Here is a 54964-nt window from a genome sequence, read left to right on the forward strand (position 1 = left end):
GTGAAAGCTGCAGGTCAGAAGGCGGTGGAACACTGCCGCGCGGGCAAAGGCCCGTATATCCTTGAGATGAACACTTACCGCTATCGTGGTCACTCCATGTCGGACCCGGCGAAATACCGCACCCGCGACGAGGTGGAGAAGATGCGTTCGGAAAAAGACCCGATCGAGAACGTGCGCGAGCTACTGGTTCAGGGCGGCCACGCCTCGGACGAGGAGCTGAAGGCGATCGACAAGGACATCAAGACTGTCGTGAACGAATCCGCCGAGTTCGCGAAGGAAAGCCCGGAGCCGGATGTGTCCGAGCTCTGGACGGATATTTACGCGTAAGGGAGGCGAGACAATGGCAACGCAAGTTCTGATGCCGGCCCTGTCGCCGACGATGGAAGAAGGCACGCTGGCCAAGTGGCTGGTGAAAGAGGGTGACGAGGTCAAATCCGGTCAGGTCATGGCCGAGATCGAGACCGACAAGGCCACGATGGAGTTCGAGGCAGTCGATGAGGGTATCATCGGCAAGATCCTGATCGCCGAAGGCACTGCCGGCGTGAAGGTGAACACGCCCATCGCTGTTCTGGTCGAAGAAGGCGAAAGCGCCGACGATCTGGAAGCATCCGGCCCCGTCCAGACGGACGAGGAGAAGCAGCCCGAGAAACCCGAAGGTTCGGACGTGAAGCACATGGACCAACCGGTCGTGACCTCGCCCGGCGCTTCGGTTCCCGGGAAGCGTGACCGGTCGCCGGACTTTCCCGAAGGCACCCCGACGAAGACCATGACCGTGCGGGAAGCCCTGCGCGAAGCCATGGCCGAAGAACTGCGCGGGAACGAGAATGTCTTCCTGATGGGCGAGGAAGTGGGCGAATACCAAGGCGCCTACAAGATCTCGCAGGGTCTGCTGGACGAGTTCGGGCCGAAGCGCGTCGTGGACACGCCGATCACCGAACATGGCTTTACGGGCCTTGCTGTCGGCGCGGCATTCGGCGGTCTGAACCCGATCGTGGAGTTCATGACATTCAACTTCGCAATGCAGGCGATCGACCAGATCATCAACTCTGCCGCAAAGACCCTTTACATGTCCGGCGGTCAAATGGGCTGTCCGATCGTGTTCCGCGGGCCGAACGGTGCCGCCGCCCGCGTGGGTGCGCAGCACAGCCAGGACTATGCCGCGTGGTATGCCGCGATTCCCGGCCTGAAGGTCGTGATGCCCTATTCCGCAGCCGATGCGAAAGGCTTGCTGAAACAGGCGATCCGCGATCCGAACCCGGTCATCTTCCTTGAGAACGAAATCCTTTACGGCCGTTCCTTCGAAGTTCCGGTTCTGGAGGATTTCACGATCCCCTTCGGCAAGGCACGGGTCTGGCGTGAAGGCAAGGACGTGACGATCGTGTCCTTCGGCATCGGTATGACCTATGCGCTGGAAGCGGCTGACAAGCTGGCCGAGGAAGGCATCGAAGCCGAGGTGATCGATCTGCGCACCCTGCGCCCGATCGATTATGAAACCGTGCTGGAATCGGTTCGCAAGACGAACCGCTGCGTCACGGTGGAAGAAGGCTTCCCTGTCGGTTCCATCGGCAACCACCTGTCGGCGACGATCATGCAGCAGGCCTTCGATTATCTGGACGCGCCGGTGATCAACCTGACAGGCAAGGACGTTCCGATGCCCTATGCTGCAAACCTTGAAAAGCTGGCGCTTGTCACCACGGCCGAGGTGATCGACGCTGTGAAATCCGTCTGCTATCGCTGAGGAGGGACGCATGGCAACCGAAATCCTGATGCCCGCCCTTTCCCCGACGATGGAGGAAGGCACGCTGGCCAAGTGGCTGGTGAAAGAAGGTGACGAGATCACCTCCGGCATGGTGATCGCCGAGATCGAAACCGACAAGGCCACGATGGAATTCGAGGCCGTGGACGAAGGCACGATGGGCAAGATCCTCGTGGCGGAAGGCACCGGTGGCGTGAAAGTGAACCAGCCCATCGCGATCCTGATCGAGGAAGGCGAGGATGTTCCCGCCTCCTCGGGCTCCTCCACCGAGGAGGCGCAAAAGGCCGATACCGAAGAAGAAAAGGTTGGCCGGCAGGAACAGGTGGAACCCGAAGGCGAAGGCAAGACGGATACCACCGCAAAAGCCCCGACGCAGCCTGCACCCGCAGGCCGCGTTTCCGGAAGCACCGCACCGGCAGCACCGAAGGCCGATGGCAAGCGCATCTTCGCATCGCCCCTGGCCCGCAGGATTGCCGCCGACAAAGGCTTGGATCTGACGCAGATCAGCGGCACCGGCCCGCGTGGCCGTATCGTGAAAGCGGATGTCGAGGCCGCGAAACCGGCGACAGCAAAGTCGCTGGCTCCGACCGGTAAGCAAGAGGCGCCGAAGGCAGACGCCCCTGTCGCGCCGGCCGCAAGCAGCGCCGATACGGTCAAGAAGATGTATGAAGGCCGCACCTATGAAGAGGTGACGCTGGACGGCATGCGTCGCACGGTTGCAAAACGCCTGACGGAAGCCAAGCAGACCGTTCCGCACTTCTATCTGCGGCGCGAGGTTTCGCTGGACGCGCTGATGAAGTTCCGCGCAACGCTGAACGAACAGCTGTCCGGTCGCGGCGTGAAGCTTTCCGTCAACGACTTCATCATCAAGGCCTGCGCGCTGGCCTTGCAACAGGTTCCCGATGCCAACGCTGTTTGGGCGAATGATCGGATCCTTAAGATGAAGGCCTCGGATGTGGCAGTCGCTGTTGCGATCGAAGGTGGCCTGTTTACGCCGATCCTGAAAGATGCGGATCAGAAATCTCTCTCGGCCCTTTCTGCCGAGATGAAGGATATGGCCATGCGGGCACGCAACAAGAAGCTGGCGCCGCATGAATATCAAGGCGGCAGCTTTGCCATCTCCAATCTTGGCATGTTCGGGATCGAGAATTTCGACGCCGTCATCAACCCGCCGCATGGTGCGATTCTTGCGGTTGGCGCAGGCCTGAAGAAGCCTGTCGTGGGTAAGGATGGTGAACTGACGGTCGCCACGATGATGTCGATGACGCTGTCGGTCGATCACCGGGTGATCGATGGTGCATTGGGCGCTGAATTGCTGAAGGCGATTGTCGAAAATCTCGAAAATCCGATCGCGATGCTGGCCTGAGGCCAGCATCCATCTATCGTCCAAACGGCCGGAGGTTTCCTCCGGCCGTTTTCCTTTGGATCATTCGTTGACGAGGTGATCCATGTTCACGGAAGGCTGGGCGCACCCCGCTTCCCCGACCACGCGTGCGGGAACCCCTGCGACGGTTGTGCAGCATGGCACATCCTGCAGCACGACGGATCCGGCTGCGATCCGGCTGCACCGTCCAACGCGGATATTGCCAAGCACTTTGGCTCCCGCCCCGATCAGCACGCCTTCATCGATCTTCGGATGACGGTCGCCATCCTGCTTGCCGGTTCCACCAAGGGTCACGGAGTGCAACATCGACACGTTGTCACCGACCACCGCTGTTTCACCGATCACGATGGAATGGGCATGGTCGATCATGACGCCTCGCCCCATCTTCGCTGCCGGATGAATGTCCACTCCGAACACTTCGGACACGCGCATCTGCACAAAATACGACATGTCGCGCCGGTCGTGGTTCCAAAGCCAGTGGCCGATGCGATAGGCCTGAAGCGCCTGGAAGCCCTTGAAATACAGCATCGGCTGCAAGTACCGATGGCAGGCAGGATCACGGTCATAGACGGCCATCAGATCCGCCCGCGCCATCTGCACAATATCGGGCGCAGAGGTATAAACCTCTTCCGCGATCTCGCGCAGGATCTGCTCGCTCATATCGTTGGAGGATAGCTTCAACGCGAATCGGTACGCCAAGGCCCGCTCCATCGTCGGGTGATGAAGCAGGCTGGCGTGCACGAAACCGCCGATCAGCGGCTCATCCCGGATCGCTTGCTGGGCCTCCTCGCAGATCGTCTGCCAGACGGGATCCAGTGTCGAAATGTTGGCGCGAGTCTCAGCCATGGGACGGTCCTTCGGAATTACCTGCCTACTCTAGCAGCGCTCCGAAAGTTACGCGACCCCTCAGCCGAGTGCGTATCCCGCGCCGCGAACCGTACGAAGCGGATCATCCCCGCCAAAAGCACAAAGCGCCTTGCGAAGCCGGCCGATATGCACATCCACTGTCCGCGTATCGACATAGATGTCACGACCCCAGACGCGATCCAAAAGTTGTTCGCGGCTGAAAACACGGCCCGGCTTCTCCATGAAGGTTGTCAGCAGCCGGAATTCTGTCGGGCCAAGCTTCAGCACCTTGTCGCCGCGGTAAACGCGGTGGGTTTCCGAATCCAGCCGGATATCGTCCCACTCCAGCACGATCCCGACCGATGCGGGGCGCGACCGGCGAAGCTGCGTGCGCACCCGCGCCATCAACTCCACCAGCGAATAGGGTTTGACGACATAATCGTCGGCGCCGGTTTCCAGACCGCGAACGCGGTCCACCTCTTCCGACCGCGCGGAAAGCATGATGATCGGAAGACTGCGCGTTTCGGGCCGGGTCTTCAGCTGACGGCAGACTTCGATCCCCGAAAGGTTCGGCATCATCCAGTCAAGAACCATCACATCGGGAGATACCTCGTCCACAAGGACGAGGGCCTCCTCACCGTTGCCGGCCTGAACGACGCGGAAGCCTTCTGCTTCCAGGTTATAGGACAGCACTTCGCGCTGTGCCGGCTCATCCTCGACAAGAAGGACAGTCGGCTGGTCGGATCCGGTCATTCCGTCGCTCCGACGAAGGCGGTGGTGTCGCCTTTCTGGCGAACCTCTTCCGGCATGGAGCCGGTTACGAGGTAGATCACCTGTTCGGCAACGGTCGTCGCGTGGTCGCCCACCCGTTCGATATTCTTGGCGATGAAGTGAAGATGCATGCAGGCGGTGATATTGCGCGGATCTTCCATCATATGCGTCAGGAACTCGCGGAACAGCGCGTTATACATCTGGTCGACTTCCGCATCACGCTGACGGACTTCGCGTGCCAGATGCTCGTCCCGCTGGATGTAGGCATCCAGCGCGTCCTTCAGCTGAAGCTCGACGGTGCGGGCCATCCGGCGTATCGCAAGGGTGGCGCCGGGGATCTGTGCCATCTGCGACAGAACGGTTGCGCGCTTTGCCAGGTTCTTTGCAAAGTCGCCGCAGCGTTCGAGGCTGCCAGCAACCTTGATGACAGTCAGAACGGTGCGCAAATCGCCGGCAGTCGGTGAACGCAGGGCGATCAGGCGGGCGCATTCGGAATTCACCTGTTCTTCCAGCGCATCGATCGCGCTGTCGGCAAGGCGCACCTGCTCGGCCAGTTCGTCATCGCGTGTTTCCAGCGCGCGGGCTGCATCATTGATGGACGCCTCGACGAGGCCGCCCATCTTCATGATCATCGCCTGAACCGCTTCAAGATCGCGATCGAAAGCCGACAGGATGTGGGATTCGTTGGCCATGTGCCCTCCTTAACCGATCTTGCCGCTGATATAGCTTTCGGTGCGCGGATCGCGCGGGTTGGTGAAGATTTGTCCGGTTTCGCCATATTCCACCAGATTACCAAGGTGGAAGAAGGCGGTCTTCTGGCTGACGCGCGCAGCCTGCTGCATGGAGTGGGTCACGATGACCACGGCGAACTGGTTGCGCAGCTCGTCGATCAACTCCTCCACCTGGGCGGTCGCGATGGGGTCAAGCGCGGAGCAGGGTTCGTCCATCAGCAGAACCTCGGGCGAGGTCGCGACAGCGCGCGCGATGCACAAACGCTGCTGTTGGCCACCCGAAAGGCCCGTGCCCGGGGAATGAAGACGGTCCTTCACCTCGTTCCAAAGCGCGGCCTTTTTCAGAGAGGTTTCCACGACCTGGTCCAGTTCCGCCTTGGAGCGGGTAAGGCCATGGATGCGCGGGCCATAAGCAACGTTGTCATAGATCGACTTGGGGAACGGGTTCGGCTTCTGGAACACCATGCCGACCTTGGCGCGCAGTTGCACGGGATCGACCTTGGAGTCGTAGATGTCTTCGCCGTCCAGCGCGATCAGACCCGAAACCTTCGCCGACGGGATCGTGTCGTTCATGCGGTTCAGGCAGCGCAGGAAGGTGGACTTGCCGCAACCGGACGGCCCGATGAAGGCCGTCACGTTGTTGTTCAGGATCTCGATGTCCACGTTCTTCAACGCGTGGCTGGTGCCATAATGCACGTTCACGTCGCGCGCGTTGATCTTGATTTCGGCGGTGGACACGTCTCTCTCCACAATTCTCATGTCATTCATAATGTGTATCCTTACCAGCGACGTTCAAAGCGGCGGCGCAAAATGATGGCGATGGCGTTCATGACCAGCAGGAAGGCGAGCAGAACGATGATGGCACCAGAGGCGCGTTCGACAAAGGCCGGATCGGCACGCTGGGTCCAGTTGTATACCTGAACCGGCAGGGCCGAGGCCGGATCGAACAACCCCTCGGGCGGTGCATCGGGATAGTCGCGGACAAAGGCGACCATGCCGATCAGCAGCAGCGGAGCCGTTTCGCCAAGTGCCTGCGCCAGACCGATGATGGTGCCTGTCAGGATGCCCGGCATTGCCAGCGGCAGCACATGGTGGAACACCGACTGCATCCGGCTCGCCCCGACGCCAAGGGCGGCGTCGCGGATCGAGGGCGGAACCGCGCGAAGCGATGCACGGGTCGAGATGATGATCGTCGGTACCGTCATCAGCGTCAGGACCAGGCCGCCCACAATGGGTGCCGATTGCGGCAGATGCGCAAAGTTGATGAAGATCGCAAGGCCCAGAATACCGAACACGATCGACGGCACGGCGGCAAGGTTCGAGATGTTGACCTCGATCACGTCGGTGAACCGGTTCTTGGGGGCGAATTCCTCAAGATAGATGGACGCGGCGACACCGATCGGAACGGCAAGCACCAGAACCACAAGCATCATGTAAAGCGAGCCCAGAAGCGCGACGCCAAGGCCTGCAGCCTCGGGGCGCTGGTCCGACGCGTCCGGCTTCGTTACGAAGCCCCAGTTGAAGCGCGTGGACATCAGGCCGTTTTCGACCATCGCTTCTGCGATCTGCAGCCGTTCGGGAGTTATGTTGGCGTCACGCACGGCCGATTCCATCGTTACGCGCCCTTTGAAGTAGCCGTCGATACGGCCATGCACCAGCGCATCGATATCGACCGTCGTCCCGATCAGATCTGGGTTTGCCAGAACGCGGTTGCGCAGATCGGCAGCCGCCTCGGGCGAGAGGATGCCCGTGATGTCGGCATCTGCCACGCCATCCGGAACGATCCCTGCGTCGCGCACCGCCGCGACCAGGCCGGCCCTCAGGACGTTCTGGTAACCGATTGTGGTCACTCGGGCCATTTCGGCAGGATCGCGATTGCCTTCCGGGTCCAGTTGTTCGGCCGGAAGCGTCATGTCGAAGGTTGCGAAGGTCTGCCGGAAGGCGGAGGAGCCACCCGAGAAGATGGACACCAGCAGCATCAGCAGCGCCGCAAGGGCGATGGCGATGGCCACGATCCCATAGATCTGAAACCTCCGCTCGGCAGCGTTGCGGCGGCGGGTCCGACTGTCCAACTCCAGCAGGGACGAGCCTTTGGACTTCCCCGCAGGGGATGCAGAGATGTCGGTCATTCGTATTGCTCCCGGTATTTGCGCACGATGTACAGCGCGAAGATGTTGAGCGTGAGCGTGATGACGAAAAGCGTCAGACCCAATGCGAAGGCCACCAGCGTTTCAGGCGAATTGAAGTCGGTATCGCCTGTCAGCTGCGAAACGATCTTCACGGTGATCGTCGTCATCGCCTCGAACGGGTTGCCGCTGATGCGGGCTGCGGCCCCTGCCCCCAGCACGACGATCATCGTTTCACCGATCGCTCGCGAGGCGGCAAGAAGAACAGCACCAACGATTCCGGGAAGCGCCGCCGGCAGAACAACCTGCCGGATCGTTTCGGACCGCGTCGCACCAAGGCCAAGCGAGCCGTCACGCAGGCTTTGCGGCACGGCGTTGATGATGTCGTCCGAGAGCGAGGAGATGAAAGGAATGATCATGATGCCCATCACCAGGCCGGCCGTCGCAACCGAGCTGCCCGACGAACCAAGGCCGAGCGGTTGCGCTATCCAGTCCCGCAACAGGGGACCGACGGTGATCAGCGCAAACAGACCGTAAACGATGGTCGGGATACCGGCCAGGATCTCGATCAGCGGCTTTGCGACGGAACGAACGCTTTTGGATGCGTATTCCGCCAGATAGATCGCCGAGAAAAGGCCGATCGGAACAGCAACTGCCAGCGCGATCGCGCTGATGTAAAGCGTGCCCCACAGCAGTGGCAGCAGGCCAAGCTGGCTGATGCCCTGGAAAACCGGGGCCCAGGTGAAGCTGAAGAAGAATTCGGTCCAGGGATATTGCCGGAAGAAGTTGACGGTCTCGAACACCATCGACAGGACGATTGCGATCGTTGTCAGGATAGCGATAACGGATGCACCGATCAGCAGCAGCATGACCATCCGTTCAACCACGTTCCGGGCACGGAAATCGGGTGTGATGCGGCGGATAGCATAGCCGGCACCAACGATCGCGATCCCGATGACCACGATCGCCATCAGTGTGTTCAACATGGAAACGGTAGAGCTGTAGACGCGCGCGGCATCCAGAAGCTGGGGCGTCACGATCACCGAAAGCTCGATATCGGCATCGCGCAAGGCGGGACCAAGCGAGGCAGGATCGGCTGCGAATTGCGCGATGTCACCCTGTTGCAGAACACCGCGGGACAGCGCCTCGTCAAGGGCAACGGACACGGCGCGCGCATCGCGGGTGGCCGCCATGCCTTGCACGATGGTGGCGTCTTCCGGCAATTGCAGCGCATCGTTCACGCGGTTGCCGATGATCATGGGCTGGATAACTAGCCAGACAAGAAGCACCAGAAACGCGGGGACCGCCGATGAAATGAAGCTGAACCATCCATAGTAGGACGGGAGCGAGTGCAACCTTCGCACATCGCCTTTGGTCTCTTCGATGGCCTTGCGCCGCGACACGCCGTAGGCGATGGCGGCGATGGCAAGGACGATCAGCGTTATCCAGAGCACTGACATTGGGTCTCTCGTCTGAAAGAAGGCCCGGTCGAGGGTTCGACCGGGCTGTGTGGCAGAACGAGGGGGCCGGACGCCCCCTCATCCGCGCCCGTTTACATGGTTTCTTCGGCTTCAACAGCGGCTTGCGTCTGTGCCAGTTCCGGATCGGAAACCAGGCCATAGGCAGCCAGCGGGCCGTTCGGGCCGGCCATGTCGTCGGACACGAAGAAGGTCACGAACTCTTTCAGGCCAGGAACGACGCCGATATGGGCCTTCTTGACGTAGAATTGCAGCGGACGCGAAACGGGGTATTCACCCGAAGCGATCGTTTCGGTCGACGGCTCGACGCCCGACATCGTTGCGACTTGCAGCGAGTTGGTGTTGTTCTCGTAGAACGAAAGGCCGAAAACGCCAATGCCGTTGGGGTCCGACTGGATGCGGGCCAGCGTTTCGGTGTAGTCGCCGTCGATGTCGACCGAACGGCCATCGGTGCGGACTGCAACGCAGGCGGCTTCTGCGGTGTCTTCGTCGGACATCGCGGTCATTTCTTCCAGGGCGCCCGATTCTTCACAACCAGCGGCCAGCACCTTCTCTTCGAAGACTTCGCGCGTGCCGTGCTTGGTGCCCGGGATGAAGGCCATGATCGGCTGCTCGGGCAGATCGGGGTTCACTTCGTTCCAGGTGGTGTAGGGGTTGTCCACCAGTTCGCCGTCGACGACGACCTGGGCGGCCAGCGCCTTGTACCAGTCGGCCGGGGTGAACTCGAACGAGTTGCCGTTCACGTCGGAAGCAAAAACGATGCCGTCGTAACCGATGCGGACGTGCATGATGTCGGTCACGCCGTTGGCGGCGCAAGTCTCGATCTCGCTGTCCTTGATCTCACGCGAAGCGTTCGCGATGTCGATCGTGTTTTCGCCAACGCCTTCGCAGAACTGGGCCAGACCGGCGCCCGAACCACCCGATTGCACGACCGGCGTCGGGAAATCGAAGTTTTCGCCGAAGGCTTCGGCAACGATCGTGGAATAGGGCAGCACGGTCGACGAACCGGCAACCTGAACCTGATCGCGGCCTTGCGCGTAAGCGCCCGTGGCGTAGACAGCGGCGATCGCCAGCGTCGAAACAGTCAGTTTGTTGAACGACATCTCGGTCTCCTTATGAGCGTCCGAGGACCTTTCAAAGGTCCCTCAACCGTGAGTTAGACGGCCTGTGCGAACGGTATGTAAGAAAGTTGCGACGCTTTTATGACAATCCGTGCCCCCATCCCCTGCACCCGTCACGCGGATGTTGTAACCCCCCAGTTTTCTGGGATAAAACGATTAAGAATTACGCGATTTCTTTGTCACACTTGGCAGGAACGCGCCGAAATAATGCAACGCCCCGTCCGTTTCCTTGCCTCCGGTGCAGGGTGGACAATATACGCAGAAAAGACCGAATCTTATGGCGGTCGCAGTCATGTGGAGCCTGATTTGCCCGTGTATCGACCGATGATTTCGCGACGCCTCTTGCTGTCCAGCGGGGTGGCGGCAACGGCATTGGCCGGCCTTCCGGCATGGGCGCAGGACGAAGAAGCCCCGCCCCCTGCCACACCTTCCGAACCGCAGGTTCAGCCGGAAGCAGAAACACCGGCGCCCGTCGCTGCGGAAAGCAGCCCGTTCAGCTTCGACATGCTGACCGACGAGATGCGGGAAGCCGCGACGCAGCCCTATAAGGAGCCGCAACGGCCGGCAGGTGTGCTGGGCGATCTGAAATACGATGATTATAGGAACATCAACTTCCGGGCTGATCACGCCCGCTGGGCCGATGATCCTACAAACCTTTTCCGCGTCGCGGCCTTCCACATGGGCTGGCTGTATTCCCAACCCGTCCGGATGTTCGAGGTATCCGACGGTGCCGCGACCGAGATGCACTTCTCGACCGACGATTTCGAATATTACAACGATCTTGCCGATCGCTTCCAGCCGCACCTGGAACTGCCCGGCATCGCGGGGTTCCGCCTGTCGACGCCGCTGAACCGCCCCGACATCTTCGATGAACTGGTGGCCTTCCTTGGGGCCTCCTATTTCCGGGCGCTTGGCCGCGGCAACAGCTATGGTCTTTCGGCCCGTGGTCTGGTGGTCAACACCGCAACGAACCAGCAGGAAGAATTTCCCCGCTTCTCGCGCTTCTATCTGGAGCATCCGGCCGACGGATCGAACACGGTCATCGTTTATGCGACGCTGGACAGCCCGTCAGTAACCGGCGCGTATCGTTTCGTCATCACACCGGGCGAAGAAACGGTGATGCTGGTGACGGCCCGCATCTTCGCGCGGCAGGACGTGGCGCAGCTGGGCATCGCACCGCTGACCTCCATGTACCTTTATTCGAATACGAACCGGTCGGCCTTCGATGACTTCCGCCCGAACGTGCACGATTCCGACGGCCTGTTCATCGAGCGTCTTTCAGGCGACCGTGTCTGGCGGCCACTGAACAACCCCCCTCGCCTGAGCGGCTCGTATCTGGCGGAGGAATCCCCACGCTCGTTCGGGCTGTTCCAGCGCGACCGGGAATTCGAGAATTTCCAGGATCTTGAGGCCCGTTACGAACGCCGCCCCTCGGCATTGGTGGAGCCGATGGGCGAATGGGGCAAGGGTACCGTCCGCCTGGTGGAGATTCCGACGGATTCCGAAGTGAACGACAACATCGTCGTTTTCTGGATACCGGAAGGTTCGTTCAACAAGGGCGATTCGCGCGAATTCGCTTATTCTCTGCGCTGGGGCGCCCTTGCGTCCGAAACGCATGACCGGCTGGCCTTTGTTACCGAAACCCGCACCGGCGTAGGGGGCGTTTCCGGCCTGAACAACGGCGAGAATTTCCGGAAGTTCGTTATCGATTTTCGCGGCGGCGTGATTGCCAACCTGCCGGTCGATGCCAAGCTTGATCCCGTGATCAATGTCGGCAACGGAACCTTGGAACATTCCAGCCTCGTGCGTATTCCCAGTACGGATATGTGGAGGTTGGTCCTTGATGTTCGGGCAGGCAAGGGCCAAGTCGTGGAACTCGCCGCGCACATAGCCGGTTATGGCCGCAAATTGTCCGAGACATGGCTTTACCAATGGATGAACGCATAATGTCCTCCCCCAACACGCAACCCGAAGCAGATGAAGGCAACCTGGGCGCCCTGCCCAACGCCCCGCTGGCGATGCCGAAGCAGGTGCTTACTTCGGCCAGCTGGTTCTCGCTGCGCAAGTTCACGTGGCCGCGCGCCATCAAGACGGGTCACTGACACATGGGCCGAACGGCGGGTCGCTCGGGGGCGTTCATTCCCCGGACCCTCGGCCTTGCGCTGAGCGCACTGGCCGCCTCCGGCGCATTCATGCTTTTCCTGCAGTTCGGATGGTCCGATGGGCTGGACGCGATGGACATTGTCCGTTCCGCGTTCATCCTCATTTCGACCTTCTGGCTGGCATGGGGGGCGGTGCAGGCCGTGCTTGGCCTTCTGTCGCAGCCCCGCCCGCCAAAGCTGCCGCCCTTCAACGGGCTGAACAGCAAGACGGCGATCCTCGTCCCCGTTTACAACGAAGATCCCGTGACCGTTTATTCGCGGATTGCCGCGATGGACGCGTCACTAAAAGCAACCGGATATGCCCGGCATTTCCACTTCGCGATCCTGTCCGATACCCGCAACGACGACGTTGCGGAGCAAGAGCGGATCTGGTTCGGGCGTCTGGTGGATGAATGCGACGGCGCTGGCCGGATGTTCTATCGCCGCCGCACCAATAACAAGGGCCGCAAGGCCGGCAACATCGAGGATTTCTTCCAGCGCGCGGGCGGTGCCTATGATTTCGCGCTGATCCTTGATGCGGACAGTCTGATGGAAGGCACGACCATCGTCGAGATGGCACGCCGGATGGAGGCAGAGCCGGAGCTTGGCCTGCTGCAGACCCTTCCCAAGGTCACCCGTGCCAAGGCGCGGTTCGGACGTGCGATGCAATTCTCGGCCAGCTTCCATTCGCCCATCTTCGCGCGCGGCCTTGCCATGATGCAGGGCGATACCGGGCCGTTCTGGGGCCATAACGCCATCGTCCGGTCGCGTGCGTTTGCGGAAAGCTGCGGCTTGCCGGAACTGCCGGGCAAGCCCCCTTTCGGCGGCCATATCATGAGTCACGATTACGTCGAGGCCGCCCTTCTGGCACGGGCCGGCTGGATCGTCCGGCTGGATGACGATCTGGAAGGCAGCTTCGAGGAAGGCCCCGAAAACATCATCGACCATGCCAAGCGCGACCGTCGCTGGTGCCAGGGCAACCTGCAACATTCCAAGATCGTGGGGGCGCCGGGACTGCGCTCGTGGAACCGCTTCGTGTTCATCCAGGGCATCCTCAGCTATATCTCGCCCCTGTTCTGGCTGGGGTTCATTGTTTCGTCGATCTTCGCACCGTGGTTTGCACCGCCCGTGAACTATTTCCCGGTGGAAGGGTGGCCCTTCCCCGTCTTTCCTTCGGATGAAACGTGGAAGGCGATCGGGCTTGCCATCGGCATTTTCGGGCTGTTGTTCCTGCCAAAACTGCTGGTGGCTGCCGACGCGGCGCTTTCCGGCCGGGCACGTGCGTTCGGCGGCACAGGGAACGCGCTGTCCTCCACGCTGATGGAGCTGGTCTTTTCCTCCATCACCGCGCCGATCCTGATGATGTTCCAGACACGTTCGGTGCTTCAGGTCGTGTTCGGGGCGGATGGCGGCTGGCCCACCAACAATCGTGGCGATGGCACACTTGGCGTCGGCGAAAGCTGGACGGCAACGTGGTGGATCGTCCTGACGGGGGCCGTGGTGCTTGCCACGACATGGTTCCTTGCGCCGGGACTGGTGCCGTGGCTGCTTCCGATCGCGGTGCCGATGATCGTTGCGCCCTTCATCGTCTCGTGGACGTCCAAGAGCAGCCGCACCAACCTGTTCATCACGCCGATGGACCTGAACCCCGCGCCCGTCATGCAAAGGCAGGATCGTATTCTGGCGGCATGGCAGGGCCCGGTTTCCGCATCGGTCGTGACGCAACCCGCCCCGTCAGGCTCGGGGGTCACGCCTGCATGATGCAAAGAGGTATTCTTGCCTGCGCGTTCATCGCTGCTTGTGGCGCGGCGCAGGCAGAGGATGTGACAGTTTTTGCCGCCGCCAGCCTACGCACGGCACTGGACCAGATTGCCGCCGACTGGTCGGAACAAACCGGCGACAATGTCACCCTGTCCTATGCAGGCTCGGCACAGCTTGCCAAACAGATCATGCAGGGCGCGCCGGCTGATATCTTCATCTCCGCCTCCACCGCGTGGATGGACGAGGCGGAAAGCAGCAATGCAATCGCCCCGCAGTCGCGGCGGAACCTTCTGGGCAATGCACTGGTGTTGATCGCGGCGGCGGGGGGGCAGCCTGTCGCACTGTCCGACCTTCCTGCGGCCCTTGGGGATGAACATCTTGCGATGGCGCTGGTGAAGGCGGTTCCCGCAGGCATCTATGGCCGGCAGGCCCTGTCGCACCTTGGTCTCTGGGATGCTGTTTCGGACCATGTGGCGCAGGCGGATGATGTGCGCGGGGCCCTTGCGCTGGTTGCCATGCGTGAAGTGCCTTTCGGCGTCGTTTATGCCTCTGACGCTGCGGCAGAACCGCGGGTGCAGATTACCGCACGGTTTCCTGCCGAAAGCCATGACGCAATCGTCTATCCCGCCGCACAGGTGGAAGGCTCGATGGTTGGTGGCGCGTTTCTGGAATATCTCTCCTCGGACAACGCTGCGGCTGTTTTCCGGCAGCAGGGGTTCGAGGTCCTGAGATAGGGTGTCATGGCTTTCCCCTCAGGAATGGCAGGCGGTAGAGCTTTCGCTGCGTGTCGCTGCAGTTGCAACAGCCTGCAGCCTGCCTTTCGGGATCGTCACGGCATTCATCCTCGCGCGATACCGCTTTCCAGGACGGGAGCTTCTGAACGGGCTGGTTCACCTGCCGCTGATCCTGCCGCCCGTGGTGACGGGATATCTGCTGCTGTTGGCATTCGGGCGGCGTGGCGTTTTCGGCGAGCCGCTGGGAAAGGTCGGGATCGTCTTCGCCTTTAACTGGACGGGTGCCGCCCTGGCAGCGGGCATCATGGCCTTTCCGCTGATGGTGCGCGCGATCCGCCTGTCGATCGAGGCGGTCGATCCCAAGCTGGAAGCTGCCGCGGCCACGCTGGGTGCATCCCCCTTGCGGGTATTCGTCACGATTACCCTACCCCTTGCCCTGCCGGGGATACTTGCCGGCGCGGTTCTGGCTTTTGCCAAGGCAATGGGCGAATTCGGGGCGACCATCACCTTCGTGTCCAACATCCCGGGGCAGACGCAAACGCTGCCTTCGGCCATATATGCGCTGCTTCAGGTGCCGGGGGCAGAACCGCAGGCGATGCGGCTGATCGTGATATCGATCATCGTGGCAATGGGCGCGCTGATCCTTTCGGAGATGTTGGCACGCCGGCTGCAAAGGCGAATTTCAGCATGACGCTGGATATCGCGATCCGCCACCGCTTCGCGGATCTTAAGCTGGAGGTCGCTTTCACGGCGGCGAACGGCGTCACGGCACTGTTCGGTCCATCGGGGGCGGGTAAGACCACCATTGCCAATGCCGTTGCCGGGCTGCTGCGGCCCGATGCCGGGCGGGTCGCGATCAACGGGCGCATCCTGTGCGGCGCCGGCGTCTGGGTGCCGCCGCACCGCCGCCGCCTAGCCTATGTTTTCCAAGAGGCGCGGCTGTTCCCGCATCTGAGCGTTCGCGCGAACCTACTTTACGGGGCAAAGGGTGCAGCCGCCCTGCCGCACATCTCGGACCTGCTGGGCATTGCCCACCTGCTGGACCGCCGCCCCGCCCGCCTGTCCGGCGGGGAACGCCAGCGGGTTGCCCTTGGACGTGCCCTCCTGTCCAAGCCTGAACTGCTGATCATGGACGAACCGCTTGCGGCGCTGGATGGCCCCCGCAAGGCGGAAATCCTGCCCTATCTGGAGCGGTTGGCGGCAGAAGCCGCACTGCCCATCCTGTATGTCAGCCACTCGGTCGCCGAGGTGGTCCGCCTGGCCGATCGCGTCGCGCTGATAACCGAAGGGAAGCTGGCCGGTTTCGGCCCGCCAGCCGAGCTTTTCGCTTCGCCCGAGCTTGCACAGGCGCTTGGCCCCCGTATCTCCGGCGCAGTTCTGGAAGGCCGCCTCGCGGCACATGATCCTGACGGCCTTGCCCGTATCGAAACGCCGGCCGGGCAGCTGTTCCTTCCGGTGGACGGTGCCGTGGGTTCCAGCCTGCGCATCCGCATCATGGCCGAGGATGTGCTTCTGTCGCGCACCGTTCCGCAACATCTTTCGGCGCTGAACATCCTGCCGGCACGGGTTCTGGGCATGTCCGGCGGCGGTCCAATGGTATCGGTGCGCCTGTCATTGCAGGACGGATCGCTCCTGCTGGCGCGGATCACCGCCCGGTCCGTTTCAACACTCGGGCTGAAGGCAGGGACCGAGGTGCAGGCGGTCATCAAGTCGGCCGCCCTCTTGGATCATTCCTGATCCGGGGACGCCCCCAGAGGGTCGCTTTCGGCAACCACCGGACGGTCGGCGGCACGATCCCGATAAAGGGCCACGCGCCCCAGAAGCATCAGTGTTACCGGCGCGGTGCACATGATGAAGAAGCCGACCAGAATTTCACGCAGAACTGGCCGCCCGTTCATGACCGAAAACCCGATGATCGAGGCGAGGACGATGCAGGTCGTCGCGCCGCTGGCCGAAAGCGACGGGGCGTGCAGGCGGCGATAGAAGTCATCCAGACGCAGCAGCCCGATCGCACCGATCAGCGCAAACGTCCCTCCCGCTATCAGAAGAAGCCCCACCACGATCGCAGCCCAGATTGGCAGGTCGGTCATTCGATCACCTCTCCTCGCATCAGGAACTTGGCAAGCGCCACGGTGGTCACGAAGCCGACCACCGCGATCACCAGCGCCGCCTCGAAGAAAAACACCGTGCCGGTCCGGATGCCCAGGGTGACGAACAGCAGCATCACGTTCACGTTGATGGTATCAAGCGCCAGCACACGGTCTTGCGCCCGTGGCCCCCGCCAGGCGCGGATGCCGACGCAAAAGATGGCTGCCGCCAGCATCCCCTCCGCAATGTAAAGCGAGACTGTCAGGATCACGGCGCTCATCCGAAGATCTCCTTCAACCGGCCAAGGTAACTTTTCTTCAGGGTTTCCTCCCAGATCTCGCCTTCTTCGATGTCCAACAGGTGCAGAAGCAGCGTCTGGTTGCCCGGGTTCCACCCCAGCCACGCCGTCCCGGGCGCCGCCGCGATCACAACCGAGATGATGGCAAGGATATTGCGATCGCGGGTGTCCAGCTCCACCTCAATGAGGCCGGAAGGCGGGGTCGTGCGGGACATGATTGCGCGGCCGACCTTGACGTTCGACCAAAGGATGTCGACAACGAACGTATAAAAAAGCCCCGGAATGGGCGACCAGCGCCGGATGCGGATGGTCTGCGGTTCAAGCGCTGCCAGCGCACGCGCAGCCACAAGCGCGACCGCAGTGCCAAGGATCGCCTGCCCCAGCGTGAACTGCGTCAGTATCAGCCACATGACCAGCAATACGAGCGTCAGGATAGGGTGCGGGATGATGCGCTTCATTCGGCCGCCTCCTGCTCACGGTCCGATGTCCGCTCGGCCGAGATGACGCCGTTTATGTAAACGTCCGGGCGATGAAGGGCCGATGCCGTGGCTTCCATGTAACGCATCACAGGCCGTGCCTGCCATGTCAGCACCACAACCGCCAGCAAAAGCGCGACGATCGGGGCAAGCTCTATCGCCAGCACTTTCGGCCCCTCCTCCTCGCCCGAGCTCCAGAACGTCTGGACGCCAAGGCGCATCAGCGCGATCAGCGTGGCAAGGCCCGAGACGATCAGGATCGCCATGAAGATCCATGACGCCGTGGTGCCGCCTTGGCCGCCCTGAAGCAGCCCGGACAGGATGATCACCTTCCCCAGAAAGCCTGCAAAGGGTGGCAGCCCCGCCAGCAGCACCGCAAGCGCGGCAAAGCACAGGCCAAGAACGGTCATTGTGGCGGGCACGGCAATGCCTTTCTGCTCCTCCTCCGGGGCATCCTCGGGCGCGCCGTACAGGTCGGCCGAAAGCGCCAGCATCGCCGCTGCCGATCCCTGACCGCGGTTAACCAGTTCCACCAGCAGGAAAAGCGCCGATAGCCCGAGGGTGGAGGCCGTCATGTAGTAAAGCGCGCCAGACAGCATCGTGACCCCGCCGCCCTGAAGCACCAGCCCCACCGCGCCAAGCACGCTGCCCGAAGATACAAGAACCGCATATCCCGCCATTCGTCCGATCGCCGGTGATCCAAGTATGCCGAAACTGCCGTAAATCATGGTCGCGATGCCACCAGCCACCAGAACCTCTGCCCCGAAACCGCTTGATGGCCCGCCGGCCGGACCTGCCGCAAGAAAGCCGAGGCGCAGGATGACGTACACCCCGACCTTCGTCAGGATCGCGAAAATCGCCGCCGCAGGGGCCGAGGCAGACTGATACGCTGCCGGAAGCCACATCCCCAGCGGCCAGATCCCTGCCTTCACAAGAAACACAAGGCCCAGGATCGCCATCGCCGCATGCACCAGCGGTCGATCCTCCGCCTCCATATAGGGCATCTGGCGCGCAAGCTCGGCCATGTTCAGGGTGCCGGTGATGCCATAGATCAGCGAAACCCCGATCAGGAAGAACAGCGAGGCAACAAGGTTGATGACGATGTAATGCATCCCTGACCGCACCCGGTCCGGCCCCGATCCATGCAGCAAAAGCCCGTAGGAGGCGGCCAGCATGATCTCGAAGAACACGAACAGGTTGAACAGGTCCCCTGTCAGGAATGCCCCGTTCACACCCATCATCTGGAACATGAACAGGCTGTGGAAATGCTGCCCCCGTGCCTGCCAGCCCGCATAGGCATAAACCAGCGCCGGCAGCGAAAGCATGGAGGCGATCACCAGCATCAACGCAGCAAGCCGGTCCAGCACAAGATTGATGCCGAAAGGCGTGGGCCAGTCGCCCAGCAGGTAAAGCCCGATCTGGTTTCCGCCCGATGGGCCTTCGCCCTTGGATCGCAGCAAAAGCTCTATCGCGACGACCAGCATCGCAGCGCAGGCGCCAAGGCTGATGATGAACTTGGTCTGCCGGTCCCGATCCTCGTAGAACAGCATCAGTGCGCCGGCCAGAAGCGGGATCAGGATGGGCGCGATGATCAGGTGCTGCGGGGTTTCCGTCACTGATCCCGCTCCTTCCCGTCGATATGGTCGGTGCCGGTGAAGCCCTGCGCTGCCAGCAGGACCACAAGAAACAGCGCCGTCGTGGCAAAGCTGATGACGATGGCGGTCAGCACCAGCGCCTGCGGAATGGGATCGGTGTAAAGCGACGGATCGATGGTTTCGCCCTTGGGCAGGATCGGAGGGGCCGCCACGCGCAGCCGCCCCATCGAAAAGATGAACAGGTTGACGCCATAGGACAGCAGGCACAGCCCCACAATCACCTGAAACGTGCGCGGGCGCAGCACGAGCCAAACGCCGGAGGCGACGAGCGTTCCGATGGCAAGGGCCAGCACGATCTCCATTATTCGCTCCCCCCGGCGGCCTTGTCGCGGGCGCGCGACCAGCGCAGCGATTGGTGGGCGATGGCGATCTGCATCAGGACGACAGCGCCGACCACCAGCAGGAACACCCCCAGATCGAACAGAAGCGCCGTGGCTGCGGGAACCTCCCCCACCAGTGGCACATGGACGTATTGCGAATGGGCCGTCATGAAGGGATAACCGAAGAGCCACGACCCCATCCCGACGAAAGCCGAGACCAGAAGTCCTGTACCGATCCAGCGGACAGGCAGGATGCGGAGGCGATCCTCCACCCATGTCACATCGGCAGCAAGGTATTGCAGAAGGAACGCAATGGCCAGCGCGACGCCTGCCGCGAAACCACCGCCCGGCAGATCATGGCCGCGAAAGAACAGCTCTGCCGCAAGCAGGATGACCACAGGGAACATCCAGTGCATGATGACCGAAGGGACCATCAGGTAATCGCGCACCGTGTCCCCCCGTTCGCGCCCGTCAGCGGCATCGTCATAGGCGTTCTGGATACGCTGCTGCGCCGTCAGCTCGTTGCTTTCGATCGCGGGGCGGAACCGACGCAGAAGGGCAAAGACCGTCAGCCCCACAATCGCCAGAACCGCCATCTCGCCGAAGGTGTCGAAGCCCCGGAAATCGACAAGGATCACGTTGACGACATTCGTGCCGCCGCCTTCGCTGTATGCGTGCTGAAGGAACCAGTCGGAGGCCACGTTGCCGGAAGGCGTCGTCATCACGACATAGGACAGAAGGGCAACACCTGCGCCGCAGATCACCGCCACGACCAGATCGACGCGGCGGCGCAGCTTGGCCTTGAAATGATGCTCTCCCGGAACTTCCTGCCGCCGGCGAGGCAACCAGCGCAGGCCCAGAAGCAGCAGGACAGTGGTCACGATTTCCACCAGCAGCTGCGTGACCGCCAGATCCGGCGCCGACAACCAGACGAACGAGATGCAAGTGATGATGCCTGCGCCCCCCAGAAACACCAGCGCCGTGAAGCGGTGGTATTTCGCCTTCCATGCCGCTGCGATCGCACAGCCGCCCCCGACCAGCCACATGATGGCGAAGATGGGGTCAACAGCGCTTTCCGGAGGCCCCAGCCAGATGCGTTCGGTTCCCCAAACCGCCCAAGCTGCCGCACCCGCGCCCAGCAGCATCAGAAGGCGCAGCTGCGGCTGCAGATGCGGGGTTCCAAGCATCCGCATCATCCTGCGGGGGAAGCGCCACGTGCCTGCGACCATGACAGCATCATAGGCGCGCGCACCGCGAACCCGCCACAGGACGGGCGGACCCTCTGGCCCAAGGGTGATGCTGCGATGGAACAGCCCATAGATCGCGATGCCGACGGCAATAGCGATCACGCTCATGATCAGGGGGACGTTGATTCCGTGCCAGATGGCCAGCGAGTATTCCGGCAGTTCGCCCAGCACCGACCGTGCAGCCACGGCAAGCGCGGGACCCACTGTCAGCGCCGGGAAGATCCCGACGACAAGGCACAGGATGGCAAGTATCCCTGCCGGACGGCGCATCCATGGCGTGGGCTCATGCGGGGCCTTGGGCAGATCCTGCGAGGGCGTTCCGAAGAACACAGAAATCAAGAACCGCAGCGAATACGCGACCGAAAATGCAGAGCCCACCACGGCCAGATAGGGCATGGAATCATCAAACAACGTCCCGCGATGCCATTCGGACGTTTCGGCAAAGAACATCTCTTTCGAAAGGAAGCCGTTCAGCAACGGCACACCCGCCATCGCGGCACATGAGATCGCCGCCAGCGTGGCAGTGACGGGCATGGCCCGCGCCAGCCCTGACAATTTGCGGATGTCGCGCGTGCCTGTTTCGTGATCCACGATCCCCGCGGCCATGAACAGCGAAGCCTTGAACAGCGCGTGGTTCATGACGTGGAAGATCGCCGCCACGATCGCCGCGGGGCTGCCGATGCCGATCAGCGCGGTGATCAGCCCCAGGTGGCTGATGGTGGAATATGCCAGAAGCCCCTTCAGATCGTGCCGGAACAGCGCCACAACCGCGCCAAGGATAAGCGTCAGAAGCCCGATCCCGGCCACAATGTTGAACCATTCCGCCGTGCCCCCGAAAACCGGAGAGAAGCGGATCAGCAGGAACACCCCCATCTTCACCATCGTTGCCGAATGCAGATAGGCCGAAACAGGCGTGGGGGCCGACATCGCGTTGGGCAGCCAGAAATGGAACGGGAACTGCGCCGATTTGGTGAAGCAGCCGATCAGGAAAAGGATCAGGGCCGGCAGGTAAAGCGGATGCTCCCTCAACTGCGGGCCGGCGGCCAGCACCTTTTCCAGATCATAGCTGTCGGCCACATATCCGACCATCAGCATGGATCCAAGAAGGCACAGCCCGCCCGTGCCTGTCACCGTCAGCGCCATCCGTGCCCCGTCCCGCGCCGCGCCATTGGTGCGCCAGAAGCCGATCAGCAGGAAGGACACGATGCTCGTCATCTCCCAGAAGATCACGAGGGTGATGATGTTGCCCGACAGCAGCATCCCGTTCATTGCCCCTGCAAACAGCAACAGAAGCGAAAAGAAGCGCGGCATCGATTCTTTCGAGGACAGGTAATAGCGTGCATAGATGACAACGAGAAAGCCGATCCCCGTCACCATCAGCCCGAAGATGAACGCCAGTCCGTCAAGCCGCAGCGTCAGGTTGATGCCCTGGCGCGGCAGCCATGCGTGGTGATCATGAACCACCCCGCCATCGGACAGCTGGGGCCAGAACACCAGCAAAAGCATCGCCGACGCCGCCATGACACAAGCTGCCACGGCAACCACTGCCCGTCTGGCCGATCTGCGCATCATCGCCACAACGAGGCCGCCCACGAAGGGAAGGACCAGCAACAGAAGAAGCAGCGTTTCAGTCGCCATGGAGCGGAGGATACCTGTCGGTGAAGGGGTATCTTACTATTGAGCGCGCGAAGCCCGAAGCTTCAACCTCCGGCCCCTAAATATTCCCCGTTCTAGGGAAATTTACCCGCGTTTGCGCAATATCTGGCGCAACATTCCGTGGAATGTCTGCACTTCAGCCCTTGTCAGGTTCAGCCGGCTCCACATGTTGCGAAGGGCAAGTCGCATTCCGTCGGCCTTGGAGGGCGGGAAGAAGAAGCCGGCTTCATCCAGCCGTTCCTCGAAATGATCGCCCAGCTTTTCCACCTCGATCGCGGTTGCGAAATCGGTGCGGGCCATGTGCGTCACCTCTGCCGGAACATCGACCGTCTGGCGGCGCCACTCATAGGCGGCCAGCAGCACGCATTGGCCAAGGTTCAGCGAGGGGAATTCCGGATTCACGGGAACGGTGACGATGGCATTGGCAAGGGCCACGTCCTCATTCTCCAGCCCTGCCCGCTCCGGGCCGAACATGAAGCCTACGCGCTTGCCTTCAGCCGCAAGGGCACGGGCATATTCCATCGCGCGCTCGGGTGTCATCACGGGCTTGGTCAACTCTCGCCCGCGGGCGGTGGTGGCAAAAACGAAGTCGCAGTCGCCAATGGCCGACTGCACATCCGGGAACAAGCCTGCGGCGTCCAGAACCCGGCCAGCGCCCGAAGCCATGGCATTGGCCTTCGGGTTGGGCCAGCCGTCCCGCGGGTCGACGATGCGCATCCGTTCCAACCCGAAGTTCAGCATGGCGCGTGCTGCGGCGCCGATGTTCTCGCCCATCTGGGGGCGGACAAGAATGAATGCGGGCGGGATCATGACGGACCTCTGGCTGAACGGGCGCCGTCATACGCCCCCCGCTTCGTGATGACAACCGCCGCAATCTGCGTTAAAGCGGCGCAACCGATCATAGGAGCCCGAAGATGGCCGAAGCCGAGCGTCCGCAGACCTATCTCATCACCCCGGCTGATTTCGATGCCGATGTCTTTCCGGACCACCTTGCCCGCGTGCTGGACGGGGCCGAGGTTGCCTGCCTGCGCATGGCGCTTGCCACCAAGGACGAAGATCGCCTTGCCCGCGCCGCCGATGCCCTGCGCGAGATTTGCCACGCACGCGATGTCGCGCTGGTGGTGGAAAACCATGTCCTTCTGGTGGAGCGGCTGGGCCTGGACGGCGTGCACCTGACCGACGGCGCCCGTTCCGTCCGCAAGGTCCGCAAGGATCTGGGTGCGGATGCCATCGTGGGCGCCTTCTGCGGCACCACCCGCCACGAAGGCATGAGCGCGGGCGAGGCTGGCGCCGATTATGTCGCCTTCGGACCCGTGGGCGAAACACCCCTTTTCGACGGCAGCCGCGCAGAGCTGGAACTGTTCACCTGGTGGTCGGAAATGATCGAGGTTCCGATCGTTGCCGAAGGCGCACTGACCGCAGCCCTTGTGGAAACGCTTTACCCCCACACGGATTTCTTCGGCATTGGCGAGGAAATCTGGACCGCGGAAGATCCGCTGAAGGCCATCCAGGCACTTCTGGCGCCGATGCGCTGATATCGGGGGGGGCAGCGTGCCCCCTTTATTCCACGGCGGCGGCAGAAGGATGTGCGGACCGAACGGCAACTTCGGCCTGCGCGGCAAGGCGCTTGCGGTCCCCGGCCTCTGCCACTGTGATCGGATCGTGGAAAACCACCTCGATCGATCCGCCGGACGGCGCAGCCATCATTTGCTTGATATGCGGGCCGAACGGCATGCCACCCCACCAACCATGAAAGCGCGGATCCTTTCCGGCCGGCGCGTGATACACCACCGTAACCGGCTGGATTGCCATGTCGTTCTTCAGATCCTCGGCAAAGAACGCGGCGAAAAGCGTTGATTTAAAAGGCAGAATACGCCGCCCGTCGGAACTGGTACCTTCAGGGAAGAACAGAAGGTGATGGCCCGCACGCAGCCGCGCTTCGAACATCTGCTGCTGCGCACGTGCTTCGCCGCCGCGGCGGTTGATGAACACCGTTCCCGTTGCGCGGGCAAGCCAGCCAATGCCGGGCCAGCGCGCAACCTCTGATTTTGACACGAAATAGATGCGGGCGCAGGCGTTCAGGGCATAGATGTCCAGCCAGCTGCCGTGATTGGCCACCAGTGCACCGGCTTGCGTCATCGCGCGCCCCTGCCGCCGCAGCCGGATCCCCAGCACCGCAAGCGAGGAAAGACAGACGAACTGGGTGATATATGGCGTGACAGGCCGGCGCTGGCCGCACAAGGGCTGTTCCACCAGCCGCACAAGGCACAAAAGCGCAAGGCAGCCGAAGTTGATCAGCAGCAGAAGCGGCGCGCGCCAGACAATCCTGAACCAGCCGATTGCCCCGACAGGTTCGGGGCGAAGCTCATTTTCCAGCCAGTTCATCGGCAGGCACCATCCGCGTATAGAAGTTCTTGTGGCGGGCCGACATGCGTCCCGTGTCCATCACCAGACATACGTCGGTGGTGTTGAAGGCATGGTCGATCCACGCACCCTCGCCCACGCAGCCGCCAAGGCGAAGGTAGGCCTTGATCAGTGCCGGGATCCCCTGCATCGCGGCCTTGCGATCCACATCCTCGGCCGCGATCAGGTCCATTCGTTGATAAGATGCAGGCTGCGCCGTCACCCGCAGATCGCCCGGGGCAAGGTGATTGTGATGCAGGAACGCCAGCGGCTGTGCCAACGCCTCGATATCGGTGCCGTGAAAACTTGCCGGGCCGAACAGAACCTCGAACCCGCGGTCCAGCACGTAATCGGCAAGGCCGTTCCAAAGGTGCATCATCGCCATGCCGCCACGATGATCGGCATGCACACAGGACCGGCCAAGTTCCAGAAGTTTGCGGCCAGAGCGTCCAAGCACGGAAAGATCGTATTCGCTTTCCGAATAGAACCCCCCCGCAGCAGCGGCCCGCTCCCCCGGCAGAAGGCGGTAGACGCCCACCACATCTTCAAGCGCATCCGCGTCGCGGCGGCCGTCCACAAGGATCAGGTGATCGAAAAACGGATCAAACCGGTCGATTTCAAGCTTCCGGTCGTGATCCACAAGCTCTCCGTCGCCGCCCAGTTCTTCTACGAACACGCGGTAGCGCAGACGCTGTGCCGCCCGCAGGTCGCGTTCGTCCTGTGCAAGGCGAAGGGTCAGATGATGATCCACGTTCATGGGCAGTTGCCTATCCGCTGGTCCATGCTTTTGCAATCGCGCTTGATCTTGCGGCGCGCGCTCTCTACCCCTTTGCTAAAGGTCGAAGACGGGAAGCAATTCAACCACCCGCCCGTCGATCACGACCTTGCCCGCATGTTCGAAGTTGACCGTGATCCGGTCTCCGATCTTCGACTGCACCTGACCAAGGCCCCAGTCGGGGCAAGCGGGATGGCGCACGAACATGCCGGGTTCAAGTATTCCATTCATCGCGGAGCCTTCCATGACTGACACACCCGACCTTGCCGCGCTGATCGGGTCGCGGATATGCCATGACCTTATCAGCCCGATTGGCGCGATCAGCAACGGGGTGGAGCTTCTGGCAATGACCGGTGCCGCCGCAACGCCCGAGATGGAGCTGATTTCGGCCAGCGTCGCGCAGGCCAACGCCCGTATCCGGTTTTTCCGCATCGCCTTCGGCGTTGCTTCCGAAGGTCAGGCCGTCGGTCGGGCAGAAGCTGTTTCGATCCTTGATGACATGACGGCTAGCGGGCGCATCCGTGTCGACTGGGCGGTGGCGGGGGATCTGGACAGGCAGGAAACAAAGCTCGCGTTTCTTCTGATCCAGTGCCTTGAAACCGCGCTTGCCTTTGGCGGCACGATCACCCTCGACGGTCCCCGCAGCCTGCGTGCCGAAGCGCGCCGCTTGCGTGCCATCCCCGATCAGTGGGCCGTACTGGAAGGGCGATCCAATGATGTATCGGCCAGCCACGTGCATTTTGCGCTGGCCGCGCATGCCATCGCCGCGCAAGGGGCAACGGCGCGGGTCGAGGTTACCGAAACCACGATCCGCATCACCTTTTAAGGGCGGATCGTCCCGTCCCCAGTCACCAGATACTTGAAGCTGGTCAACTGCTCGGCCCCGACGGGGCCGCGCGCATGCATCTTGCCTGTGGCGATGCCGATCTCGGCCCCCATCCCGAACTCTCCCCCATCTGCAAATTGGGTGGAGGCGTTCAGCAGCAGGATAGCCGAGTCGAGCCGCTGGAAGAACCGGTCCGCCGCTGCCTGATCTTCGGTGATGATCGCCTCGGTATGGCCAGAGCCAAAGCGGCGGATGTGGGCAATCGCCCCGTCCACGCCGGGAACCCGGCGCACCGCGATGATCGGTGCCAGATATTCCTGCCCAAAATCGGCTTCAGTGGCGGTGACCACGTCCGGCAGGGCCGCAAGATCGCCTTCGGCCCGCACCTCGATCCCCGCCGCTTGCAGGGCACGGACAAGGTCGGCGGCACCGGCGTATCCTTCGTCGATCAGCAGGCATTCAGCTGCGCCGCACACGCCGACGCGCCGCGCCTTGGCATTCACGACAACAGCCTGCGCCTTGGCAGGATCGGCCGCACCGTCGACATAGACGTGGTTGATCCCCTCCAGATGCGCGAAAACCGGCACCCGCGCCTCGCGCTGGACAAGTCCCACAAGCCCTTTTCCGCCGCGTGGCACGATCACGTCGATGAAGCCGGTCATCCGCAGCATCTCGGCCACGGCAGCGCGGTCCTGGGTGGGAACCAGCTGAATCGCATCCTCCGGCAAGCCCGCAGCGCGAAGCCCTTCCTGAAGGCAAGCATGGATCGCAGCCGAGGAATGGGCGCTTTCGCTTCCGCCGCGCAGGATCACGGCGTTGCCGGATTTCAGGCACAGCGCGCCCGCATCCGCAGTCACATTCGGACGGCTTTCATAGATCACGCCGATCACACCCAGCGGTGTGCGGACGCGGCGGATATGCAGGCCATTCGGCCGGTCCCATTCCGAGATGACCTGCCCCACCGGATCGTCCTGACCGGCAACCGCACGAAGTGCATCCACGATGCCTTCAACCCGATCTTCTGTCAGGATCAGCCTGTCCAGCGCTGCACCGGTGATGCCTCGTGCCACGGCGTCATCCTGATCGCGGCGGTTGGCATCGATGATGCCTGCGCGGTCGCGGTGCACCGCATCGGCGGCGGCCAGCAGCGCATCGCGCTTTGCCCCGGATGGCGCAAAGGCCAGATCCGCCGCCGCCGCCTGCGCCTTCGCGCCGATCGCCTGCATCAGTTCCGTCACCTGTGCGCCGTCCATAGGGGTTCTCCTAGATCACCATGTCGTCCCGATGCACGAGCGCGGCGCGCCCGGCATATCCAAGTATCGCCTCGATCTCGCCCGAGCGGTGGCCCATGATGGCCCGCGCCTCGGTCGAGGTATAGCGGGTCAGCCCGCGTGCGAGGGTTTCGCCATCGACCGAGACGATCTCCACCGGATCGCCCCGCCCGAACGCGCCGGCGATCGCCGTAACGCCTGCGGGAAGAAGCGACTTTCCGGCCTCCAGCGCTTGGGCGGCGCCCGCATCGATGCGGATCTGCCCACGCGGTTTCATCGCGTTGATCCAGCGCTTGCGGGCCGCCTGCGGATCACCCTGCGCCACGAACCATGTCCGTGCCGCACCATCCGCCAGCGCCTTCAGGGGCCGTTCGACCGACCCTTCCATGATCGCCATCGCGCAACCCGCGGCGACGGCCGTCTTGGCTGCCATCAGCTTGGTCTTCATTCCGCCCTTGGAAAGTCCCGATACCGGATCGCCAGCCATCGCCTCGATCTGCGGCGTGATCGCCTCCACCAGATCGAACCGCCGGGCCGTGGGATCTTCCTTGGGATTGGCCGAGTAGAACCCGTCGACGTCCGACAGCAGCACAAGCTGATCTGCGCCCACCGTCACCGCGATTTGCGCGGCAAGCCGGTCGTTGTCGCCGAAGCGGATCTCGTCTGTTGCGACCGTGTCGTTTTCGTTGACAATCGGCACAACGCCAAGGCCAAGCAGCGTTTCCAGCGTTGCGCGGCTGTTGAGATAGCGGCGACGATCGGATGTATCGTCCAGCGTCATCAGAACCTGGCCCGCGCGGATGCCGTGAGGGGCCAGTGCCTCCTCATAAGCGCGGGCAAGCTGTATCTGGCCAACCGCTGCGGCGGCCTGGCTCTGCTCCAGCGCAAGCGATCCAAACCCCAGATGCAGCGAGCTACGCCCGAGCGCGATGGAGCCGGACGAGACGAGGATCACATCCGTACCACCCGCCTTGGCCTCGGCCACATCTTCAGCCAAGGCAGTCAGCCAGTCGCGGCGCAGGCCGCTGTCTCGATCCACAAGCAGGGCCGAGCCGATCTTGACGACCAGCCGCCGCGCCTGCCTGATATCAGGGCTTAGGGTTGCCACGGCGCGGGTTCCTCATCCACGACCCTGGAAGCTTCGATCTGTTCATTCAGCGCACGAAGAACATCCTGCAAGCCCTTGTTCGCAGCGCCAGAAATGACGTACACCGGGCCGCCGGAGGCTTCTTCCAGCCCTTCGCGCCACATCTGGATCGTATCATCATCCAGCGCATCCGCCTTGTTCAGCGCGACGATGCGGGGCTTGTCACCCAGTTCGTCTGCATATGCCTCAAGCTCGGTCACGATGGTCTGATAGTCTTCCAGAACGGTTTCCGATGTGCCATCGACCAGATGCAGCAGAACTGCACAGCGTTCGACATGCGCAAGGAACTGCGTTCCAAGACCGCGCCCTTCGCTTGCACCTTCGATCAGGCCCGGAATGTCAGCCATCCCGAATTCCTTGCCGTCCACGCCAACCACGCCAAGGTTGGGAACAAGCGTGGTGAACGGATAATCAGCAATCTTCGGTTTGGCGTTCGACACGGCCGAGATGAAGGTAGACTTGCCGGCGTTCGGAAGCCCGACAAGCCCTGCATCCGCGATCAGCTTCAGGCGCAGCCAGATTGTCCGCTCCACCCCCGGCTGGCCCGGATTGGCCCGTGCCGGTGCCCGGTTGGTGGAGGATTTGAAGTGCAGGTTGCCCCAGCCGCCATTGCCGCCCTTTGCAAGAAGCACACGCTCCCCGACCTCGGTCAGGTCGGCGATGACGGTTTCCTCGTCCTCGTCGATGATCTCGGTTCCGACGGGCACGCGGAGCACGATGTCATCACCGGTCTTGCCGGTGCGCTGGCTGCCCATGCCCTGCTGCCCGGACTTGGCAAAGAAGTGCTGCTGATAGCGGAAGTCGATCAGGGTGTTCAGGCCTTCAACAGCCTCCACCCAGACGGAGCCGCCATTGCCGCCATCGCCGCCGTCGGGGCCGCCGAATTCGATGAACTTCTCGCGACGGAAGCTGACGCAACCGGAGCCGCCGCCGCCCGAGCGGATGTAGACTTTGCAAAGGTCGAGGAACTTCATGGGGCGGGCCTTCCTGCGGTTTTATCAGGCGATAGAGAATTGTCGGCGCAGGCTCAACCCCCGCGCCTCATAGCTTGCGAATATAGGTCCAGGTCGCAACATGGGCATTGCGTGCAACCGAAAACGTCTCGGCATCGCCCAGATAGTTGAAGCCGTTATTCGTCAGAACGCGGGCAGAACCGGGATTGTCCTGAAAAACGCTGGCGAAGATCGCCGTGTTGTTCAGCGGATTGGCTGCAACCAGCGCGGCCACAGCCTCGGATGCCAATCCGGTGTTCCAGAAGGCAGGCGCAACCCAGTATCCGATCTCGGACTGGTCGCGGTCCATCTTCTTCAGGCTGATGACGCCAAGCACCTCTCCCATCTGGGTCGAGGAACCGTCGATCACCCAGATCGCTTCTTCGCAACCGGGGTTCATCGCGCGGGCGACAAAAGCCTCCATCGCGCCCGGTGGCATAGGGTGGGGAATACGGCTTGTCATGCGGGCCACGCGCAGATCGCCCGCATAATGGCCCAGAAGGCCAGTGTCGGAACGGCGCACGGGGCGCAAAATGATACGCTCCGCCTCGATCACGGTGATCGCAGGGGCGGCGGTGTCAAGCGTCATGACGATGTCTCCCACATCAGAAACGCAAGAAGGGACCGGCACGGTGCCGATCCCTCCTGATTGCATGCAACCTTCCGGTTCGGCTTACTCGGCGGCCTCCGCCACCGGGAGGACCGAAATGAAGGTGCGGCCCTTGAGGCCTTTGCGGAACGACACGGAACCTTCGCGGGTGGCGAAGATCGTGTGGTCTTTACCCATGCCGACGCCTTCGCCCGGGAACCAGGTGGTGCCGCGCTGACGAACGATGATGTTGCCCGGGATGACCGCCTGGCCACCATAGAGCTTCACACCAAGACGACGACCGGCCGAATCGCGGCCGTTACGGGATGAACCGCCTGCTTTCTTGTGTGCCATGGGGGATTACTCCTTCGATTCGTGGGCTGCGCGGCGCGCATCGGCAGTGCCGGTGGCAACCTTCACGTCGGATGCGTCGGCGCCCGAAGCCAGAACGTCGGTCACGCGCAGCAGCGTCAGTTGCTGGCGGTGGCCCTTGGTGCGCTGCGACGAGTGCTTACGGCGGCGCTTGACGTAGTGGATGACTTTTTCGCCCTTGATCTGGGCAATCACCTCGGCCTGAACCGCGGCGCCAGCCACGAAGGGTGCCCCGATGGTGGTTTCGTCACCGCCAACCATGAGAATATCGTTGAACTGGATCGTTTCACCAGCTTCAGCCGCAAGCTTTTCGACGCGCAGGATATCGCCCGCACGAACCGTATATTGCTTGCCGCCTGTCTTGAGGACCGCGAACATGGGTCTTTCCTTCTTGTTCCGCGCCCTGTGGCCCCGGGATACCCGGCGTTGAATGCCTGCGGACAGCGCTTCGATGCAGAATCGCCCGGGCTTCCGCAAGGAGGCCGGACCGGCGTTATATCGTTGATCGGCCCTGCCCTGTCAACCTTCAGATGTCGAGCCCCTGCAGCTGCCGTCCGGCTGCAAGACCAAGTCGATAGGATACCTCGACAAATACCGCATCGAAGCCTGCAAACAACGCGTTGTTGAGGATCTGCCCATCGCGGGAGGCAGAGAATTCGATGTACCGTGCAAGGTCGTCCGCTTTCAGATCCTGATAGGCCATCAGCAGGTAGGGATAAAGCCAAGCCTCCGTTTCGCTGCGGATCACGCCTTCCTGCGCCCAGACATCGCGCAGCATGTCCTGTTCTGTGATGCTGTCACCAAGCGCGCCCGCATCCCGCATTCCGCGAAAGAACGCGAGGCTGGCATTCAGGCCGCCGGCCACGTTCATCTCCACAAGGGCGTTGGTTTCCGCATAATCCCGCAGCATATCAAGGCGCGGATCGCCGGCATCCCTCGCCTTTTCCACGGCAAGACGCGCCTGATCTTCGGCAGCATCATCCATAAGCGCCCGGCGGGCCGCAATCTCTGCCTGAATGACCTTTTGACCGATGTCAGAGGTGAAGAACTCGGTCATTCCGGCAGTCGCTCCGCCAGAGGCGGACAGGTCTGCCTGAAAAGCTTCGGAGAAAATTCCGTGCATCCGGTCGTCGTCGTAAACCTGCTTCAGGATGCGCGTCCAACGGCCGGCGGATGCGTCCGGAAACATATCGGCGCGCAGGATCTGGCCGTCCGTGACCCCTTCCTCCACCATCACGTCGATGATTTCCCTGATACGCAGCGCGCGCTCCAGTTCGGCCTCTTGCGCTCTTGCGGCGATCGGGGCGCAAAAGGCCCAGAGGGCGATGGCCGTAAGAATTGTCCGCAGCATGTCGCTTTCTCCTGATCAAGCTGTCCAAAGCCTACAACGCACGAGAATGGCACCCAAGCAGTCGGTTAATGAAAAAAACTGCTTGCACCCTCCGCACACCCCGGATAGATGAGCCGCCACGACGACCCCTGATGCGGAGAGGTGGCAGAGTGGTCGAATGCGGCGGTCTCGAAAACCGTTGTCGGTGTGAGCCGACCCAGGGTTCGAATCCCTGTCTCTCCGCCACTTACCTTGATTAAGTCGTTGATTTGAGATTGAAGTGCCGTGTGTTTTTGGCCCCACACGACAAGCACAGCGTCTTCCGCGTGGCGAAGCAGGATACAAAGACCGGCCACGGCATGACGCAGTTCGGACGTGCGCTGGCAGAGCTGAACATCGAGATCCTGTGCGCCAACTCCAGCCAGGCCGAGGGCCGCGTCGAACGTGCCAACCGCACCCTGCAGGACCGGCTGGTCAAGGAGCTGCGCCTGGCCGGCATCAGCGACATAGAGGCGGGCAACGCTTTCTTTGCGGACTTCATGGCCAATCACAACGCCCGCTTCGCCCGGTCCCCGGCGCAACCGGACAACCTGCATCGCCCCCTCAATGAGCCGGCCTCCCGTATCAAAGACATCCTGTGCCATCGTGACGAACGCGCTGTCAGCGTGCAGCTCGTCGTCTGCTACGAGCGCATGCGGCTGATCCTTCAGGACAGCGATCTGGCGCGGGCCGCCGCGGGCAGATACGTCAAGACGTTCGCCTTCGCGGATGGCCGGATCGACCTGCGCTGGACGGGCATCTCCCTACCCTACATGGCCAGGTGCTCCCTCCGGGCTGACATAGCTTGGCAGATTGAGCGAAATGAGCTTGGCCGGAGCCAGCGCCTCCCCGAGCCTCCCGGCCTGTCCATTCGACATTTTGACTGGTTTGAGCTGGTCGGTGACAGGATTGACCTCATCCTCTGCGAGGACTTGCGTGGCACTCGCCTCGATCTGATCGGCGCCGGAGTGAGGCGCGGCGCTCGATCACCTTTGACCAGGGTTCGGAATTCGTGGCGTGGCGCGAGTTGGAAACCGGCATGGGCACAAGAGCCTGGTTTTGCGATCCGCAGGCTCCCTACCAAAAAGGAACGGTCGAGAACATGAACAAGCGCACACGCCGCTACTTGCGCCGGGACACGGCTGTGTTGCAGCTGGCTTCCAACTCAATAAGGATGACGTGTCAGCGCCTGAACGGCATACCCCGGAATTGCCTGGGCTACCGAACACTGAAGCGTTTCGAGATGAACTGATACGACTGGAGGCACTGTGACGAACCCTGCCCCGCAGAACTGGTGCATTCACTTGCCGGTCCACGGCTTGAGCTTTTTGGACAAAATCGTTGGCGACTGCCAGCTCTCCGATCTTGGCATCCAGCGACCGCACCGTCTCCTCGTCGACTTCGGCCTTTTTCTTCCCGTCCCGCTCGAAGATATCCGCAGCGCCTTCGAAAAGCGTTTTCTTCCACTGCTGGATCATTGTCGGATGCACACCGTATTCCGATGCCAGTTCCGACACCGGGCCTTCGCCCTTCAGGGCTTCCAACGCCACACGCGCCTTGAAGTCCGCCTCATCGTTTCTGCGCCGCCACAGGTTCGGATCTCCTCGTCCTTGAGACCAGCACACGTCAGATTGTAACTTCCGCCACTGTCCGATCTTCGGAAAGTAGCTCAAGTTACTCCGAACCCCGATTTATTTTGCCATCTCCGGCACGGGTGTCACCAGCGGTGTGTTCGTCAGGAACGCCTCGATGTTGCGCATCATCATCGCGGCGCTTTGGTGCTGCACCTCTGCCGCCAGGCCAGCCACATGGGGCGACAGCACGACATTGGGCATCGCTCGCAGCTGCTCTGGAACCTCCGGCTCCTCCTCCAGCACATCCAGGGCCGCTCCGGCAATGCGGCCAGCCTCCAGCGCTGCGACAAGAACGTCTGTTTCGATGATCGAACCCCGACCCACGTTCACGATGATCCCCTGCTGACCGAGGGCATCCAGCACAGCGTCATTGACAGCATGATACGTGGACGGCCCACCCGGTGCCGCGATCACCAGAACATCGACCGCCTGCGCCAGCAAGACGAGGCTGCCGTGGAAGGTCCAGTCCGGAAGATCCTTCCTCGTCCGGCTGCAATAGGAGACCGGCATCCCGAAGGCCTCGGCCAGCCGGCCCACACGCTGGCCGATCCCGCCCATCCCGAAGATCCCGAGGCGGCGCCCTGACATCAGCGAGGACGTCCCGACGTCACCGCGCCACCTGTCCGCTCGCACTGCCGCGTCAAACAGGCAGATCCGGCGCGTCAGAGCGAGAATCATGCCGATGGTGTGTTCGGCGACCGCGACGGCGTTCACCCCCGCCGCATGGGTCACGGCCATTCCGCGTTGGCGTGCCGCGCCCACATCCACAGCCTCATAGCCCGTCCCCACCGTACAAATCAGTCCCAATGACGGAAGCATCGCCATCTCGTCCGCCGTCAGCCCGGTGGTCCCGTTCGTTACCACAACTCGTGCGCCTGCGCGCACGGCCACCGGCAGCGTGTCCAAGCCGTTCCACGCATCATGGACGCGGTAGGGGCCTGACAGCGCCTCGGCATAGATCGGCCCCTCCACACGGAAGATGATGTCACAGCTCATGTCGGCTCCTCTGACCGGGTGGTGGGATGGGAAAGACAGGCGCGCAACCGGTCCGTGAAGCGCTCCATCAGGGGGGTGTGCGGCACGCCCTTCCGGGTAAACAGGACCGCCCGCACCTCGCAGGCGGGAAGAAAGGGACGCTGGGCAAGCTGCGGACCGGCCAGCCGCGCGGACCAGGGGTCAACCACGGTGACGCCAAGCCCGGCATTGGCCAGCATGGTCGCCGTCTCGCAATACCGCACCTCCACTCGGAGAAGATAACGTTGGCCGGTTCTGTCAAAGCCTCCGCGGACAAGACGGCCAAGGTTAGACTCCTGCTCCAGCCCGATTAGGGGTTGATCGCCCAGATCGTCGGCGGCAACATGGGGCTGCGCCGCAAGGTGGCTGTCGCGGGGAACCAGCGCCACCATCTGCGCCTGCTGCAGCACATGCGTGTCCAGAAGGTCCGACCGCTCCTGCGTCAGGGCAATGCCGATATCGGCGGCGCCCGTCTGCACGGCCTCCAGCACATCAACCAGCCGCCGCACATCATAGCTGACCGAGATGTCCGGCACATCCTGCAATAGCCGCTGAAGCGCCTGCGGCCCAACGGTGTGCCCCAGCGGTGGCGTCGAGATGACGCGCAGCCGTCCCGTCAGCCCCAGCTTCATGTCGTGTGCCCGAACGGCGAAGCCGCGGATCAGTCCGAAGATGGGGCGGATTTCCTCATACAGCTCGCGCGCCTCTGGGGTCGGGGTCAGGCGACGGGCCGTGCGGTCGAACAGGACAAGGCCCAACTGCGCTTCAAGCTGTCGAACCCCGGCCGAAATGGCGGGCTGGCTGATCTTCAACGCTTCCGCGGCTTCGACCGTGGTGGAACAGCGCATCATCGTCGCGAAAATCTCCAGCATCCGCAGCGAGATGTCGGCCGGGTTCACGCCACCGGATGCCATCAGGCCACAACCGCGCCAAGCGCCATGACCGCCGCCGCCTGCACGGGATCGATCACGGGAACACCCAGGCGGTCTTCCAGAAGGCGGCGGCGGGGAGCGAAACCCGCGCAGCCAAGAACGATGGCGCCTGCGCCCATGTCGACCAGCCTGGCACCCGCCTCCAGCGTTTCCGCCAGCACCGCGTCGGAGGTGCCTGCGTCCAGCGCCGAAACCCCGGACAAACCGACCTCGCCCGCCAGCCGCCCTATCACGCCCATCTGGCGCATCCGTGCCATGTGGCGGGGGATGGATTTGGGGGACAGGGCAATGATGCCGAAACGATCGGCCCGCGCTATGGCCGTCAGGATCCCGCATTCCTGAATGCCGAAGGCGCGGATGCCTTCGGACCGCATCAGATCAAGGCCGGGATCGGAAAAGCAGGCGGTGATGATGGCATCGGCCTGCCGGTTGCGCGCGATCTCCAGCACGCGCAGGCCGGCGCGGGCCACATCCTCGTTTGTGGCGATGGTGGCGGGGCTTTCGGGTACGGTGATGCAGTCAAACTGCGGGCCATAGGGGGCAAGTGCCGCAACCAACCCGTCAGTAACGCCCTGCGAGGAGTTGGGGTTGATGACAAGGATGCTCATGGTGCGATCTCCGCCCCGAAGTTCTGCGCGGGATCCAGTTCCTTCGCGCGATACCCCGCCTTGCCCGTCAGGTCCACGCAGGCGCGGGCCACGAAGCGGCCCTGCCCCTCGGCGGCCAGCAATTCGCCGTTTTCCACGATCACGACGCCGCGGTTGATCACCACCTCCGGCACGCCGGTCAGTTCCATCCCCTCGAACGGGGTATAGTCCATATTGTCATGCTGGTCGGCCAGCGTGACGGTGCGCGTCACCTCCGGGTTCCAGATCACGATATCGGCGTCCATGCCCGGCATCAAGGACCCCTTTTTCGTCATCCCGAAGGTCTTGGCCGCGTTGGTGGAGGACAGCGCCACGAACTGCTGCAAGGTGATCCGGCCGCGCACAACCCCTTCCGAAAAGAGGTAGGGCAGCCGCGCCGCGATCCCGGGCATCCCGTTCGCGATCTTCGGATAGGGCGCATCCATGCCGGCTGTGAACTTCCCCGTCGCATCGAAGCGATAGGGCGCATGGTCCGAGGATACGCTTTCGAACGTGCCGGACTGGATGTGCTTCCACAGGGCGTCCTGCGTGGCGCGATCGCGCACGGGCGGGGAGCACATGAACTTCGCCCCCTCCACCCCCGACCGGTCCAGATCGTCGCGCGTCAGGGCGAGGTATTGCGGACAGGTTTCGGCGAACAGCTTTGCCCCGGCCAGCTTTGCCCGCTGCACCAGCGCCGCCCCGCCGGCGGTGGAGACGTGGACGATGAACAGCGGCGCATCCACCAGCTTGGCAAGGCTGATGGCACGGTTGATCGCCTCCTCCTCGGCGAGTTCCGGGCGGCTGATGGCGTGGTATTTCGGTGCGGTCAGGCCCTTCGCGGCCAGACGGCGGTTCATCCATTTCACCATCTCGTTGTTTTCGGCATGAACCATGGTGATCGCGCCATGCTCCTTGGCCACGGTCAGGATGTCCAGCATCCCCCCGTCGCCAAGGTTCATCAGGTCATAGGTCATGAAGACCTTGAAGCTGGTGATCCCCCGCCCGAAGGCGCGGGGCAGCTCGTCCGTGAGAACCTTCTCCGTCGGGTCCGAGATGATGAGGTGGTAGCTGTAATCGATCACTGACCGCTTCGCGCGTTCGTCATAGGTCGCCAGAACGTCATCCACCGACTGCCCGCGATGCTGCCCCACGAAGGGAATGAAGGACGAGTTTCCCCCGAACGCCGCCGAAACCGAGCCCGAGTAATAGTCGTCCGCCGTCATCACACCGGCCGAGCTTTCCTGCGCGATATGGGCATGCGCCTCGATCCCGCCGGGCATCACGAGGCGGCCGCCCGCGTCGATGCGCCGCTCCCCGCCCTCGATGCGTTCGGCCACGGCCGCGATCCGGCCGTCCCTGATGCCGATATCGCCGCGGAAGGTGTCAGTCGCCGTGACGACCATGCCAGAATGGATGACGGTGTCGAACATGGCTCAGACCTCAATCTTCATGCCGGTCTGCTCGGTGATCCGGCCATAATGCTCTACCCGCCGGTGGGCGGCGAAGTTGAAGACGGTAGATTTGCCGAAGGCGCATTTGTCGAAGTCGCATTCGGCCACGATCAACTCGTCCCCCTCGCCCGTCGCCCGCGCGATGACGAAGCCGTCCGGATCCACGATGATCGATCCCGCGAACATGTGGTTGCCATCCTCCATCCCGCATTTCGCCACGGCCACGGCATAGGTGGAGTTCTGATAGGCGCCCGCGCAGACCGAAAGCTCATGGTGATACACGCGCCGCTCGATCCCCTCCTCCTTGGACAGGTTGTTCTGGCTGGGGGTGTTGTAGCCGATAGTCACCAGCTCCACCCCCTGAAGGCCCAGCGTGCGCCAGGTTTCCGGCCAGCGGCGGTCGTTGCAGATCGCCATGCCCATGATCGCGCCTTGGTTGCGGACCACGTTGAACCCCGTGTCGCCCGGCAGGAAATAGCGCTTCTCCAGATGCTGGTGCGTCCGGTCGGCCTCGTACTCCGCATGGCCCGGCAGGTGGGTCTTGCGGTATTTCGACACGATCTCCCCTTCAGGGCTGACGAGGATGGAGGTGTTGTAATGCAGCCCCTCCGGCGTCAGCTCGCAATAACCGAAGGTGAAGCCCATGCCGAAGCGTTTCGCCATGTCGAACAGGGGCTGGGTTGCGGCGTTCGGCATCTCCGTCTCGAACCAGTGATCGAACTCAGACCGGTCTTCGACATAGAAGCGGGGGAAGAAGGTGGTCAGCGTCATCTCGGGATAGACAAGGAACTCCACCCCCTTCTCATGCGCCTGTTCCATCAGCGCCATCATCCGCGCCACCACGGCCTGACGGCCTTCGTCCTTCTGGATGCCGCCGATCTGCGCGCCGCCAACGATCATTTTCATGGGAATGTCCTCAGATGGAAAGTTTGCGCTGGTAACGGCTGACAAGGCGCACCATCGGCCACAGAAGCACGAGGTAGATCGCCGCCGCCAGCACCAGCGGAGAAGAGTTATAGGTGACGGAGCGGGCCATGTTGGCCTGGTACAAAAGCTCCGCCAGCGACACGACCGAGGCGAGCGAGGTGAGCTTCACCACCTCCACCGTGTTAGACAAAAGGTCGGGCAGCACGTTGCGCACCGCCTGCGGGATGATCACGTGGCGCAGCGTCTGCGGCATGGACAGCCCCGTGGCGCGCGCCGCCTCCCATTGGCCCCTCGGCAGGGATTGCAACCCCGCACGATACACCTCGGCGTAATAGGCGGAGTTGTTCAGAAGGAACGCGATGGCCACGGCCGCGAAGGCCGGCATCTCCACCCCCGCGAAGGGCAGCCCGGAATAGATGAAGATCAGCAGCACCAAAGGCGGCAGGGCGCGCATCAGGTCGATCACGGCCATCGCGGGCCAGCGCAGCCAGCGGCGCGGGCTGGTGGCCGCCAGCGACAGGAACAGCCCGCCCACCAGCCCCAGCCCGATCACCACCGCGCACAGCTTCAGCGTCATCCACAGCCCGCCCAGCAGCAGGGGCAGCGACTGGCGCATGATGTCGAGGTTGAAGAACATCTCGATGATACCGGGCATGGATCACACCTTCCAGGTGAAGCGGCGTTCCAGCCAGCGCGCCAGAACCACGGCGGGCAGGAAGATCACCAGATAGGCAATGGCCGCCAGCGTCAGGGGCGTCGCCGACCCCGACACGGCCTGCGCCGAGGAGGACACCGCCAAAATCTCTTTCACCCCGATGACCGAGCCGAGGGCCGTCATCTTGGTGATCGCCAGCGACCGGTTCACGAGCGAGGGGATCCCCATCCGCACCGCCTGCGGCAGCGCGATGAAGATCAGCACCTGCACGAAGCCCAAGCCCGTCGCACGCCCCGCCTCCCACTGTCCGCGGGGGAGCGCGGTCAGGCCGGCCCAGAAGATTTCCTCGGCAAAGGCGGCCAGCACGGCCGTCAGCACAAGGATCAGCACCAGCGGCCCCGACAGCGTGATCCCCAGTGCCGGCAGCCCAAAATAGATCAGAAGGATCAGCACCAGCGGCGGCAAGGCCCGCAGCATGTCGGCAAAGATCACGATGGGCAGCGTCAGCCACCACTTCCGCGCGGCGCGCAGGCAGGCCAGCATCAGCCCGATCGCGATCCCTGCCACGATCACCACCACGCCCAGCCACAGCGTCGTCCAGATCGCGGCCAGAACCTCGGGCAGATAGCGCGCAAAGACCTGCGGCGCAAAGAAGGTGTCAAGGAACCGGTTCATGCGTGGCTCGATACGCGGGACAGGAAGGCGCGGGTGCGTTCGTGCTGCGGGTTGCCGAAGATCGCCTCGGGTGGGCCCTGTTCGACCACGACGCCGCCATCCATGAAAACAACACGGTCCGCCGCCTCGCGCGCGAAGCCCATTTCGTGGCTGACAACCAGCATCGTCATGCCCTGCGCCTTCAGGTCCTTCATCACCTTCAGCACCGATCCCACCAGTTCAGGATCCAGCGCCGAGGTGGGCTCGTCGAACAGCATCACCTTCGGATCCAGCGCCAGTGCGCGGGCGATGGCCACACGCTGCTGCTGGCCGCCCGAAAGCTCCGTCGGCATGGCCTCGGCCTTGTGGGCCAGACCCACGCGGTCCAGCATGTCCATCGCGCGGGCCTTCGCCTCGGCCTCGCCGCGCTTCAGCGCCTTGACCTGCGCCAGCATGACGTTCCTGACGACCGACATGTGCGGGTAAAGGTGAAAGCCCTGGAACACCATGCCCGTCTGAAGCCGCAGGCTGTTCAGGTCCTTCGACAGCGCGTTCATGATGTTCCGCCCGGCGATGAAGATCGAACCCGAGGTCGGCTCCTCCAGACGGTTGCAGCAGCGCAGCATCGTGGACTTGCCGGAGCCTGAGGGGCCTATCACGAAGACAAGCTCCCCCCGACGGACCTTCAGGTCGATGTTGCGCAGGACGGTGGTGTCGCCGAACCGCTTTTCCAGCGCGGCAATCTCAAGCATCGGTGTCATGAAACGTCTCCGGCCGCTCAGGACGAGCAGGCGACCTCGTGGGCCGTGTCCTCATATCCAGCGAAACCCGGAACACCATAGCCCGCGACCGGCGTCACGATCATCGACCCTGCGGCGGGCTCAACACCCAGCCACTTTTTGGACAACTCGGCCAGCGAGCCGTCGGCCTTGAGGCATTCCAGCACGGCATCCACCTTGTTGCGGTTCTCCACGTCGTCCTTGCGGAAGGGCAGGCCCCAGACCTGCCCGGTCGCCAGTTCCGCCCCGAGCGCCAGGCGCGGGTTCTTCTTCACTGCCCAGGCCGCCACCGTCGATCCGGTCAGCGAAGCGTCGGCGCGTCCCGTCAGCACCGCCTCCACCGCGTCGGTCGCGGTACCGTACGCGGTTACCGTCAGATCGTATTCCGCCGCATGTTCGTTGGCATAGACATCGTAGGCGGACCCTTTGTTTACCGCGATCGACTGGCCCCGATAATCTTCCAACGTGGCGCCGGGTGCGGTGCCGGCCTTCTGGACGAAGGTGAAATTTGTATCCATGAATCCTTCGGTGAAGATCATGTTCTCCGACCGCTCCGCTGTGACCGTCACGGGCGCCACGAGGAAATCGTAGGTCCCCGCCTGCATCGCGGGGATCAGGCCCGAAAACTGTGCGGCATCGATCTGGATCGTGGTGTCCAGTCGTTCTGCGATCAGCTTGGCGAGATCTACGTTGAATCCCTCCACCCCGCCCGAGAGGCTGGGCATGGCATGGGGCGCAAAGGTGCCGTCCAGCGCCACCCGCAGCCCGTCCTGTGCGACGGCGGGAGAGGTCAGCCCGGCCATGCAAGCGAGGGCAAAGATGAAAAGCGGGGGGCGGCGGACCATGGGAAGCTCCTGTTGTGATCTGGCACACGACTTTTCCCATCTTCACAACGCCCACCGGAATTATAACCGATAATTATGTTCGCAGAGGCCACAAAACCGTCGTTTATAGACGGTGCTTATTCTCTGGGCGGCTTTCGATGCGATGTGACCTTTTGTTGATAACCCTGATGACATTCATCGCCTCCGCTACGCTGTTGCGACCTTCATTTGCCCGGCCGCGGTTGCAAGGGGCGGTCATCACCGGCCGCCAAACCTTTCATGGGCGCCCCCGAGCCCGAGCCTTCACATCCGGGGCGACACCTCCGGCAAGATAAGTCTCTTGTTCTTGACCATCCGACTGCCGAGGTCGCGGATCTTGACCCCTAGGGCGTCGCAGATGACGAGGCTGCGCCTCCCGCTCAATAGCCGGCGACGCGATTCACAAGACCGCGCGGCGTCCGGCCCGCCCGATGGTCTTCGCAATTTTCGACCAACTGGCGCATGATCTCCTTCCGGCTGGCATCGGAGGCCTTGTGCGGCGTGATCAGGATGTCCGGCCGCGTCCAGAAGGGGTGGGCGGTGGGCAGTGGCTCCTGCCGGAACACATCGAGCGTGGCGGATCGGATGCGCCCGGTATCCATTGCGTGCAGCAAATCGTCTTCCACCAGATGCTCCCCCCGCCCGATCTGGATCAACGAGGCCCCTGTCGGCATGCGCGCGAACAGGTCCGCGTTCAGGATGTCACGCGTTGCGGGGGTAAGCGGCAACACGTTCACGAGGATATTCGCGCGTGCCGCGACCTCGCCGATGCTGGCGGGGCCGGTGAACAGCTCTACCCCCGGCTCCGCCTCTCCTTCGGAACTGCGCGCCGCGATGACGCGATAGCCAAGTGCAACCAGCGCGCGCCCGACGGCCCGCCCCATAAGCCCGTATCCCAATATCCCAACCGTCACATCAAAGGGCATGGCCGGGCGAAAGCTCCGCTCCCACCGCCGCTCTGCCTGCGCGCGGGCGTGGTCGTGCATGCGGCGATGGTGCCAGATGACATGAGCGGCTGCGAAACCGGCCATCATCGTTGCCTGCGCGTCGTCGCGGACCCGCGCGATCACCGCTTCGGTCGGCAAGCTGGGACAGGCGGTGATGCTGTCCACGCCGGCCGCGATCGAGTGCACCAGTCGCACGTTCGGAAACCGTTGGAACGCGTTTGCCGGAGGCTTCCATGCCAGCGCAAGATGGACGGCAAGCGGGTCCTCCACCTCCTCGGGTCGCAGCAGGATCAGGCGAGGATCGCGCGCATCGGCGAACATTTCCACCAGATCGAACGTGGAGGAAAGGGCGACAACACGCAGCGGTTCAGAAGCTGAAAGGGTCATGGGGCGTCCTGGGTTTTCATCTTCCGGAAAGGCTGCGCGTGCACGCCCCGCCCCGCAACCGCTACTGTCGATTCTTGCTGCCTCGCATTCGAAAGCGCCGCGTGGGGCATCATTCGAGAGCGATCCTGCCCGGATCTTGGGCAATGACCTTCAGGCAAACCCTAACATCCATCCGCGCTTTGACACGATGGTCGCGCGAATCCCACGCTGAAAACATTGCGAAATATCGGTGGCTGCGCAGAGCGCGCCAACCATGATCGACAGGGATGTTCATGCGACACGTAGTATCCGCCACTCTCGCGCTTCTTCTGACGACGGCACTCGCGCAGGCCGAGGCCACCCCCGGCGGCACCGCCGACCTGATCGTGCAACCCGAACCCCCGGGGCTGATGATCGGCATCGTCACCAACGGCCCTGCGCTGGCCGTGGGAGGCAACATCTATGAAAGCCTGTTGCGTTATGACGAGACGCTGGCACCCATGCCCTCGCTTGCCAGAAGCTGGGAGGTGTCGGAGGACGGGCTGACCTATACCTTCCATCTGCAGGAGGGGGTGACCTTCCATGACGGCACGCCCATGACGGCAGCCGATGTCCTGTTCTCCGTCAACGATTTCCTGATGAAGACGCAGCCGCGCCACCGCAACACGATGGCGCAGGTGGAAAGCGTGACAGCCCCCGACGAGGCGACGGTGGTCTTCAAGCTGACGCAACCGTTCGAGCCGTTCATCCGCGCCTTCGCCTATGGCACCATGCCCATCCTGCCCAAGCATATCTATGAAGGCACGGATTACATGACCAATCCGGCCAATGACAAACCTATCGGCACCGGACCGTTCAGGTTCGTCGAATGGCAGCGCGGCAGCTTCATTAAGCTGGAAAAGAACGATGCCTATTGGGACAAGGGCAAGCCCTATCTGGACGAGGTGATTTACCACGTCATTCCCGACGCCGCCTCCCGCGCAGTGGCCTATGAGACAGGGGTGGTGGACATCCTGCCCGGCGGCTCGGTCGAGAATTTCGACATTCCCCGCCTGACGGAGCTTCCCAACACCTGCATCACCGACAAGGGCTGGGAATATTACGCGCCGCTGTCCTGGATGTGGCTGAACAACCGCAACCCGCCGATGGACAACCCGAAGTTCCGGCAGGCCGTCATGTATGCCATGGACCGCCAGTTCGCGCTGGACGTGCTGTGGAATGGCTATGGCAAGGTCGCCACGGGTCCGATCTCGTCCAAGACGCCGTTTTATTCGCAGCAGGAGCCGGTCTACGAATACGATCCCGACAAGGCCGAGGCGCTGCTGGATGAGATCGGCTATGACGGGGAGCCGATCCGCCTTCTGCCCATCCCCTATGGCGAGACATGGCAACGCTGGGCCGAGGCCGTGCGCCAGAACCTTCAGGACGTGGGTATCAAGGTGGAGATGGAGGCCGCGGACGTGGCCGGCTGGAACCAGCGTACCGCCAACTGGAATTACGACATCGCCTTCACCTATCTTTACCAGAACGGCGATCCGGCCATTGGCGTGTCGCGCAACTACATTACCAGCCAGATCGAACAGGGCAGCCCTTGGAACAATGTCGAAGGGTATTCCGACCCCGAGGTCGACCGCATGTTCGAGGAGGCGGCGCTTGCCTACCCGGCAGAGGCGCGGCAGGAGATCTATGATCAAGTGCAGGTCAAGCTCCAAGAAGACGTGCCCGTTGCTTGGCTGCTGGAGCTGACCTTCCCCACCATCTACAACTGCAAGGTGCATGACATCGTGACCTCGGCCCACGGCCCCGCGGACTCCATGCGCGACGCCTGGATCGAGCAGTGATGCAAGGCGGGGGCGTCTGCGCCCCTGCCCCGAAGGGACGGTGACCTCATGGCGAAATTCATTCTTGCGCGGCTGATGAAGGCGGCGCTTATCCTTGTCTGCATCGCGATCCTGAATTTCCTTCTGATCCAGGCGGCCCCCGGCGATCCCGCGCAGGTCATGGCCGGAGAAGCGGGCGAGACGGACGCGGTGTTCCTGCAGCAACTGCGCGAGCGGTTCGGCTTGGACCAGCCGCTTTACGTGCAACTTGGCAGGTATTTGGGAACGATCCTGCAGTTCGACCTCGGCTATTCCTACCGCCAGCAGGTGCCGGTGGCGGATCTGATCTTCGAACGTCTGCCGGCGACGCTGCTTTTGTCCCTCTCGGCCTTCGTAATTTCGCTGGGGCTGGGAACGCTGGCGGGGGTTCTGGCCTCGGCCCGGCAGGGGCGCTGGCAGGACAGCGTGATCTCCACCATCGCGCTGATCTTCTATGCGACGCCCCTGTTCTGGCTGGCGCTGATGGCGGTGCTTCTGTTCTCGGTCCAGCTGGGCTGGCTGCCGGCCTTCGGATACGAGACGGTGGGCGCCGACCACACCGGCCTGCGCCGGATGGAGGACATCGCCGCGCATCTGGTGCTGCCCGCGATGACGCTGGGGCTGTTCTTCATGGCCGTCTACGCCCGGATGACCCGCGCCTCCATGCTGGAGGTCAGCCGCCTCGACTTCGTCAAGACGGCGCAGGCCAAGGGTCTGCGTCCCGCCCTGATCCAGCGCCGCCATGTCCTGCGCAACGCGCTTCTGCCCGTGGTCACGCTGGCCGGCTTGCAGGCCGGACAGCTTGTGGGCGGCGCCGTGTTGATCGAGACGGTCTTTGCCTGGCCCGGCATCGGGCGGCTGATGTTCGACGCCCTGACGCAGCGCGATTACAACCTGCTTCTGGGCGTCTTTCTTGTTTCGGCAGCAATGGTGCTGCTGTTCAACCTGATCACCGACATCCTGTATCGTCTGGTCGATCCACGCATCCGGGTGACGGCATGATGGAGTTCTGGAACCGCTTCCGGCAGAATCGAGGCGCCGTGGTCGGCCTTCTGATCCTGCTGCTGATCGTGGTGCTGGCCGCGGCCGCGCCACTGCTTTACCCCAAAAGCCCGTGGTCGATGGTGCAGCGCCCCTTCCTCGCCCCCTTCGCCATGGACGCCTTCCCGCTGGGCACCGACCCGATGGGGCGCGACGTCGCCTCGGCCGTGGCGCATGGGGCGCGCGTCTCGCTGTTGGTGGGGCTGGTCTCGACGGTGGTGTCCATGCTGATCGGGGTGCCGATCGGGGCCATCGCAGGCTATTTCGGCGGCCGGATCGACGATGCGCTGATGCGCTTCACCGAACTGTTCCAGACCGTGCCCAGCTTTGCCCTTGCCGTGGTGCTGGTCGCGATCTTCCAGCCCTCGCTCTATTCCATCGTCATCGCGATCGCGCTGGTGTCATGGCCCCCTGTCGCGCGGCTGTTGCGGTCCGAGGTCATGGCGCTGCGCTCGCGCGAGTTCGTGGAGGCGGCGATCCTTTCGGGGCAGCGGGCACGCACGATCATCCTGCGCCAGATCCTGCCCAACACGCTGTCGGCGATCATCGTGATGGCCTCGATGATGGTGGCGGCCGCGATCCTGATCGAAAGCTCGTTGTCCTTCCTTGGCCTTGGCGATCCCAACGTCATGAGCTGGGGCTATGTCATCGGCGCAGGCCGCACCGTCATCCGGCAGGCCTGGTGGGTCAGCTTCTTTCCCGGCCTTGCCATCCTGCTCACCGTTCTTGCGCTGAACCTCATCGGCGAGGGGTTGAACGACGCCATGAACCCGCGCCTGAAGAGGAGGGGAAAATGAAGCACGAAACCATCGCCAAACCCGTCGTGGAGATCGAGCGCCTGTCGGTCGCCCTGCCCGATGGCGCCGACCGCCCCTATGCCGTGGACCGGGTCAGCTTCCGCATCGCGCCCGGCCAGCTTCTGTGCGTCGTGGGCGAAAGCGGGTCTGGCAAGTCCATGTCGGCCAATGCGCTGATGGGCCTCCTGCCCGAAGGTGTGCGCGTGTCGAACGGGCGCATCCTGCTGGATGGAACCGACCTTCTCACCCAGTCCGAGGACGCGCTGCACGACATCCGGGGCCGCCGCGTGGCCATGATCTTTCAGGAGCCGATGACGGCGCTGAACCCCCTGATGAAAGTTTCGGCCCAGATCGAGGAGGTGTTCGAGGCGCACGGCCTTCTGACCCCGGCCGAGCGGCGCGCCAAGGCGCTGTCCCTGCTGGAGGAGGTGGGCCTGCCCGATCCGCCCCGCGCCGCCGCCTCCTTTCCCTTCCAGCTTTCGGGGGGGCAGCGCCAGCGGGTGATGATTGCCATGGCTCTTGCGCTGGAGCCGCAGGTCCTGATCGCGGACGAACCCACCACCGCGCTGGACGTGACGACGCAGGCCCAGATCCTGCGCCTGATCGCGCGGCTCCAAAGGGACCGCAACATGGCGGTCATGTTCATCACCCATGATTTCGGGGTGGTGGCCGAGATCGCGGATTACGTTGCCGTCATGCAGCTTGGCCGCGTGGTCGAGGAAGGCACGGTGGAACAGGTCCTTTTCAACCCGCAGCACGACTATACCCGTAAGCTGATCGCGGCGATCCCGAAGATGCAGGCCGGCATGCGCGCGCCCGTCACCTCTGCCCCCATCCTGACGGTGGAGGGGTTGACCAAGACCTATCGCCAAGGCGGCGGACTTTTCTCCCGCCCACGGGAGGTGCATGCGGTGCAGGACGTTTCCTTCTCGCTCGCCAAGGGTGAAACGCTGGGCATCGTGGGCGAAAGCGGCTCGGGCAAATCGTCGGTCGGGCGGTGCCTTGTGCGGTTGCAGGACCCAGATGGCGGCCGCGTCCTGCTGGACGGGCAGGACATGGCCACCCTGAGGGGGGAGGAACTGCGCCGCGTCCGCCGCCGGATGCAGATGATTTTCCAGGACCCGTACGGCAGCCTGAACCCCCGCGAACGCGTAGGCCGCATCATCGCCTCCGGCCCCATCGCCTATGGCGAGGACCCGGCAAAGGCGATGGCCGAGGCTGCCGACCTGCTGGAGATGGTGGGCCTGAAACGTGACGCCGCACACCGATTCCCGCACGAATTTTCCGGCGGACAGCGCCAGCGCATCGGCATCGCCCGCGCCCTTGCGCTGAAGCCCGGCATCATCATCGCCGATGAGGCTGTCTCGGCCCTCGACGTCTCGATCCAGGCGCAGGTGCTGGACCTGCTGCAAAGCCTGAAGCGCGACCTTGGCCTGTCACTGATCTTCATCACCCACGACCTGCGCGTGGCGGCCCAGATCTGCGACCGCGTCATGGTCATGCAGAAGGGCCGGGTCGTGGAACTCGGCTCCGGCGCCGAGATCTTCGATGCCCCCCGCCACCCCTATACCCGCAGTCTGATCGACGCCATCCCCGGCCGCGCCCACGAAGCGCGGATGATCTGAAGGAGCAAACCCATGGACGTGATCCTGAAAGCCGACCTGGGCGAGATGACCGCCGCCGAACTATCCCGCCTGTTTGCCAGCGGCGGCGCCTCGCCCGTGGAGGCCGCGCAAGCCTCGCTGGACCGGATCGAACGGTTCAACCCGGAGGTCAACGCCTTCGCCCATGTCACGCCCGAGATGGCGCTGGAACAGGCGCGCGCCTCGGAGGCGCGGTGGAAGGCGGGCGCCCCCCTTTCGCCCATTGACGGCGCGCCGACGACGATCAAGGAACTGACGCCCGTGAAGGGTATCCCGCATCGGCGCGGCTCGAAGCTGGGCGCGCACGAACCCGCCGCGCAGGAGTTCCTGATCATGGAACGCCTGCGCGCGGCGGGCGTGACGGTGCTGGGGACCACCACCAGCCCGGAATTCGGCTGGAAGGGCGTGACGCATGGTCCCGCCTTCGGCAACACGCTGAACCCGTGGCGAACCGATCGCGCCTCGGGCGGATCCTCGGGCGGCGCGGCGGTGGCGGCGGCGCTGAACATGGGCGTGCTGCATGAAGGATCGGACGGGGCAGGATCGATCCGGATCCCGGCAAGCTGGTCGGGCTGCTTCGGCATCAAGCCCTCCTTCGGCTGGATCCCCTCCGACACCTTCACCCCGCTTTTCGAACTGGCGCATCGCGGCCCCCTGACCCGCACAGTGGAGGATGCGACGCTGTTCATGGCTGCCACGGCCGGACCTGATCCCCGCCAGATGTATGGCTGGTGCCCCAGCCCCGTGCCGGACTGGACCGCCGCTTTGGCGCAAGGGGTGAAGGGCCTGCGGATCGGCTACAGCCGCAACCTCGGCTATGCCGAGGTGTCTCCGGACGTAGCCGCCGTCGTGGATCGTGCGGCCGCCCGCGTGGCCGAACTTGGCGCCATCGTGGAGGAGGTCGATCCCGGGTTTGCCAACCCGCAGGACGCGCTGATCGCCCTCTGGTATGCAGGCGAGGCGCTGTCGGTCGATATGGCCGATCCCACCCCGGAACGCTTGGCCCTCATGGACCCCGGCTTGGTGGAGATCTGGCGCAAGGGCAAGGCGCTGACCGGGACCGAGGTCGTGGCCGCCGAACAGGTGCGTGCCACCCTGCGCGTAACCATGGCGCAGTTCCACCAGCGGTATGACGCGCTGATGCTGCCCACCATGCCAACCACGGCGATTGAAGCCGGGACCGATTTCCCCGGCGGCGTGAAAGGCAAGGACTGGTCCGACTGGTCGCCCTTCACCTATCCGTTCAACATGACGGGGCAGCCGGCGGTGTCGGTGCCCTGCGGCATGGACGGGGGCGGGCTGCCCGTGGGCCTGCAATTCGTAGGGGCCATGTACCGCGACGACATTGTGCTGCGGCTGGCCGCGGCCTATCAGGCGGCATGGCCCGAACAAACGCTCTCTGCCCCGCGCCGCGCATGACGGTCACCGGAATCGAACTGGCCCACCGGGCCGAGATCATCACGCCCGGTCGTGCCGCCGCCATCGCGCAACACATCTATGGCCTGCAGGGCCGCGTGGAATGGCTGTGGGGGGAGAAGGACTCCAACTACCGCCTGACGTTGGAGGATGGGCAGGCCTTCCTTCTGAAGATCCTGACACCGGGAGAGGATCCCGGCGTCACCGCCATGCACTCCGCGGCGTTGGCGCATGTGGAACTCCGCGATCCCTTCATCCCCGTGCAGCGCGTGATCCGCACGCGCACCGGCGCCCTCGACGCCCGGATCGAGGATCGGTCCGTTCGGCTCGTGACCTTTCTGCCGGGTGTGACGCAGGGGGCCGGCCCCGTGGACGACGCGCAACGGCATGCCGTGGGGGCGCTGCTGGCGCGGATGCAGGCGGCGCTGGTGGATTTCACCCATCCCTCCGCCCACCATCCGCTGACATGGAACACGAGCCTTTCGCCCTCGCTTGCACGCCACATCCCCCTGCTGCCGCCGGACTGGCGTGAGGAGGTTGCGGCAACCCTTGCGCGGTTCAGGGACGTGGTCGTGCCCCGCCTGCCGCATTTGCCCTCGCAGGTGATCCACAACGACTTCAACCGCGAGAATATCCTCGTCGATCCGACCGAACGCAGCCGCGTCACCGGCATCATCGACTTTGGCGACCTGTGCCACGCCGCGCGGCTGATCGATGTGGGTGTGGCAGCCTGTTACCAGCAGGACACGGACGATCCCGTCCACTCGGTTCTAGCCATGCTGGAGGGTTACGGCCCGCTGCTGCCGGAGGAACGCCGCCTCCTCTGGCCGACGATCCGCGCGCGGATCGCCATGCGGCTCCTGATCCCCTACTGGCGGGCAAGCCTGTTCCCCGAACAGGCCGACCGCATCCTTGCCAAATGCCCCGCCGCATGGGAGCAGCTTCGCGCCAGCGGCCAAGTGGAGACGCTGCCATGACCCGGATGATCAACGGCTTCAACGGCAACACGGCCGCCCTGCCCGAGGCGGAGCGCCACCTGGTCGAACGCCGGCAGCGCCTGCTCGGCCCCTCCTACCGGCTGTTTTATGACCATCCGCTGCATCCCGTTCGAGCCGAAGGCGTTCGCCTTTATGATGCCGAGGGGGTGGAGTATCTGGACTGCTACAACAACGTTCCTTCGGTCGGGCATTGCCACCCCCATGTGGTGGCGGCGATCCAGCGGCAGGCGGCGGTGCTGAACACCCATACCCGCTATCTTGACGAGGCGGTTCTGGATTACTCCGAGCGGCTGCTGGCCACCTTCCCCGCCGCGCTGGACCGGGTGATGTATACCTGCACGGGATCGGAGGCTGTGGACCTGGCCCTGCGCATCGCGCGGTTCCACACGGGGGCCGCCGGCATCATCATCAGCGAAAATGCCTATCACGGCCTAACTGCGGCAACGGCGGCGATCTCTCCCAGCCTTGGCGACAGCGTTCCGTTGGGGCCGGAGGTGATGACCGTGCGTCCCGGCCCCGGCATGGCCGCCGAGGTGGAGGCCGCGATCGCCCATCTGGCCCGGCGCGGCATCCGCACCGCCGCCTTCATCGCCGACAGCATCTTTTCCACCGACGGCGTGATCGCAGACCCGCCCGGCTTTCTGCAGGGGGTGATCGAGGCCGTCCACCGCGCCGGCGCGCTTTACATCGCCGATGAGGTGCAGCCCGGCTTCGGGCGGCTTGGTAGCCATTTCTGGGGGTTCATGCGCCACGGCATCACCCCTGACATCGTGGTCATGGGCAAGCCCATGGGCAACGGCATGCCGATCGCCGCCGCCGTCGCCCGCTCCGAGGTGCTGGAGCGGTTCGGCCTCGAAGTCCGCTATTTCAACACCTTCGGCGCGAACCATGTGTCGGTCGCGGCGGCGGCGGCGGTGCTGGACGTAATTGAGGCGGAGGGGCTGGTGGCCAATGCCGCCCGCGTGGGGCAGCACATGGCGGCTGGAATGCGAGGGATGGGAGAGGTGCGGGGCGCGGGCCTGTTCCTTGCGCTGGATCTTGGCAATGCCGCCCGCGCGGCGCGCGTGGTCAACGGGCTCCGGGCGCGCCGGGTGCTGATCGGTGCCTCGGGCAAGGATGGCGCCTCGCTGAAGATCCGCCCGCCACTGCCTTTCACCGAGGCCGATGCCGACATCTTCCTGTCCGCCCTTGCCGACACGCTTGCCCACGACGCATGATCCTTCCCCCTGCCCCGTCCAAATCCGCCCGCACCTATGACGCGTTGCGCGGCCGCATCATCGCCATGCGCCTGCGCCCCGGGGCCCGTCTGGCGGAGAGGGAGCTTTGCGCCGAACTTGGCATCTCGCGCGCGCCCTTCCGCGAGGCTGTATGCAGGCTGGCGCAGGAGGGGCTGGTCATGGTTGTGCCGTCGGATGCAACCTTTGTGAACCCGATCGTGATGCGGCAGGTGGTGGTCGGACATTTCATGCGCGCGAATCTCGAGGTTCCGGCCGTGCTGCTGGCCAGCCAGCGGGCCGGCAAGGCGGACCTGCGTGCGCGCATCACATCCTCGATCGGATGGAGGCCGCGGCGGAAGCGCGCGATGCCGATGTCTCCTTTGCACTAGATTGCGCCTTTCACCGCCTGATCTTCGCCGTGGCAGGGATCGAGGAGGCGTGGCACGTCCTGCATGGCGCAACGGGACAGTTGGACCGGCTGCGGCGATGGGTCTTTCCCTCCCACCCCGGTCTCTTTGCGGAAGCATTGGACGAACACCGCAGGATCCTTGCCGCGCTGGAGGCTGGCGACGGCGCGGCAGCGCAGGCCGCAATGAAAGGGCATCTTGACGACACCGTCGCCGTCCCCGCCCGCATCCTTGCCGAAGATCCGGGGATGATCCGCATGGATGCGGAGGATCTTCAGATGTTCACCTCGGTGATCCGGTCCGCCTGATCCAGCGCCAGCCCCAACAGCAGCCTTGCCCCATTGGCCGCCCAATGCGGCTCGCACCATTCACCCTCGGCATGGCTGATACCGTCGCGGCAGGGCACGAATATCAGCGCAGAAGGGCAAAGATGCGCCAGCGACAGCGCGTCATGCGCGGTCAGGGTCATCATCTCGCGCACGGTCAGGCCACGGCCGCCAGCCACATCCGCTGCCCGCTTGCGCAGATCGGCGGGAAACACCGTCGCCTGCCGCAGATGGGACGGCGCAATATCGATACGCGTGCGCGTCGCCTCGGCAATCGCGTCCGCCGCAGCACGGATGCGGGCGTTGATATCGGCCAAGCCTTCGGCTGTGTCATGCACAGCCATATAGGTCAGCTTTGTCAGGTGCGGGATGTTCACGCGGTTGTTGGGCCAGTTCTCGATCACGGTGGCGGAAACGCGTCCCGCGGGATCAACCGCCGCGCCCACCTCCTCGATCGCAAGGATCAGGCGGGCGGCGGCCAGAAGCGCGTTGCGGCGCTGACCCATCGCCTCGATCTGCGCGTGGGCGTTGGCGCCGTGAATGTCCACAAAGCCCGAGCACATGAAGGTGCTGTGCGTCACGAGGCCGATATCCGTGGCCTCCGCCTCCAGCAGCGGGCCCTGTTCGATATGCAGTTCCAGATAGCGATGAACAGGGCGCGGGGCGGCGGGAACCGGACCCGCAATGCCATTGCGCGCCAGTTCGTCCGACAGGCGGGTGCCGTCGCGGTCGGTGCGCGACAGTGCCTCCTCCAGCGGCAGAAGGCCCGCAAAAACTGCAGAGCCCATGACGCCGGGCTGAAAACGTGCGCCCTCCTCGTTGGTCCAGTTCACGACTTCGATCGGGTGGCGAGTGGTGATGCCGGCGGCGTTCAGCGCCCGCACCACAACCAGCCCCGCCACGACGCCAAGGACGCCATCGAACCGCCCGCCGGGCATCTGCGTGTCCAGGTGGCTGCCGATCATCACGGGGGGCAGATCCTCGGACCCTGTCCGTCGCGCAAAGATGTTGCCGATGGCGTCGGTGGTGACGATCATACCCGCCTCCTCCGCCCAAAGGCGGAACAGGGCGCGCGCTGCGGCATCGGTTTCCGACAGCGCCGGACGGAAGCACCCGCCCGCCGCGGTCCCGCCTATGGCGCCCAACGTCATCAGGTCCGACCAGAGCCGGCCGCCATCGATATCAGGATCGGTCATGTCTATGTCCATTCACGTTGTTCAGCGGCTGCGGGCCGCGTTCCGGTGGCGCAGCCACAGCCCCGTGACGCCGACGCAGACCGTGGCGATGATGAATGAAAACGCCGCCGCCGCGATGGCGGGCGAGAGATTGTCGCGCAATTGCAGGAACATCTGCTGGGCCAGCGTCCGCTGGTTCGGGCCGGCCAGGAAGATGGTCAGCACCACCTCGTCCAATGAATTGGCGAAGGCAAAAACGAAACCGGTCACGATCCCCGGCAAGGCCATGGGCAAGGTGACCAGCCACAGCACCTTGGGCGGCGCGGCACCAAGGCTTGCCGCCGCACGCTCGGCCGTGCGGTCCACGCTGGCCAGCGCCGCAGCCACCGACAGGATCGTCAGCGGAATGGACAGAACGGCATGCCCGACGATAACGCCCGCATAGCTGCTGCTCAGCCCGATGCGGGCGTATACAAGCTGCATCCCCACCCCCAGCACCACGGCGGGTGTTGCCATCGGCAGCAAGAACGCGATCCGCGTGAGCGTCATGGGCAACCCGAAGTGGCCCCGGAGGCCAAGCGCCGCCAGCGTCCCCAGCACGGTCGCCAGCGCCGAGGAGGCGACGCCCACGATAAGGCTGTTCCAGATCGACAGCCGCCAGGCGGGGTCGGTGAACAGCACGGTGAACCAGCGCAGCGACCATCCTTCTATCGGAAGCACCATGAAGCTGCCGGCGTTGAAGGCGATGGGCAGGATCACCAGCAGCGGCCCCATCAGGAAGATGACGCACACAAGGCCCCAGGCGAACTTGATGACACCCATCCCCTATCTCCGCGCCAAACGGTCAGACAGGCGCTGGTAAAGCGCGAAGATCGCAACCGTCACGATCAGCAGCACAAGG

57 protein-coding genes, 1 tRNA gene and 3 pseudogenes (2 of these 61 running past the window's edge) are annotated in these 54964 nt (G+C 63.5%); 23 read left to right on the forward strand and 38 right to left on the reverse strand.

Annotated features, from left to right (window positions below):
- The 3 genes in view from pdhA to JX25_RS05655 are tightly spaced (at most 13 nt apart) and all read left to right on the forward strand, a layout consistent with a single transcriptional unit that may run on beyond the window.
- On the forward strand, positions 1 to 327 hold the final stretch of the coding sequence (pdhA, locus tag JX25_RS05645) for a pyruvate dehydrogenase (acetyl-transferring) E1 component subunit alpha (RefSeq protein WP_128254089.1). 660 nt of this gene lie to the left of the window's left edge; the window shows 327 of its 987 coding nt (coding positions 661-987); its start codon lies beyond the left edge, outside the window; its stop codon occupies positions 325 to 327.
- A 13-nt stretch (positions 328 to 340) separates the two neighbouring features.
- Positions 341 to 1738: a pyruvate dehydrogenase complex E1 component subunit beta gene (locus JX25_RS05650; protein WP_128254090.1), complete on the forward strand. Its 1398-nt coding sequence runs from the start codon at positions 341 to 343 to the stop codon at positions 1736 to 1738.
- A gap of 10 nt (positions 1739 to 1748) precedes the next feature.
- Complete coding sequence (locus tag JX25_RS05655) at positions 1749 to 3122, forward strand: pyruvate dehydrogenase complex dihydrolipoamide acetyltransferase (RefSeq protein WP_128254091.1); 1374 nt, start codon at positions 1749 to 1751, stop codon at positions 3120 to 3122.
- Between the two features lie 60 nt (positions 3123 to 3182).
- On the opposite strand, the gene cysE is transcribed toward JX25_RS05655, so the two are convergent.
- The 7 genes from cysE to JX25_RS05690 form a co-directional block, all read right to left on the reverse strand.
- Positions 3183 to 3986, reverse strand: a complete 804-nt coding sequence (cysE, locus tag JX25_RS05660; RefSeq protein WP_128254092.1) for a serine O-acetyltransferase — start codon at positions 3984 to 3986, stop codon at positions 3183 to 3185.
- A gap of 60 nt (positions 3987 to 4046) precedes the next feature.
- Positions 4047 to 4739, reverse strand: a complete 693-nt coding sequence (phoB, locus tag JX25_RS05665; RefSeq protein ID WP_128254093.1) for a phosphate regulon transcriptional regulator PhoB — start codon at positions 4737 to 4739, stop codon at positions 4047 to 4049.
- Positions 4736 to 5449 carry a phosphate signaling complex protein PhoU gene (phoU, locus tag JX25_RS05670; protein ID WP_128254094.1) on the reverse strand — a complete coding sequence of 238 codons (714 nt, stop codon included), beginning with the start codon at positions 5447 to 5449 and terminating at the stop codon, positions 4736 to 4738. The genes phoB and phoU overlap by 4 nt, the downstream gene beginning before the upstream one ends.
- A 9-nt stretch (positions 5450 to 5458) precedes the next feature.
- Positions 5459 to 6256, reverse strand: coding sequence for a phosphate ABC transporter ATP-binding protein PstB (pstB, locus tag JX25_RS05675; RefSeq protein ID WP_128254095.1), 798 nt, complete (start codon positions 6254 to 6256; stop codon positions 5459 to 5461).
- A gap of 11 nt (positions 6257 to 6267) precedes the next feature.
- Positions 6268 to 7617, reverse strand: a complete 1350-nt coding sequence (gene pstA / locus JX25_RS05680) for a phosphate ABC transporter permease PstA (protein WP_128254096.1) — start codon at positions 7615 to 7617, stop codon at positions 6268 to 6270.
- On the reverse strand, positions 7614 to 9074 hold the full coding sequence (gene pstC / locus JX25_RS05685) for a phosphate ABC transporter permease subunit PstC (RefSeq protein WP_128254097.1): 1461 nt from the start codon (positions 9072 to 9074) through the stop codon (positions 7614 to 7616). The genes pstA and pstC overlap by 4 nt, the downstream gene beginning before the upstream one ends.
- Positions 9075 to 9166: 92 nt before the next feature.
- Positions 9167 to 10195 carry a PstS family phosphate ABC transporter substrate-binding protein gene (locus tag JX25_RS05690; RefSeq protein ID WP_128254098.1) on the reverse strand — a complete coding sequence of 343 codons (1029 nt, stop codon included), beginning with the start codon at positions 10193 to 10195 and terminating at the stop codon, positions 9167 to 9169.
- A gap of 342 nt (positions 10196 to 10537) precedes the next feature.
- Here JX25_RS05690 and JX25_RS05695 point away from each other — a divergent pair, with 342 nt between their 5' ends.
- The 6 genes from JX25_RS05695 to modC are packed head-to-tail and all read left to right on the forward strand — an operon-like array spanning position 10538 to position 16586.
- Positions 10538 to 12160, forward strand: a complete 1623-nt coding sequence (locus JX25_RS05695; RefSeq protein ID WP_128254099.1) for an OpgD/OpgG family glucan biosynthesis protein — start codon at positions 10538 to 10540, stop codon at positions 12158 to 12160.
- Positions 12145 to 12315, forward strand: coding sequence for a hypothetical protein (locus tag JX25_RS14790; protein ID WP_164876072.1), 171 nt, complete (start codon positions 12145 to 12147; stop codon positions 12313 to 12315). Before JX25_RS05695 ends, JX25_RS14790 begins: the two co-directional genes overlap by 16 nt.
- Before the next feature lie 3 nt (positions 12316 to 12318).
- On the forward strand, positions 12319 to 14115 hold the full coding sequence (mdoH, locus tag JX25_RS05700; protein WP_128254100.1) for a glucans biosynthesis glucosyltransferase MdoH: 1797 nt from the start codon (positions 12319 to 12321) through the stop codon (positions 14113 to 14115).
- The gene (gene modA / locus JX25_RS05705) at positions 14115 to 14849 is read left to right on the forward strand and encodes a molybdate ABC transporter substrate-binding protein (RefSeq protein ID WP_128254101.1); all 735 of its coding nucleotides are present in this window, start codon (positions 14115 to 14117) and stop codon (positions 14847 to 14849) included. The genes mdoH and modA overlap by 1 nt, the downstream gene beginning before the upstream one ends.
- 1 nt (position 14850) lies before the next feature.
- Positions 14851 to 15540 carry a molybdate ABC transporter permease subunit gene (gene modB, locus JX25_RS05710; protein WP_128254102.1) on the forward strand — a complete coding sequence of 230 codons (690 nt, stop codon included), beginning with the start codon at positions 14851 to 14853 and terminating at the stop codon, positions 15538 to 15540.
- Complete coding sequence (gene modC, locus JX25_RS05715; protein WP_128254103.1) at positions 15537 to 16586, forward strand: molybdenum ABC transporter ATP-binding protein; 1050 nt, start codon at positions 15537 to 15539, stop codon at positions 16584 to 16586. The genes modB and modC overlap by 4 nt, the downstream gene beginning before the upstream one ends.
- Here the strand turns inward: modC and mnhG are convergent.
- The 7 genes from mnhG to JX25_RS05750 form a co-directional block, all read right to left on the reverse strand.
- Positions 16577 to 16939 carry a monovalent cation/H(+) antiporter subunit G gene (gene mnhG, locus JX25_RS05720; protein WP_128254104.1) on the reverse strand — a complete coding sequence of 121 codons (363 nt, stop codon included), beginning with the start codon at positions 16937 to 16939 and terminating at the stop codon, positions 16577 to 16579. The two genes, modC and mnhG, sit on opposite strands and share 10 nt — an antisense overlap.
- On the reverse strand, positions 16936 to 17217 hold the full coding sequence (locus tag JX25_RS05725) for a K+/H+ antiporter subunit F (protein WP_128254105.1): 282 nt from the start codon (positions 17215 to 17217) through the stop codon (positions 16936 to 16938). The genes mnhG and JX25_RS05725 overlap by 4 nt, the downstream gene beginning before the upstream one ends.
- Positions 17214 to 17693: a Na+/H+ antiporter subunit E gene (locus JX25_RS05730; RefSeq protein ID WP_128254106.1), complete on the reverse strand. Its 480-nt coding sequence runs from the start codon at positions 17691 to 17693 to the stop codon at positions 17214 to 17216. The genes JX25_RS05725 and JX25_RS05730 overlap by 4 nt, the downstream gene beginning before the upstream one ends.
- Positions 17690 to 19327: a monovalent cation/H+ antiporter subunit D gene (locus JX25_RS05735; protein ID WP_128254107.1), complete on the reverse strand. Its 1638-nt coding sequence runs from the start codon at positions 19325 to 19327 to the stop codon at positions 17690 to 17692. The genes JX25_RS05730 and JX25_RS05735 overlap by 4 nt, the downstream gene beginning before the upstream one ends.
- Positions 19324 to 19668 carry a Na+/H+ antiporter subunit C gene (locus JX25_RS05740; RefSeq protein WP_128254108.1) on the reverse strand — a complete coding sequence of 115 codons (345 nt, stop codon included), beginning with the start codon at positions 19666 to 19668 and terminating at the stop codon, positions 19324 to 19326. The genes JX25_RS05735 and JX25_RS05740 overlap by 4 nt, the downstream gene beginning before the upstream one ends.
- On the reverse strand, positions 19668 to 22571 hold the full coding sequence (locus JX25_RS05745) for a monovalent cation/H+ antiporter subunit A (RefSeq protein ID WP_128254109.1): 2904 nt from the start codon (positions 22569 to 22571) through the stop codon (positions 19668 to 19670). Before JX25_RS05745 ends, JX25_RS05740 begins: the two co-directional genes overlap by 1 nt.
- A 102-nt stretch (positions 22572 to 22673) precedes the next feature.
- Positions 22674 to 23399: an RNA methyltransferase gene (locus tag JX25_RS05750; RefSeq protein WP_128254110.1), complete on the reverse strand. Its 726-nt coding sequence runs from the start codon at positions 23397 to 23399 to the stop codon at positions 22674 to 22676.
- Positions 23400 to 23503: 104 nt separating this feature from the next.
- On the opposite strand from JX25_RS05750, the gene JX25_RS05755 reads away from it, so the two are divergent.
- Positions 23504 to 24124 (forward strand): thiamine phosphate synthase, encoded by a 621-nt coding sequence (locus JX25_RS05755; protein WP_128254111.1) that lies wholly within the window; start codon positions 23504 to 23506, stop codon positions 24122 to 24124.
- Between the two features lie 25 nt (positions 24125 to 24149).
- Here the strand turns inward: JX25_RS05755 and olsA are convergent, their stop codons facing one another.
- From olsA to JX25_RS05770, 3 genes are all read right to left on the reverse strand, one after another.
- Positions 24150 to 24974: a lyso-ornithine lipid O-acyltransferase gene (gene olsA / locus JX25_RS05760; protein ID WP_128254112.1), complete on the reverse strand. Its 825-nt coding sequence runs from the start codon at positions 24972 to 24974 to the stop codon at positions 24150 to 24152.
- Positions 24955 to 25749 (reverse strand): L-ornithine N(alpha)-acyltransferase, encoded by a 795-nt coding sequence (gene olsB / locus JX25_RS05765; RefSeq protein WP_128254113.1) that lies wholly within the window; start codon positions 25747 to 25749, stop codon positions 24955 to 24957. Before olsB ends, olsA begins: the two co-directional genes overlap by 20 nt.
- A gap of 75 nt (positions 25750 to 25824) precedes the next feature.
- Entirely contained in the window at positions 25825 to 25998 is a 174-nt protein-coding gene (locus JX25_RS05770; RefSeq protein ID WP_128254114.1) for a DUF3553 domain-containing protein, read from the reverse strand.
- 13 nt (positions 25999 to 26011) lie between these two features.
- Here JX25_RS05770 and JX25_RS05775 point away from each other — a divergent pair, with 13 nt between their 5' ends.
- Positions 26012 to 26593, forward strand: coding sequence for a histidine phosphotransferase family protein (locus JX25_RS05775; RefSeq protein ID WP_128254115.1), 582 nt, complete (start codon positions 26012 to 26014; stop codon positions 26591 to 26593).
- Here JX25_RS05775 and JX25_RS05780 read toward each other — a convergent pair.
- The 7 genes from JX25_RS05780 to JX25_RS05810 form a co-directional block, all read right to left on the reverse strand.
- The gene (locus tag JX25_RS05780; RefSeq protein WP_128254116.1) at positions 26590 to 27846 is read right to left on the reverse strand and encodes a glutamate-5-semialdehyde dehydrogenase; all 1257 of its coding nucleotides are present in this window, start codon (positions 27844 to 27846) and stop codon (positions 26590 to 26592) included. The genes JX25_RS05775 and JX25_RS05780 overlap by 4 nt on opposite strands.
- Positions 27847 to 27856: 10 nt before the next feature.
- The gene (gene proB, locus JX25_RS05785; protein WP_128254117.1) at positions 27857 to 28972 is read right to left on the reverse strand and encodes a glutamate 5-kinase; all 1116 of its coding nucleotides are present in this window, start codon (positions 28970 to 28972) and stop codon (positions 27857 to 27859) included.
- Complete coding sequence (gene obgE / locus JX25_RS05790) at positions 28960 to 29985, reverse strand: GTPase ObgE (RefSeq protein ID WP_128254118.1); 1026 nt, start codon at positions 29983 to 29985, stop codon at positions 28960 to 28962. Before obgE ends, proB begins: the two co-directional genes overlap by 13 nt.
- A 67-nt stretch (positions 29986 to 30052) precedes the next feature.
- Complete coding sequence (locus JX25_RS05795) at positions 30053 to 30592, reverse strand: GNAT family N-acetyltransferase (RefSeq protein ID WP_128254119.1); 540 nt, start codon at positions 30590 to 30592, stop codon at positions 30053 to 30055.
- An 84-nt stretch (positions 30593 to 30676) separates the two neighbouring features.
- Positions 30677 to 30946 (reverse strand): 50S ribosomal protein L27, encoded by a 270-nt coding sequence (gene rpmA / locus JX25_RS05800; RefSeq protein ID WP_128254120.1) that lies wholly within the window; start codon positions 30944 to 30946, stop codon positions 30677 to 30679.
- 6 nt (positions 30947 to 30952) lie between these two features.
- On the reverse strand, positions 30953 to 31342 hold the full coding sequence (rplU, locus tag JX25_RS05805; protein ID WP_128254121.1) for a 50S ribosomal protein L21: 390 nt from the start codon (positions 31340 to 31342) through the stop codon (positions 30953 to 30955).
- Positions 31343 to 31490: 148 nt separating this feature from the next.
- Complete coding sequence (locus JX25_RS05810) at positions 31491 to 32315, reverse strand: DUF2059 domain-containing protein (protein WP_128254122.1); 825 nt, start codon at positions 32313 to 32315, stop codon at positions 31491 to 31493.
- Positions 32316 to 32450: 135 nt separating this feature from the next.
- Here JX25_RS05810 and JX25_RS05815 point away from each other — a divergent pair.
- From JX25_RS05815 to JX25_RS15060, 3 genes and pseudogenes are all read left to right on the forward strand, one after another.
- Positions 32451 to 32540: transfer RNA gene (locus tag JX25_RS05815), tRNA-Ser, on the forward strand.
- A 59-nt stretch (positions 32541 to 32599) separates the two neighbouring features.
- A pseudogene (locus JX25_RS05820) lies at positions 32600 to 33106 on the forward strand (transposase family protein); the annotation flags it as partial.
- A 200-nt stretch (positions 33107 to 33306) separates the two neighbouring features.
- Positions 33307 to 33605 (forward strand): annotated as a pseudogene (locus JX25_RS15060) (IS30 family transposase); the annotation flags it as partial.
- A gap of 113 nt (positions 33606 to 33718) precedes the next feature.
- Here JX25_RS15060 and JX25_RS15250 read toward each other — a convergent pair.
- The 11 genes and pseudogenes from JX25_RS15250 to JX25_RS05880 form a co-directional block, all read right to left on the reverse strand.
- Positions 33719 to 33958 (reverse strand): annotated as a pseudogene (locus JX25_RS15250) (transposase); the annotation flags it as partial.
- A gap of 66 nt (positions 33959 to 34024) precedes the next feature.
- Entirely contained in the window at positions 34025 to 34963 is a 939-nt protein-coding gene (locus tag JX25_RS05835; RefSeq protein WP_128254123.1) for an NAD(P)-dependent oxidoreductase, read from the reverse strand.
- Positions 34960 to 35895 carry a LysR family transcriptional regulator gene (locus JX25_RS05840; RefSeq protein ID WP_128254124.1) on the reverse strand — a complete coding sequence of 312 codons (936 nt, stop codon included), beginning with the start codon at positions 35893 to 35895 and terminating at the stop codon, positions 34960 to 34962. The genes JX25_RS05835 and JX25_RS05840 overlap by 4 nt, the downstream gene beginning before the upstream one ends.
- Entirely contained in the window at positions 35895 to 36521 is a 627-nt protein-coding gene (locus JX25_RS05845; protein WP_128254125.1) for an aspartate/glutamate racemase family protein, read from the reverse strand. The genes JX25_RS05840 and JX25_RS05845 overlap by 1 nt, the downstream gene beginning before the upstream one ends.
- The gene (gene hydA, locus JX25_RS05850; RefSeq protein WP_128254126.1) at positions 36518 to 37972 is read right to left on the reverse strand and encodes a dihydropyrimidinase; all 1455 of its coding nucleotides are present in this window, start codon (positions 37970 to 37972) and stop codon (positions 36518 to 36520) included. The genes JX25_RS05845 and hydA overlap by 4 nt, the downstream gene beginning before the upstream one ends.
- 3 nt (positions 37973 to 37975) lie before the next feature.
- Positions 37976 to 38899: an N-carbamoyl-D-amino-acid hydrolase gene (locus JX25_RS05855; RefSeq protein ID WP_164876074.1), complete on the reverse strand. Its 924-nt coding sequence runs from the start codon at positions 38897 to 38899 to the stop codon at positions 37976 to 37978.
- Between the two features lie 10 nt (positions 38900 to 38909).
- Positions 38910 to 39575, reverse strand: coding sequence for an amino acid ABC transporter permease (locus JX25_RS05860; protein ID WP_128254127.1), 666 nt, complete (start codon positions 39573 to 39575; stop codon positions 38910 to 38912).
- A gap of 3 nt (positions 39576 to 39578) precedes the next feature.
- Entirely contained in the window at positions 39579 to 40250 is a 672-nt protein-coding gene (locus JX25_RS05865) for an amino acid ABC transporter permease (protein WP_128254128.1), read from the reverse strand.
- A complete protein-coding gene (locus JX25_RS05870) occupies positions 40247 to 40981 on the reverse strand; it encodes an amino acid ABC transporter ATP-binding protein (protein ID WP_128255192.1) in 735 nt (244 codons plus the stop codon). The genes JX25_RS05865 and JX25_RS05870 overlap by 4 nt, the downstream gene beginning before the upstream one ends.
- A gap of 26 nt (positions 40982 to 41007) precedes the next feature.
- Positions 41008 to 41853 carry a transporter substrate-binding domain-containing protein gene (locus tag JX25_RS05875; RefSeq protein ID WP_128254129.1) on the reverse strand — a complete coding sequence of 282 codons (846 nt, stop codon included), beginning with the start codon at positions 41851 to 41853 and terminating at the stop codon, positions 41008 to 41010.
- Between the two features lie 398 nt (positions 41854 to 42251).
- Positions 42252 to 43205, reverse strand: a complete 954-nt coding sequence (locus JX25_RS05880; RefSeq protein ID WP_128254130.1) for a 2-hydroxyacid dehydrogenase — start codon at positions 43203 to 43205, stop codon at positions 42252 to 42254.
- Positions 43206 to 43477: 272 nt separating this feature from the next.
- Here JX25_RS05880 and JX25_RS05885 point away from each other — a divergent pair, with 272 nt between their 5' ends.
- Genes JX25_RS05885 through JX25_RS05925 form a run of 9 tightly spaced genes read left to right on the forward strand, consistent with a single transcriptional unit; the run spans position 43478 to position 52870 of the window.
- Positions 43478 to 45025, forward strand: a complete 1548-nt coding sequence (locus JX25_RS05885) for an ABC transporter substrate-binding protein (RefSeq protein ID WP_128254131.1) — start codon at positions 43478 to 43480, stop codon at positions 45023 to 45025.
- Between the two features lie 48 nt (positions 45026 to 45073).
- Positions 45074 to 46045, forward strand: coding sequence for an ABC transporter permease (locus JX25_RS05890; RefSeq protein WP_128254132.1), 972 nt, complete (start codon positions 45074 to 45076; stop codon positions 46043 to 46045).
- Complete coding sequence (locus JX25_RS05895; RefSeq protein WP_128254133.1) at positions 46042 to 46881, forward strand: ABC transporter permease; 840 nt, start codon at positions 46042 to 46044, stop codon at positions 46879 to 46881. The genes JX25_RS05890 and JX25_RS05895 overlap by 4 nt, the downstream gene beginning before the upstream one ends.
- Positions 46878 to 48506 (forward strand): ABC transporter ATP-binding protein, encoded by a 1629-nt coding sequence (locus JX25_RS05900; protein WP_206611520.1) that lies wholly within the window; start codon positions 46878 to 46880, stop codon positions 48504 to 48506. Before JX25_RS05895 ends, JX25_RS05900 begins: the two co-directional genes overlap by 4 nt.
- A gap of 12 nt (positions 48507 to 48518) precedes the next feature.
- Entirely contained in the window at positions 48519 to 49943 is a 1425-nt protein-coding gene (locus JX25_RS05905; protein WP_128254135.1) for an amidase, read from the forward strand.
- Entirely contained in the window at positions 49940 to 50917 is a 978-nt protein-coding gene (locus JX25_RS05910; protein ID WP_164876075.1) for a phosphotransferase, read from the forward strand. Before JX25_RS05905 ends, JX25_RS05910 begins: the two co-directional genes overlap by 4 nt.
- Entirely contained in the window at positions 50914 to 52155 is a 1242-nt protein-coding gene (locus tag JX25_RS05915; RefSeq protein WP_206611521.1) for an aspartate aminotransferase family protein, read from the forward strand. The genes JX25_RS05910 and JX25_RS05915 overlap by 4 nt, the downstream gene beginning before the upstream one ends.
- Positions 52152 to 52544 (forward strand): GntR family transcriptional regulator, encoded by a 393-nt coding sequence (locus JX25_RS05920; RefSeq protein WP_128254137.1) that lies wholly within the window; start codon positions 52152 to 52154, stop codon positions 52542 to 52544. The genes JX25_RS05915 and JX25_RS05920 overlap by 4 nt, the downstream gene beginning before the upstream one ends.
- On the forward strand, positions 52496 to 52870 hold the full coding sequence (locus tag JX25_RS05925; RefSeq protein ID WP_164876076.1) for an FCD domain-containing protein: 375 nt from the start codon (positions 52496 to 52498) through the stop codon (positions 52868 to 52870). The genes JX25_RS05920 and JX25_RS05925 overlap by 49 nt, the downstream gene beginning before the upstream one ends.
- Here the strand turns inward: JX25_RS05925 and JX25_RS05930 are convergent.
- The 3 genes in view from JX25_RS05930 to JX25_RS05940 are tightly spaced (at most 21 nt apart) and all read right to left on the reverse strand, a layout consistent with a single transcriptional unit that may run on beyond the window.
- The gene (locus JX25_RS05930; RefSeq protein WP_164876077.1) at positions 52837 to 54084 is read right to left on the reverse strand and encodes a hydantoinase/carbamoylase family amidase; all 1248 of its coding nucleotides are present in this window, start codon (positions 54082 to 54084) and stop codon (positions 52837 to 52839) included. The genes JX25_RS05925 and JX25_RS05930 overlap by 34 nt on opposite strands.
- A 21-nt stretch (positions 54085 to 54105) precedes the next feature.
- Complete coding sequence (locus JX25_RS05935; protein WP_128254140.1) at positions 54106 to 54885, reverse strand: ABC transporter permease; 780 nt, start codon at positions 54883 to 54885, stop codon at positions 54106 to 54108.
- A 3-nt stretch (positions 54886 to 54888) separates the two neighbouring features.
- Positions 54889 to 54964: the end of an ABC transporter permease gene (locus tag JX25_RS05940; RefSeq protein WP_128254141.1), read on the reverse strand. It continues 1091 nt past the right edge of the window; 76 of the gene's 1167 nt are visible here — the last part of the coding sequence; its start codon lies beyond the right edge, outside the window; the stop codon is at positions 54889 to 54891.

This window comes from Falsirhodobacter deserti (assembly GCF_004015795.1).
Classification (GTDB): Bacteria; Pseudomonadota; Alphaproteobacteria; order Rhodobacterales; family Rhodobacteraceae; genus Falsirhodobacter; species Falsirhodobacter deserti.

What these genes read in the sequence shown, in the direction of transcription:
- JX25_RS05650 (WP_128254090.1), top strand. Translation starts at nt 341, where the DNA reads ATGGCAACGCAAGTTCTGATGCCGGCCCTGTCGCCGACGATGGAAGAA.
- JX25_RS05655 (WP_128254091.1), top strand. Translation starts at nt 1,749, where the DNA reads ATGGCAACCGAAATCCTGATGCCCGCCCTTTCCCCGACGATGGAGGAA.
- cysE (WP_128254092.1), bottom strand. Translation starts at nt 3,986, where the DNA reads ATGGCTGAGACTCGCGCCAACATTTCGACACTGGATCCCGTCTGGCAG.
- phoB (WP_128254093.1), bottom strand. Translation starts at nt 4,739, where the DNA reads ATGACCGGATCCGACCAGCCGACTGTCCTTCTTGTCGAGGATGAGCCG.
- phoU (WP_128254094.1), bottom strand. Translation starts at nt 5,449, where the DNA reads ATGGCCAACGAATCCCACATCCTGTCGGCTTTCGATCGCGATCTTGAA.
- pstB (WP_128254095.1), bottom strand. Translation starts at nt 6,256, where the DNA reads ATGAATGACATGAGAATTGTGGAGAGAGACGTGTCCACCGCCGAAATC.
- pstA (WP_128254096.1), bottom strand. Translation starts at nt 7,617, where the DNA reads ATGACCGACATCTCTGCATCCCCTGCGGGGAAGTCCAAAGGCTCGTCC.
- pstC (WP_128254097.1), bottom strand. Translation starts at nt 9,074, where the DNA reads ATGTCAGTGCTCTGGATAACGCTGATCGTCCTTGCCATCGCCGCCATC.
- JX25_RS05690 (WP_128254098.1), bottom strand. Translation starts at nt 10,195, where the DNA reads ATGTCGTTCAACAAACTGACTGTTTCGACGCTGGCGATCGCCGCTGTC.
- JX25_RS05695 (WP_128254099.1), top strand. Translation starts at nt 10,538, where the DNA reads ATGATTTCGCGACGCCTCTTGCTGTCCAGCGGGGTGGCGGCAACGGCA.
- JX25_RS14790 (WP_164876072.1), top strand. Translation starts at nt 12,145, where the DNA reads ATGGATGAACGCATAATGTCCTCCCCCAACACGCAACCCGAAGCAGAT.
- mdoH (WP_128254100.1), top strand. Translation starts at nt 12,319, where the DNA reads ATGGGCCGAACGGCGGGTCGCTCGGGGGCGTTCATTCCCCGGACCCTC.
- modA (WP_128254101.1), top strand. Translation starts at nt 14,115, where the DNA reads ATGCAAAGAGGTATTCTTGCCTGCGCGTTCATCGCTGCTTGTGGCGCG.
- modC (WP_128254103.1), top strand. Translation starts at nt 15,537, where the DNA reads ATGACGCTGGATATCGCGATCCGCCACCGCTTCGCGGATCTTAAGCTG.
- mnhG (WP_128254104.1), bottom strand. Translation starts at nt 16,939, where the DNA reads ATGACCGACCTGCCAATCTGGGCTGCGATCGTGGTGGGGCTTCTTCTG.
- JX25_RS05725 (WP_128254105.1), bottom strand. Translation starts at nt 17,217, where the DNA reads ATGAGCGCCGTGATCCTGACAGTCTCGCTTTACATTGCGGAGGGGATG.
- JX25_RS05730 (WP_128254106.1), bottom strand. Translation starts at nt 17,693, where the DNA reads ATGAAGCGCATCATCCCGCACCCTATCCTGACGCTCGTATTGCTGGTC.
- JX25_RS05740 (WP_128254108.1), bottom strand. Translation starts at nt 19,668, where the DNA reads ATGGAGATCGTGCTGGCCCTTGCCATCGGAACGCTCGTCGCCTCCGGC.
- JX25_RS05745 (WP_128254109.1), bottom strand. Translation starts at nt 22,571, where the DNA reads ATGGCGACTGAAACGCTGCTTCTTCTGTTGCTGGTCCTTCCCTTCGTG.
- JX25_RS05750 (WP_128254110.1), bottom strand. Translation starts at nt 23,399, where the DNA reads ATGATCCCGCCCGCATTCATTCTTGTCCGCCCCCAGATGGGCGAGAAC.
- JX25_RS05755 (WP_128254111.1), top strand. Translation starts at nt 23,504, where the DNA reads ATGGCCGAAGCCGAGCGTCCGCAGACCTATCTCATCACCCCGGCTGAT.
- olsA (WP_128254112.1), bottom strand. Translation starts at nt 24,974, where the DNA reads ATGAACTGGCTGGAAAATGAGCTTCGCCCCGAACCTGTCGGGGCAATC.
- olsB (WP_128254113.1), bottom strand. Translation starts at nt 25,749, where the DNA reads ATGAACGTGGATCATCATCTGACCCTTCGCCTTGCACAGGACGAACGC.
- JX25_RS05770 (WP_128254114.1), bottom strand. Translation starts at nt 25,998, where the DNA reads ATGAATGGAATACTTGAACCCGGCATGTTCGTGCGCCATCCCGCTTGC.
- JX25_RS05775 (WP_128254115.1), top strand. Translation starts at nt 26,012, where the DNA reads ATGACTGACACACCCGACCTTGCCGCGCTGATCGGGTCGCGGATATGC.
- JX25_RS05780 (WP_128254116.1), bottom strand. Translation starts at nt 27,846, where the DNA reads ATGGACGGCGCACAGGTGACGGAACTGATGCAGGCGATCGGCGCGAAG.
- obgE (WP_128254118.1), bottom strand. Translation starts at nt 29,985, where the DNA reads ATGAAGTTCCTCGACCTTTGCAAAGTCTACATCCGCTCGGGCGGCGGC.
- JX25_RS05795 (WP_128254119.1), bottom strand. Translation starts at nt 30,592, where the DNA reads ATGACGCTTGACACCGCCGCCCCTGCGATCACCGTGATCGAGGCGGAG.
- rpmA (WP_128254120.1), bottom strand. Translation starts at nt 30,946, where the DNA reads ATGGCACACAAGAAAGCAGGCGGTTCATCCCGTAACGGCCGCGATTCG.
- rplU (WP_128254121.1), bottom strand. Translation starts at nt 31,342, where the DNA reads ATGTTCGCGGTCCTCAAGACAGGCGGCAAGCAATATACGGTTCGTGCG.
- JX25_RS05810 (WP_128254122.1), bottom strand. Translation starts at nt 32,315, where the DNA reads ATGCTGCGGACAATTCTTACGGCCATCGCCCTCTGGGCCTTTTGCGCC.
- JX25_RS05835 (WP_128254123.1), bottom strand. Translation starts at nt 34,963, where the DNA reads ATGAGCTGTGACATCATCTTCCGTGTGGAGGGGCCGATCTATGCCGAG.
- JX25_RS05840 (WP_128254124.1), bottom strand. Translation starts at nt 35,895, where the DNA reads ATGGCATCCGGTGGCGTGAACCCGGCCGACATCTCGCTGCGGATGCTG.
- JX25_RS05845 (WP_128254125.1), bottom strand. Translation starts at nt 36,521, where the DNA reads ATGAGCATCCTTGTCATCAACCCCAACTCCTCGCAGGGCGTTACTGAC.
- hydA (WP_128254126.1), bottom strand. Translation starts at nt 37,972, where the DNA reads ATGTTCGACACCGTCATCCATTCTGGCATGGTCGTCACGGCGACTGAC.
- JX25_RS05855 (WP_164876074.1), bottom strand. Translation starts at nt 38,899, where the DNA reads ATGAAAATGATCGTTGGCGGCGCGCAGATCGGCGGCATCCAGAAGGAC.
- JX25_RS05860 (WP_128254127.1), bottom strand. Translation starts at nt 39,575, where the DNA reads ATGCCCGGTATCATCGAGATGTTCTTCAACCTCGACATCATGCGCCAG.
- JX25_RS05865 (WP_128254128.1), bottom strand. Translation starts at nt 40,250, where the DNA reads ATGAACCGGTTCCTTGACACCTTCTTTGCGCCGCAGGTCTTTGCGCGC.
- JX25_RS05870 (WP_128255192.1), bottom strand. Translation starts at nt 40,981, where the DNA reads ATGCTTGAGATTGCCGCGCTGGAAAAGCGGTTCGGCGACACCACCGTC.
- JX25_RS05875 (WP_128254129.1), bottom strand. Translation starts at nt 41,853, where the DNA reads ATGGTCCGCCGCCCCCCGCTTTTCATCTTTGCCCTCGCTTGCATGGCC.
- JX25_RS05880 (WP_128254130.1), bottom strand. Translation starts at nt 43,205, where the DNA reads ATGACCCTTTCAGCTTCTGAACCGCTGCGTGTTGTCGCCCTTTCCTCC.
- JX25_RS05885 (WP_128254131.1), top strand. Translation starts at nt 43,478, where the DNA reads ATGCGACACGTAGTATCCGCCACTCTCGCGCTTCTTCTGACGACGGCA.
- JX25_RS05890 (WP_128254132.1), top strand. Translation starts at nt 45,074, where the DNA reads ATGGCGAAATTCATTCTTGCGCGGCTGATGAAGGCGGCGCTTATCCTT.
- JX25_RS05895 (WP_128254133.1), top strand. Translation starts at nt 46,042, where the DNA reads ATGATGGAGTTCTGGAACCGCTTCCGGCAGAATCGAGGCGCCGTGGTC.
- JX25_RS05900 (WP_206611520.1), top strand. Translation starts at nt 46,878, where the DNA reads ATGAAGCACGAAACCATCGCCAAACCCGTCGTGGAGATCGAGCGCCTG.
- JX25_RS05905 (WP_128254135.1), top strand. Translation starts at nt 48,519, where the DNA reads ATGGACGTGATCCTGAAAGCCGACCTGGGCGAGATGACCGCCGCCGAA.
- JX25_RS05910 (WP_164876075.1), top strand. Translation starts at nt 49,940, where the DNA reads ATGACGGTCACCGGAATCGAACTGGCCCACCGGGCCGAGATCATCACG.
- JX25_RS05915 (WP_206611521.1), top strand. Translation starts at nt 50,914, where the DNA reads ATGACCCGGATGATCAACGGCTTCAACGGCAACACGGCCGCCCTGCCC.
- JX25_RS05920 (WP_128254137.1), top strand. Translation starts at nt 52,152, where the DNA reads ATGATCCTTCCCCCTGCCCCGTCCAAATCCGCCCGCACCTATGACGCG.
- JX25_RS05925 (WP_164876076.1), top strand. Translation starts at nt 52,496, where the DNA reads ATGGAGGCCGCGGCGGAAGCGCGCGATGCCGATGTCTCCTTTGCACTA.
- JX25_RS05930 (WP_164876077.1), bottom strand. Translation starts at nt 54,084, where the DNA reads ATGACCGATCCTGATATCGATGGCGGCCGGCTCTGGTCGGACCTGATG.
- JX25_RS05935 (WP_128254140.1), bottom strand. Translation starts at nt 54,885, where the DNA reads ATGGGTGTCATCAAGTTCGCCTGGGGCCTTGTGTGCGTCATCTTCCTG.